54 protein-coding genes and 1 pseudogene (1 of these 55 only partly in view) are annotated in these 57072 nt (G+C 62.9%); 39 read left to right on the forward strand and 16 right to left on the reverse strand.

The features are described from left to right. The first annotated feature begins 18 nt into the window (after positions 1 to 18). The 7 genes from NKJ94_RS17180 (at position 19) to NKJ94_RS17210 (ending at position 8173) form a co-directional block, all read left to right on the forward strand. On the forward strand, positions 19 to 1296 hold the full coding sequence (locus NKJ94_RS17180; RefSeq protein ID WP_352526822.1) for a lytic murein transglycosylase: 1278 nt from the start codon (positions 19 to 21) through the stop codon (positions 1294 to 1296). A gap of 201 nt (positions 1297 to 1497) precedes the next feature. Then, positions 1498 to 3141 carry an ABC transporter substrate-binding protein gene (locus tag NKJ94_RS17185; protein ID WP_352526671.1) on the forward strand — a complete coding sequence of 548 codons (1644 nt, stop codon included), beginning with the start codon at positions 1498 to 1500 and terminating at the stop codon, positions 3139 to 3141. A gap of 18 nt (positions 3142 to 3159) precedes the next feature. After that, on the forward strand, positions 3160 to 4227 hold the full coding sequence (locus tag NKJ94_RS17190) for an ABC transporter permease (protein ID WP_352526672.1): 1068 nt from the start codon (positions 3160 to 3162) through the stop codon (positions 4225 to 4227). After that, positions 4224 to 5144, forward strand: a complete 921-nt coding sequence (gene nikC, locus NKJ94_RS17195; RefSeq protein WP_352526673.1) for a nickel transporter permease — start codon at positions 4224 to 4226, stop codon at positions 5142 to 5144. Before NKJ94_RS17190 ends, nikC begins: the two co-directional genes overlap by 4 nt. 25 nt (positions 5145 to 5169) lie before the next feature. Further along, positions 5170 to 6003 (forward strand): ABC transporter ATP-binding protein, encoded by an 834-nt coding sequence (locus NKJ94_RS17200; RefSeq protein ID WP_254816190.1) that lies wholly within the window; start codon positions 5170 to 5172, stop codon positions 6001 to 6003. Then, positions 6000 to 6749, forward strand: coding sequence for an ABC transporter ATP-binding protein (locus tag NKJ94_RS17205; RefSeq protein ID WP_352526674.1), 750 nt, complete (start codon positions 6000 to 6002; stop codon positions 6747 to 6749). The genes NKJ94_RS17200 and NKJ94_RS17205 overlap by 4 nt, the downstream gene beginning before the upstream one ends. A gap of 146 nt (positions 6750 to 6895) precedes the next feature. Continuing rightward, positions 6896 to 8173, forward strand: coding sequence for a 4-aminobutyrate--2-oxoglutarate transaminase (locus tag NKJ94_RS17210; protein ID WP_352526676.1), 1278 nt, complete (start codon positions 6896 to 6898; stop codon positions 8171 to 8173). Between the two features lies 1 nt (position 8174). Here NKJ94_RS17210 and NKJ94_RS17215 read toward each other — a convergent pair whose 3' ends face one another. Continuing rightward, positions 8175 to 9428: an NAD(P)/FAD-dependent oxidoreductase gene (locus tag NKJ94_RS17215; RefSeq protein WP_352526678.1), complete on the reverse strand. Its 1254-nt coding sequence runs from the start codon at positions 9426 to 9428 to the stop codon at positions 8175 to 8177. A gap of 450 nt (positions 9429 to 9878) precedes the next feature. On the opposite strand from NKJ94_RS17215, the gene NKJ94_RS17220 reads away from it, so the two are divergent. The 18 genes and pseudogenes from NKJ94_RS17220 (at position 9879) to trmB (ending at position 27192) form a co-directional block, all read left to right on the forward strand. Next, positions 9879 to 11171 carry an imelysin family protein gene (locus tag NKJ94_RS17220; RefSeq protein ID WP_352526823.1) on the forward strand — a complete coding sequence of 431 codons (1293 nt, stop codon included), beginning with the start codon at positions 9879 to 9881 and terminating at the stop codon, positions 11169 to 11171. Between the two features lie 55 nt (positions 11172 to 11226). Next, positions 11227 to 11538 carry a (2Fe-2S)-binding protein gene (locus NKJ94_RS17225; protein WP_023676882.1) on the forward strand — a complete coding sequence of 104 codons (312 nt, stop codon included), beginning with the start codon at positions 11227 to 11229 and terminating at the stop codon, positions 11536 to 11538. Continuing rightward, the gene (gene bfr / locus NKJ94_RS17230; RefSeq protein ID WP_023719581.1) at positions 11504 to 11989 is read left to right on the forward strand and encodes a bacterioferritin; all 486 of its coding nucleotides are present in this window, start codon (positions 11504 to 11506) and stop codon (positions 11987 to 11989) included. Before NKJ94_RS17225 ends, bfr begins: the two co-directional genes overlap by 35 nt. 96 nt (positions 11990 to 12085) lie before the next feature. Beyond that, entirely contained in the window at positions 12086 to 13609 is a 1524-nt protein-coding gene (locus NKJ94_RS17235) for a di-heme oxidoreductase family protein (protein WP_502896017.1), read from the forward strand. Then, the gene (locus tag NKJ94_RS17240) at positions 13609 to 14688 is read left to right on the forward strand and encodes an imelysin family protein (protein WP_352526680.1); all 1080 of its coding nucleotides are present in this window, start codon (positions 13609 to 13611) and stop codon (positions 14686 to 14688) included. The genes NKJ94_RS17235 and NKJ94_RS17240 overlap by 1 nt, the downstream gene beginning before the upstream one ends. 2 nt (positions 14689 to 14690) lie before the next feature. Further along, on the forward strand, positions 14691 to 15797 hold the full coding sequence (locus NKJ94_RS17245) for a DUF1513 domain-containing protein (RefSeq protein ID WP_352526681.1): 1107 nt from the start codon (positions 14691 to 14693) through the stop codon (positions 15795 to 15797). 157 nt (positions 15798 to 15954) lie between these two features. Then, positions 15955 to 16647 carry a tRNA (adenosine(37)-N6)-threonylcarbamoyltransferase complex dimerization subunit type 1 TsaB gene (gene tsaB, locus NKJ94_RS17250; protein ID WP_352526824.1) on the forward strand — a complete coding sequence of 231 codons (693 nt, stop codon included), beginning with the start codon at positions 15955 to 15957 and terminating at the stop codon, positions 16645 to 16647. Beyond that, the gene (gene rimI / locus NKJ94_RS17255) at positions 16647 to 17141 is read left to right on the forward strand and encodes a ribosomal protein S18-alanine N-acetyltransferase (protein ID WP_352526683.1); all 495 of its coding nucleotides are present in this window, start codon (positions 16647 to 16649) and stop codon (positions 17139 to 17141) included. The genes tsaB and rimI overlap by 1 nt, the downstream gene beginning before the upstream one ends. A 21-nt stretch (positions 17142 to 17162) precedes the next feature. Then, positions 17163 to 17963, forward strand: coding sequence for a lyso-ornithine lipid O-acyltransferase (olsA, locus tag NKJ94_RS17260; RefSeq protein WP_352526684.1), 801 nt, complete (start codon positions 17163 to 17165; stop codon positions 17961 to 17963). Between the two features lie 63 nt (positions 17964 to 18026). Further along, entirely contained in the window at positions 18027 to 19436 is a 1410-nt protein-coding gene (gene miaB, locus NKJ94_RS17265) for a tRNA (N6-isopentenyl adenosine(37)-C2)-methylthiotransferase MiaB (protein ID WP_352526685.1), read from the forward strand. 83 nt (positions 19437 to 19519) lie between these two features. Continuing rightward, positions 19520 to 20512 (forward strand): PhoH family protein, encoded by a 993-nt coding sequence (locus NKJ94_RS17270; protein ID WP_502896016.1) that lies wholly within the window; start codon positions 19520 to 19522, stop codon positions 20510 to 20512. Positions 20513 to 20529: 17 nt separating this feature from the next. Next, a complete protein-coding gene (gene ybeY / locus NKJ94_RS17275; RefSeq protein WP_352526688.1) occupies positions 20530 to 21027 on the forward strand; it encodes an rRNA maturation RNase YbeY in 498 nt (165 codons plus the stop codon). Positions 21028 to 21055: 28 nt separating this feature from the next. Beyond that, positions 21056 to 22129 carry a hemolysin family protein gene (locus tag NKJ94_RS17280; RefSeq protein WP_352526825.1) on the forward strand — a complete coding sequence of 358 codons (1074 nt, stop codon included), beginning with the start codon at positions 21056 to 21058 and terminating at the stop codon, positions 22127 to 22129. A 17-nt stretch (positions 22130 to 22146) separates the two neighbouring features. Next, positions 22147 to 22615, forward strand: a pseudogene (locus NKJ94_RS17285) (VOC family protein). A gap of 93 nt (positions 22616 to 22708) precedes the next feature. Further along, the gene (gene lnt / locus NKJ94_RS17290) at positions 22709 to 24301 is read left to right on the forward strand and encodes an apolipoprotein N-acyltransferase (protein WP_352526690.1); all 1593 of its coding nucleotides are present in this window, start codon (positions 22709 to 22711) and stop codon (positions 24299 to 24301) included. A 138-nt stretch (positions 24302 to 24439) separates the two neighbouring features. Next, positions 24440 to 24859 carry a helix-turn-helix domain-containing protein gene (locus NKJ94_RS17295; protein WP_352526692.1) on the forward strand — a complete coding sequence of 140 codons (420 nt, stop codon included), beginning with the start codon at positions 24440 to 24442 and terminating at the stop codon, positions 24857 to 24859. 330 nt (positions 24860 to 25189) lie between these two features. Continuing rightward, positions 25190 to 26479 carry a methionine adenosyltransferase gene (metK, locus tag NKJ94_RS17300; protein WP_352526694.1) on the forward strand — a complete coding sequence of 430 codons (1290 nt, stop codon included), beginning with the start codon at positions 25190 to 25192 and terminating at the stop codon, positions 26477 to 26479. Positions 26480 to 26490: 11 nt separating this feature from the next. Then, entirely contained in the window at positions 26491 to 27192 is a 702-nt protein-coding gene (gene trmB / locus NKJ94_RS17305; protein WP_352526696.1) for a tRNA (guanine(46)-N(7))-methyltransferase TrmB, read from the forward strand. A gap of 60 nt (positions 27193 to 27252) precedes the next feature. Here trmB and NKJ94_RS17310 read toward each other — a convergent pair whose 3' ends face one another. Further along, complete coding sequence (locus NKJ94_RS17310; protein ID WP_352526830.1) at positions 27253 to 27495, reverse strand: hypothetical protein; 243 nt, start codon at positions 27493 to 27495, stop codon at positions 27253 to 27255. 206 nt (positions 27496 to 27701) lie between these two features. Between NKJ94_RS17310 and rimP the strand changes: the two genes are divergently transcribed. From rimP to NKJ94_RS17360, 10 genes are all read left to right on the forward strand, one after another. After that, positions 27702 to 28346: a ribosome maturation factor RimP gene (gene rimP, locus NKJ94_RS17315; RefSeq protein WP_352526698.1), complete on the forward strand. Its 645-nt coding sequence runs from the start codon at positions 27702 to 27704 to the stop codon at positions 28344 to 28346. A gap of 47 nt (positions 28347 to 28393) precedes the next feature. Beyond that, positions 28394 to 29989, forward strand: coding sequence for a transcription termination factor NusA (gene nusA, locus NKJ94_RS17320; protein WP_023676901.1), 1596 nt, complete (start codon positions 28394 to 28396; stop codon positions 29987 to 29989). Positions 29990 to 30027: 38 nt separating this feature from the next. Next, positions 30028 to 30678 carry an RNA-binding protein gene (locus NKJ94_RS17325; protein ID WP_352526700.1) on the forward strand — a complete coding sequence of 217 codons (651 nt, stop codon included), beginning with the start codon at positions 30028 to 30030 and terminating at the stop codon, positions 30676 to 30678. Then, positions 30675 to 33242, forward strand: coding sequence for a translation initiation factor IF-2 (gene infB, locus NKJ94_RS17330; RefSeq protein ID WP_352526702.1), 2568 nt, complete (start codon positions 30675 to 30677; stop codon positions 33240 to 33242). Before NKJ94_RS17325 ends, infB begins: the two co-directional genes overlap by 4 nt. Before the next feature lie 124 nt (positions 33243 to 33366). Next, positions 33367 to 33792, forward strand: a complete 426-nt coding sequence (rbfA, locus tag NKJ94_RS17335) for a 30S ribosome-binding factor RbfA (RefSeq protein ID WP_352526703.1) — start codon at positions 33367 to 33369, stop codon at positions 33790 to 33792. Beyond that, a complete protein-coding gene (truB, locus tag NKJ94_RS17340; RefSeq protein WP_352526704.1) occupies positions 33792 to 34751 on the forward strand; it encodes a tRNA pseudouridine(55) synthase TruB in 960 nt (319 codons plus the stop codon). The genes rbfA and truB overlap by 1 nt, the downstream gene beginning before the upstream one ends. A 146-nt stretch (positions 34752 to 34897) precedes the next feature. After that, on the forward strand, positions 34898 to 35992 hold the full coding sequence (gene corA, locus NKJ94_RS17345; protein ID WP_352526705.1) for a magnesium/cobalt transporter CorA: 1095 nt from the start codon (positions 34898 to 34900) through the stop codon (positions 35990 to 35992). A gap of 140 nt (positions 35993 to 36132) precedes the next feature. Further along, positions 36133 to 36444, forward strand: coding sequence for a 30S ribosomal protein S15 (gene rpsO / locus NKJ94_RS17350; RefSeq protein ID WP_280940423.1), 312 nt, complete (start codon positions 36133 to 36135; stop codon positions 36442 to 36444). 407 nt (positions 36445 to 36851) lie between these two features. Beyond that, positions 36852 to 38999, forward strand: a complete 2148-nt coding sequence (pnp, locus tag NKJ94_RS17355) for a polyribonucleotide nucleotidyltransferase (protein WP_352526707.1) — start codon at positions 36852 to 36854, stop codon at positions 38997 to 38999. 187 nt (positions 39000 to 39186) lie between these two features. Further along, on the forward strand, positions 39187 to 40197 hold the full coding sequence (locus NKJ94_RS17360; protein WP_352526708.1) for a class I SAM-dependent methyltransferase: 1011 nt from the start codon (positions 39187 to 39189) through the stop codon (positions 40195 to 40197). A 35-nt stretch (positions 40198 to 40232) separates the two neighbouring features. Here the strand turns inward: NKJ94_RS17360 and fabI are convergent, their stop codons facing one another. The 3 genes from fabI to fabA form a co-directional block, all read right to left on the reverse strand. Then, positions 40233 to 41045 carry an enoyl-ACP reductase FabI gene (fabI, locus tag NKJ94_RS17365; RefSeq protein ID WP_352526710.1) on the reverse strand — a complete coding sequence of 271 codons (813 nt, stop codon included), beginning with the start codon at positions 41043 to 41045 and terminating at the stop codon, positions 40233 to 40235. A gap of 13 nt (positions 41046 to 41058) precedes the next feature. Next, the gene (gene fabB / locus NKJ94_RS17370; RefSeq protein WP_352526711.1) at positions 41059 to 42279 is read right to left on the reverse strand and encodes a beta-ketoacyl-ACP synthase I; all 1221 of its coding nucleotides are present in this window, start codon (positions 42277 to 42279) and stop codon (positions 41059 to 41061) included. A 123-nt stretch (positions 42280 to 42402) separates the two neighbouring features. Beyond that, positions 42403 to 42921 carry a 3-hydroxyacyl-[acyl-carrier-protein] dehydratase FabA gene (gene fabA / locus NKJ94_RS17375; protein ID WP_352526713.1) on the reverse strand — a complete coding sequence of 173 codons (519 nt, stop codon included), beginning with the start codon at positions 42919 to 42921 and terminating at the stop codon, positions 42403 to 42405. 241 nt (positions 42922 to 43162) lie between these two features. Here fabA and irrA point away from each other — a divergent pair, with 241 nt between their 5' ends. After that, positions 43163 to 43594 (forward strand): iron response transcriptional regulator IrrA, encoded by a 432-nt coding sequence (gene irrA, locus NKJ94_RS17380; protein WP_352526715.1) that lies wholly within the window; start codon positions 43163 to 43165, stop codon positions 43592 to 43594. A 10-nt stretch (positions 43595 to 43604) separates the two neighbouring features. Beyond that, positions 43605 to 43964 (forward strand): DUF4260 domain-containing protein, encoded by a 360-nt coding sequence (locus NKJ94_RS17385; RefSeq protein ID WP_352526717.1) that lies wholly within the window; start codon positions 43605 to 43607, stop codon positions 43962 to 43964. An 82-nt stretch (positions 43965 to 44046) separates the two neighbouring features. On the opposite strand, the gene NKJ94_RS17390 is transcribed toward NKJ94_RS17385, so the two are convergent. Next, positions 44047 to 44604, reverse strand: a complete 558-nt coding sequence (locus tag NKJ94_RS17390) for an SH3 domain-containing protein (protein WP_352526718.1) — start codon at positions 44602 to 44604, stop codon at positions 44047 to 44049. Between the two features lie 155 nt (positions 44605 to 44759). Between NKJ94_RS17390 and NKJ94_RS17395 the strand changes: the two genes are divergently transcribed. Further along, a complete protein-coding gene (locus tag NKJ94_RS17395) occupies positions 44760 to 45761 on the forward strand; it encodes a 2-hydroxyacid dehydrogenase (RefSeq protein ID WP_352470076.1) in 1002 nt (333 codons plus the stop codon). Between the two features lie 64 nt (positions 45762 to 45825). On the opposite strand, the gene NKJ94_RS17400 is transcribed toward NKJ94_RS17395, so the two are convergent. The 9 genes from NKJ94_RS17400 to NKJ94_RS17440 form a co-directional block, all read right to left on the reverse strand. After that, a complete protein-coding gene (locus NKJ94_RS17400) occupies positions 45826 to 46314 on the reverse strand; it encodes a GNAT family N-acetyltransferase (protein ID WP_352526719.1) in 489 nt (162 codons plus the stop codon). Beyond that, positions 46311 to 47072 carry a molybdopterin-synthase adenylyltransferase MoeB gene (locus NKJ94_RS17405; RefSeq protein ID WP_352526721.1) on the reverse strand — a complete coding sequence of 254 codons (762 nt, stop codon included), beginning with the start codon at positions 47070 to 47072 and terminating at the stop codon, positions 46311 to 46313. Before NKJ94_RS17405 ends, NKJ94_RS17400 begins: the two co-directional genes overlap by 4 nt. A gap of 76 nt (positions 47073 to 47148) precedes the next feature. Next, a complete protein-coding gene (gene recF, locus NKJ94_RS17410; RefSeq protein WP_352526723.1) occupies positions 47149 to 48303 on the reverse strand; it encodes a DNA replication/repair protein RecF in 1155 nt (384 codons plus the stop codon). Positions 48304 to 48329: 26 nt separating this feature from the next. Beyond that, on the reverse strand, positions 48330 to 49448 hold the full coding sequence (gene dnaN, locus NKJ94_RS17415) for a DNA polymerase III subunit beta (RefSeq protein WP_352526725.1): 1119 nt from the start codon (positions 49446 to 49448) through the stop codon (positions 48330 to 48332). A gap of 199 nt (positions 49449 to 49647) precedes the next feature. Beyond that, positions 49648 to 51195 (reverse strand): chromosomal replication initiator protein DnaA, encoded by a 1548-nt coding sequence (gene dnaA, locus NKJ94_RS17420; protein WP_502896014.1) that lies wholly within the window; start codon positions 51193 to 51195, stop codon positions 49648 to 49650. 835 nt (positions 51196 to 52030) lie between these two features. Continuing rightward, entirely contained in the window at positions 52031 to 52297 is a 267-nt protein-coding gene (gene rpsT, locus NKJ94_RS17425; protein WP_352526728.1) for a 30S ribosomal protein S20, read from the reverse strand. Between the two features lie 160 nt (positions 52298 to 52457). Then, a complete protein-coding gene (locus tag NKJ94_RS17430; protein WP_352526730.1) occupies positions 52458 to 53231 on the reverse strand; it encodes an enoyl-CoA hydratase in 774 nt (257 codons plus the stop codon). 23 nt (positions 53232 to 53254) lie between these two features. Beyond that, a complete protein-coding gene (gene mutM / locus NKJ94_RS17435) occupies positions 53255 to 54145 on the reverse strand; it encodes a bifunctional DNA-formamidopyrimidine glycosylase/DNA-(apurinic or apyrimidinic site) lyase (protein ID WP_352526731.1) in 891 nt (296 codons plus the stop codon). Next, positions 54138 to 55379, reverse strand: a complete 1242-nt coding sequence (locus NKJ94_RS17440; protein WP_352526733.1) for a phosphopentomutase — start codon at positions 55377 to 55379, stop codon at positions 54138 to 54140. The genes mutM and NKJ94_RS17440 overlap by 8 nt, the downstream gene beginning before the upstream one ends. A 160-nt stretch (positions 55380 to 55539) precedes the next feature. Between NKJ94_RS17440 and NKJ94_RS17445 the strand changes: the two genes are divergently transcribed. After that, positions 55540 to 56460 carry a phosphate/phosphite/phosphonate ABC transporter substrate-binding protein gene (locus NKJ94_RS17445; RefSeq protein ID WP_352526734.1) on the forward strand — a complete coding sequence of 307 codons (921 nt, stop codon included), beginning with the start codon at positions 55540 to 55542 and terminating at the stop codon, positions 56458 to 56460. Between the two features lie 28 nt (positions 56461 to 56488). Here NKJ94_RS17445 and NKJ94_RS17450 read toward each other — a convergent pair whose 3' ends face one another. Beyond that, positions 56489 to 57072, reverse strand: partial view of a TadE/TadG family type IV pilus assembly protein gene (locus NKJ94_RS17450; protein WP_352526736.1) — the 3' portion only. It continues 37 nt past the right edge of the window; 584 of the gene's 621 nt are visible here — the last part of the coding sequence; the start codon falls outside the window, past its right edge; its stop codon occupies positions 56489 to 56491.

The following is a 57072-nucleotide window of genomic DNA, read 5'->3' on the forward strand; positions in this document are numbered from 1 at the left end:
CCCCCCAAGTGGGGGGAGATGTCCGGCAGGACAGAGGGGGGCGCGACAGAACGCCGAGCTCGCACACTAGCCTGCCTCTCGTTTCTAGCAGCCCTACTTGGGTTGATCCTCGCCACTCCCGCCCCCGCGGCAAAAATCGACGACCAGTTCCGCGCCTGGCTTGGCAACGACCTCTGGCCCGAAGCCAAGGCCAATGGCATCTCCAAGAAAACCTTCGACGCCGCCTTCGACGGCATCAAGCCGAACCTGAAGCTGCCCGACCTGGTGCTGCCCGGCGAGAAGGCGACGACGCCGCGGAAGCAGCATCAGGCCGAGTTCGGTTCGCCCGGCGCCTATTTCGCCGAAAAGATAGTTCGCGCCGTCACCACCGGCGGCCGCACCCGCGAGGCGGCCAATGCGAGCACGCTTGCCGCGATCGAGAAACGCTATGGCGTGCCGGGCGAAGTGCTGCTGGCGATCTGGGGCCGCGAGAGCGGCTTCGGTGCGGCAAAGCTGCCCTATGACGCCTTCGAGGTGCTGGGCACCAAGGCGTTCATGTCGACGAAGAAGGCGTTTTTCCGCACCGAACTGCTGGCGGCGCTCGAGATCGTCGAGCGCGGGCTTGCCCCGGTCGGCGCGATGAAATCGTCATGGGCAGGCGCGCTCGGCCAGCCGCAGTTCATGCCGACATCGTTCCTCAAGCATGCCGTCGATTTCGACGGCGACGGCCGCACCGACATCTGGAATTCGACGCCGGACATACTGGCGTCGATCGCCAATTATCTCGTGCATTATGGCTGGGTCAGGGGCCGCGGCTGGGGCTTCGAGGTGACGGTGCCGGACAGCGTCTCGTGCTCGCTCGAAGGCCCGGACCAAGGCAAGAAGATTTCGCAATGGGCTGATATGGGCATCAAGCGTGTGTCGGGCAAACCGTTCCCGGCGAGCGAACGGAAGGCCGAAGGCTTCCTGTTGATGCCGGCGGGACGCAGCGGCCCGGCCTTCATCGTCACGCCCAATTTCTATGTACTGAAGCAGTACAATACCAGCGATCTCTATGCCTTGTTCATCGGCCATGGCGCCGATCGCATCGCCCATGGCGACAGCAATTTCTCAGGCGGCTGGGGCGCGGTCGGCGGGCTCTACCGCTCCGACATCGCCGCCCTGCAGCGGGCGCTGGAGGCCGAGGGTTACGATGTCGGCAGCGCCGACGGCCTGCCTGGCTTCAAGACGCGCCGCTCGATCGGCAAATGGCAGGTCAGGAACGGCCGTGCCGCTACCTGCTTTCCCGACGCCGACCTGGTTACCGCGCTGAAATAGCCGGGTTTCGCACCGCCGATCTGGTCCAATCAACCGTTCTGCAAATGCTCGTTGCCGCGCTCGAAACCGCCGGATATGGTGAGCCGGAACTGCACAAAAAATTGCCAAGACAACGGTCCGGGGATCACCGTTCGACGCGGCAAGAAAATGCCACAACCCTGAGCCGGGAACTCAGGTCAACAAAAACAGGGAACAGTTAAAATGATGATGGAAAAGTTTGCTCTACGCTCCCGCTTCTTGCTCGCGGGCGCAGCCATGTCCGCGCTGCTTCTGGCCGGTGCGCCTGCCTTCGCGGTCACGCCAGCCGACACGCTGGTCGAGGGTTTCGCCATCGACGACATCATCACCATGGATCCGGGCGAGGCGTTCGAATTGTCGACCGCCGAGGTAACCGGCAACACCTATGATCTTTTGGTACGCCTCGACCTCAGCGATACGTCCAAGGTCAAGGGCGACCTCGCCGAAAGCTGGAGCGTCTCCGACGACGGCCTGACCTACACATTCAAGCTCAAGCCCGGCCTGAAATTTGCCTCGGGCAATCCGATCACGGCGGCGGACGTCGCCTATTCATTCGAGCGCGCCATCAAGCTCGACAAGAGCCCGGCCTTTATTATCGGGCAGTTTGGCATCGATGGCGGCAACGTCACTGAGAAGGCCAAGGCTGTTGATGATACAACGTTCCAGTTCACCGTCGACAAGGCCTATGCGCCGAGCTTCGTCTTAAACTGCCTGTCGGCGACGGTCGCCTCGGTCGTCGACGCCAAGCTGGTGAAGGAGCATGTCGCCGCGGTCACGCCGAGCGCCGACTACAAATGGGACAATGATTTCGGCAATGCCTGGCTGAAGACCGGCTATGCCGGCTCGGGCGCTTTCAAGCTGCGCGAATGGCGCGCCAACGAGGCCGTCGTGCTGGAGCGCAACGACAATTACTACGGCGACAAGGCCAAGCTTGCCCGCGTCATCTATCGCAACATGAAGGAAAGTTCGGGCCAGCGCCTTGCGCTGGAAGCCGGCGACATCGACGTTGCCCGCAATCTCGAGCCGAACGACCTTGATGCCATTGCCAAGAATGCCGACCTCACCACCACCAGCGCGCCGAAGGGCACGGTCTATTACATCAGCCTCAACCAGAAGAACCCGAACCTCGCCAAGCCCGAGGTTCGCCAGGCGTTCAAATATCTCGTCGACTACGACGCCTTGAGCACGACCATCCTCAAGGGCATCGGCGAGATCCACCAGACCTTCCTGCCCAAGGGCGTGCTCGGCGAACTGGACGAAAACCCGTTCAAGTTCGACGTCGCCAAGGCCAAGGAACTGCTCGCCAAGGCCGGCCTCGCCGACGGCTTCAGCGTCACCATGGACGTGCGTACCGGGCAGCCGACGACGGGCATGGCGGAATCGATCCAGCAGACGCTGGGACAGGCCGGCATCAAGCTGGAGATCATCCCCGGCGACGGCAAGCAGACGCTGACCAAATACCGCGCCCGCAACCACGACATCTATATCGGCCAGTGGGGCCAGGATTATTTCGATCCGAACTCCAACGCCCAGACCTTCGCCAGCAACCCCGACAATTCGGATGAAGGCAAGACCAAGACGCTGGCCTGGCGCAACGCCTGGGACATCCCGGACTTGACCAAGCAGACCGAAGCCGCCCTGCTCGAGAAGGACGCGGCCAAGCGCGCCGCAATGTACCAGGATCTCGAGAAGAAGATCCTCGATACCAGCCCCTTCGTCATCATCCACCAGCAGCTGGAAGTGGCCGGCCTGCGCAAGAACCTCAAGGGTTTTGCGCTCGGCCCGAGCTTCGACACCAACTTCGTCGGCCCCGTCTCGAAAGAGTGATGCCGGCGGACGCGCCGCATGAGCGTAGCTGAAAGCGAAGCGACGGCAGGGCGCGGCGGCGCCCGCGCCGTTGCCGTGGCCTCATCTATCGCCCGGTTCCTGGTCATCGCGATAACGACCTATCTCGGTCTGCTCGCGGTGACCTTCTTCATCGGCCGCGTGATCCCGATCGACCCGGTGCTGGCGGTGCTCGGCGACCGGGCGCCGGCCAACGTCGTCGAACGAACGCGCCGCGAGATGGGCCTCGACCTGCCGCTGGTCGAGCAGTTCTACATCTATGTCAAACATGCCCTGAACGGTGATTTCGGCACCTCGGTGCTGACCACCAATCCGGTGATGACCGATATCCGCCGCGCCTTTCCGGCGACGCTCGAACTGGCGACGCTGGGGACGCTGATCGGTTCGGTGATCGGCGTGCCGCTTGGCGTGCTCGCCGCCGTGCGGCGCGGCAGCGTCATCGACCAGATCGTGCGCATCATCGGCCTTGTCGGCTATTCCGTGCCGATCTTCTGGCTGGGGCTGCTGGCGCTGGTGCTGTTCTACGCCAAGCTGCAATGGGTCGCCTTTCCCGGCCGGCTCGACGTCGTCTACGAATACACCTTCACGCCGATTACCGGCTTTTACCTGCTCGATGCGCTCTGGCAGCGGCAGTGGGACGTATTTGCCGATGCCTTCCGCCACATCATCCTGCCGGCCTCGCTGCTCGGCTATTTCTCGCTCGCCTACATCAGCCGCATGACGCGCTCGTTCATGCTGAACGAACTCACCCAGGAATACATCGTCGCAGCGCGCGCCAAGGGCTTGTCGGAAACGCGCATCATCTGGGGTCACGCGCTGCGCAACGCCGCGGTACCGATGGTCACGGTGATCGCGCTTTCCTATGCCGGTCTGCTCGAAGGCTCGGTGCTGACCGAGACGGTGTTCTCGTGGCCGGGCATCGGGCTCTACATCACCAATTCCCTGCAGAACGCCGACATGAATGCCGTGCTCGGCGGCACCATCATCATCGGCTCGGTCTTCATCGCCATCAATCTATTCTCCGACCTGCTCTACCGGGTGCTTGATCCGAGGACCAAGGCAGGATGAGCACAGAAGCGATTCAAACCCGCCGCGACTGGCTGCTCAGCGAGCGGCCGGCGTCGCGCGTGCAGGCAAGGCTCGGCCGCGCCTATGTGGCCTGGCGGCGCTTTTCCGCAAACCGGCTGGCCTTTGTCGGCCTGCTCATCATCATCGCCCTGCTGGTGGTCGCGGCCTTCGCCGATGTGCTGGCGCCCTATTCGCCGACATTCGGCGACCTCAAGGGCTCGCGGCTGCTGGCGCCAAGTGCCGCGCACTGGTTCGGCACCGACGATCTCGGCCGCGATATCTATTCGCGCATCATCTTCGGCTCGCGTTGGACGCTCTATGTCGTCATTCTGGTCGCCATCATCGCCGCGCCCATCGGCTTGCTGGTCGGCACCGTTGCCGGCTATGCCGGTGGCTGGACCGATGCGATCCTGATGCGCATCACCGACATCTTCCTCGCCTTTCCGAAGCTGATCCTGGCGCTGGCCTTTGTCGCCGCGCTTGGCCCCGGCATCGAAAACGCCGTGCTCGCCATCGCCATCACCTCGTGGCCGCCTTATGCCCGCATCGCGCGCGCCGAAACGCTCACCGTGCGCAATTCGGATTACATCAAGGCGGTGCAGCTGATGGGTGCTTCGCCGTTCCGCATCGTGCTTCGCCACATCATGCCGCTCTGCATCTCCTCGCTGATCATCAGGGTGACGCTCGACATGGCCGGCATCATCCTGACCGCGGCCGGTCTCGGCTTCCTCGGTCTCGGCGCGCAGCCGCCGTTGCCCGAATGGGGCGCGATGATCGCGTCCGGCCGCCGCTTCGTGCTCGACCAATGGTGGGTGGCGGGCGCCCCGGGCTTTGCCATCCTCATCGTCAGCCTCGGCTTCAACCTGCTCGGCGACGGCCTGCGCGACGCGCTCGATCCCCGAAGCGGTGACCAATGAGCGGCGACCCCATGAGCGGTGACCAATGAGCACGCTCCTCGAAGTCGACGATCTGCGCGTCACCTTCCCGACTCGCACCGGCCTGATCGAGGCGGTGCGCGGCGTTTCCTTCTCGCTCGGGCGCGAGCGGCTCGGCATCGTCGGCGAGAGCGGTTCGGGCAAGTCGCAGACCGGCCGCGCCATCATGGGAGTAACCCCGCCGCAGGCCGAGGTGACCGCGAAGACGCTCGCTTTCGACGGCATCGACCTGCTTGCCGCCTCGCCGCGCGAGCGCCGGGCACTGCGCGGCAAGCGTATCGCCATGATCCTGCAGGATCCGAAATATTCGCTCGACCCGGTGATGAGCATCGGCCGCCAGATCGTCGAGACGCTGCGCACGCATGAGAAGGTCTCCAAGGCCGAAGCACGAGACCGCGCGCTTGCCATGCTGGAGGCCGTGCAGATCCGCGATCCGGCCCGTGTCTTCGACCTGCATCCGCACGAGGTTTCCGGCGGCATGGGCCAGCGCGCCATGATCGCCATGATGCTGATCGCCGGGCCGGAAATGATGATCGCCGACGAGCCGACCTCGGCGCTCGACGTCACCGTGCAGCTCGACGTGCTCGGCATCCTCGACCGCCTGGTCAGCGAGCGCGGCATGGGGCTGATCTTCATCTCGCATGACCTCCGCCTGGTCTCGTCCTTCTGTGACCGGGTGATCGTCATGTATGCCGGCAAGGTGGTCGAGCAGCTCAAGGCATCCGAGCTCGGCCGCGCCCAGCATCCCTACACGCGCGGCCTGCTCAACTGCATGCCGAAGATCGGCGCCGACCGCCACCCGCTGCCGGTGCTCGACCGCAAGCCGGAGTGGGCGGCATGACGGCAGCGCTTTCCGTCGATCGGCTCGAGGTGGTCTTCGACCGTTTTCGCGCGCTGAAGGGCGTCAGCCTCGAGGTGAAATCCGGCGAGTCTTTCGGCCTGGTCGGCGAATCCGGTTCCGGCAAGTCGACGCTGCTGCGGGCGATTGCCGGTCTGGCGCCGGCCGCTTCGGGCACCATTACCGTCAATGGCAAAAAACTCGACGCGCGCCGCGACAAGGCGTTCTACCGCGAGGTGCAGATGGTCTTCCAGGACCCGTACGGCTCCCTGCACCCACGCCAGACCGTCGACCGCCTGCTGCAGGAGCCGCTCGCCATTCACGGCTTCGCCGACGGCGAAAAGCGTATCCAGCGGGCACTAGACGAGGTCGGCCTGGGGACCGGCTTCCGCTTCCGCTATTCGCATCAACTGTCGGGCGGCCAGCGCCAGCGCGTGGCGATCGCCCGCGCCCTGATCCTCGAACCGTCGATCCTGCTGCTCGATGAGCCGACCTCGGCGCTCGATGCTTCGGTGCAGGCGGAGGTGCTGAACCTGCTGGAAGAGATCCGGCGGCGCCGCAAGCTGACCTTCCTGATGGTCAGCCACGACCTCGCCATCATCACCCATATGTGCGAGCGGCTGATGGTGATGCAGAACGGCGAGGCGGTCGAGCACCTCAGCGCCGGCGACCTCGTCGAGCGCCGCGTCACCAAGGACTACACGCGCAATTTGCTGAGGGCCAGCGAGGGGTTTGTCAGGACGGCGTGACGGACGCGGCGTTCGGTTTGCTTACGTCCGCACCGGCAGGCCCAATCGCCCGGCGATGGTGCCAACTTGAGGAAAACCTGAAATAGGCCCAGAAGAGTCTCAACAGCCATCAAACGAGAGCGGGCGCCGGCCCGGCGAGGGGTACGATGACAAATTCAGCCATTTCCGAACGCAAGAACCAGTCGATCTCGCGCGGCGTCGGCATGACCACGCAGATCTATGCCGACCGCGCCGAAAACTCGGAAATCTGGGACGTCGAAGGCCGCCGCTACATCGATTTCTCGTCCGGCATCGCTGTCGTCAACACCGGCCACCGTCACCCCAGGGTGATCGAAGCGGTCAAGGCGCAGCTCGACCGCTTCACCCACACCTGCTACCAGGTCGTGCCCTATGAGAGCTATATCAAGCTGGCCGAACGGCTGAACGGCATGCTGCCCGGCAAGTTCGACAAGAAGACGATTTTTGTCACCACCGGTGCCGAGGCGGTTGAGAATGCCGTCAAGATTGCCCGCAACGCCACCGGGCGGCCGGCGGTCATCGCCTTTTCCGGCGGCTTCCACGGCCGCACCTTCATGGGCATGGCGCTGACCGGCAAGGTGGTGCCTTACAAGGTAGGCTTCGGCGCCATGCCGGCGGATGTCTTCCATGCGCCGTTCCCGGTGGCGCTGCACGGCGTCTCGGTCGCCGATTCGCTGGCGGCGCTCGACCGGCTGTTCAAGGCCGATGTCGATCCGGGCCGCGTCGCTGCCATCATCGTCGAGCCGGTGCAGGGCGAGGGCGGTTTCTACGAGGCGCCGCGCGACTTCATGACCGCACTGCGCAAGATCTGCGACCAGCACGGCATGCTGTTGATCGCCGACGAGGTGCAGACCGGCTTTGCCCGCACCGGCAAGATGTTCGCCATGGACCACCACGAGGTGGCGGCCGACATCACCACCATGGCCAAGAGCCTGGCCGGCGGCTTCCCGCTGTCGGCGGTCACCGGGCGTGCCGAGATCATGGATGCACCGAACCCCGGCGGGCTCGGCGGCACCTACGGCGGCAGCCCGATCGGCGTCGCCGCGGCGCATGCCGTGCTCGACGTCATCGACGAGGAGAGGCTCTGCGACCGCGCCAACGCGCTGGGCAACCGGCTGAAGCAGCGCCTGCAATCGATCCGCGACGAAGCGCCGGAGATCGTCGATATCAGAGGCCCCGGCTTCATGAACGCGGTCGAGTTCAACGATGTGAAGAAGGGCTTGCCGGCGCCGGAACTTGCCAATGCGGTCCGGCTGAAGGCGCTCGACAAGGGCCTGATCCTGCTCACCTGCGGCGTCTACGGCAACGTCATCCGCTTCCTCGCGCCGATCACCATCCAGGACGCAGTGATGAATGAAGCGCTCGATATCCTGGAAAGCTCGATCCGCGAAGTCCGCGCTGCCTGAGCTATCCGGCCGCGCGGGCAGGCTCTGCCTGCTGGAATGCGGCGAGCGCCGCCTTCAGTCCGTCGGGCCCGGTCGCGACAATCTGCGGCGTCGGCGAAAAGCCGGCGCCGAGCATCTTGCGGCCAAGCATGTGGTCGCCGGGCCGGTTGACCGATTCGATGCCAAGCAGCCGGCTTGCGGCATAGTGGTAGATCGAGAATTTGTTCTCGGCCACGTCGCCCAGCACTAGATGGCTGTCGCCGCCCGAAATCAGGCCGACCATCTGCAGCTTCATGTCGCCGATATCAGACCAGAACCACGGCACCGCCGAATAATTGTCGGCATGGCCGACGATGGTGCGCGCGGCAAGCCGCGCCTGGTCAGTGGCGTTCTGCACCGATTCCAGCCGCACATCGCCGCCTGTGAACCAGTGCCGGTAGGAAGCGGCGTCGCCGATGGCGAGGATTTCAGGCACCGACGTGCGCATCTGCTGGTCGACGCGGATACCGTTGGCGATGGCAATGCCGGCGGCTTCGGCCAATTCGACATTCGGCACGACGCCGATGCCGATGACGACCATCTGCGCCGGCAATCTCTCGCCGGATGAGGTGATTGCAGCCGAAACACGGCCGTTCTCGCCCTCCAGCCGTTCGATGGTGGTGCCGGCAAGGACGCGCACACCGGTCGCTTCCAGACGCTGGCGCACATGGCTGGCGATGACCGGCGCCACCGCGCGGCCGAGCAGCCGGTCGACCGCCTCGACCACCGTAACCTTGCGGCCGGCCGCGGTGAGCGTTGCGGCAATCTCCAGGCCGATGAAGCCGCCGCCGAGGATGACGACCTCCTCGCTTTGCACGCTCAGTTCGCGGATCAGGCGGGCATCACTGAGCGAGCGCAGCGACACAACGCCAGAAAGCTCCGAACCCGGCAGCGGCAGCAGGCGCGGCCGCGCGCCGGTGGCGAGGATCAGCCGGTCGAACGGCAGCACGCCACCGCCCGATATCTCCAGCCCGCGACCGCCGACATCGATCCTCTCGATCCGGAGGCCCGGCCGGTAGTCGATGCTGCTGCCGGTATAAAAAGGCTCGCCGCGCAACGGCTGCGGCTTTGCTTTCTGATCCTTGATGAAGGTCTTCGACAGCGGCGGCTTGTGGTAGGGCAGTTCGTTTTCGTCACCGACGAGGATTACCGGGCCGTCATAGCCCTCCTCGCGCAGGCTGGCGGCCGCTTGCACGCCCGCATGACCCGCACCGACAATGACAACCCCGTTCTTCATAACAGCCCGATTTCTCATCCAAATCTAGGACGTCCCGCCAAGTGGCGATTGCCTGGCGCCGCCGCAAGAGTGCCGATCCGGGTCGCACCCGGAACGGCCGCCTGTCAATCGCGTTCATACGCCGACATTCCCGATATATCGGTGTTAAAGTTGACAGTTCTAGTTTAGAATAATTCTAAACTATTGTTTCAATTGAATTTTTTCTCAGACACCAGTTGACATCCAGCGTCTTCGCCGTTTTATGGAAGCTCGCGCGTCAGCGCATCCCTTTGATGTCTGGGCCTTGAACCCTTTCGATTGGAGGCATTTCGGTGTCTTTCTTCCGCGAACCGCGCGATGGCGCGATCTTTTTTTGCCCGCTGGCAGCTGCCCGCCGCGGCGCCTGCCGTCGGCCGCCACCCATGGCGCCGGCATTTCACTGATTCCCGAGGAGAGACAGTCATGAGAACGATGATCACGGCGCGATATGGCAGCAGGCTTGCGGCGATCGGCGCCACCGCGATGCTCACGGCGGCGGTGTTCGTGCTGCCGGCCAAGGCGCAAACCGATGCCAAGGCAGTCATCAAGACCTATTCCGACATTGCGCTCGCCAAATACGGGGATTCGCTGATTACGGCTGAGGCGCTCGACAAGGCTGTCGATGCGCTGCTCGCCAAGCCGTCGGTGGAAACTCTGAACGCCGCCCGCGAGGCCTGGAAGGCATCGCGTGTCCCCTATCAGCAGACCGAGGTCTATCGTTTCGGCAATGCCATCGTCGACGACTGGGAGGGCAAGGTGAATTCCTGGCCGCTCGACGAGGGCCTGATCGACTATGTCGCCAAGAGCTATGGCACCGAGTCGGATGCCAACGCGCTCTACACCGCGAATGTGATCGCCAACAAGTCGATCGAGATCAACGGCAAGAAGGTCGACGCCACCAGTCTGACGCCGGAATTCCTCTCCGGCACGCTGCAGGAGGCCGGCGGCATCGAGGCCAATGTGGCGACCGGCTATCACGCCGTCGAATTCCTGCTGTGGGGCCAGGACCTGCACGGTACCGGTCCGGGCGCCGGCGAGCGGCCCTATACCGATTACGACCTTACCAATTGCACCGGCGGCAATTGCGACCGTCGCGCGCAGTATCTGAAATCGGCGAGCGACCTTTTGGTTTCCGATCTCAAGGACATGGTCAACGACTGGAAGGAAGGCGGCGCCGCCCGTAAGAACCTTGTCGATGGCGAGCCGAACGCCGCCATTTCGACCATCTTCACCGGCATGGGCTCGCTGTCCTATGGCGAACTCGCCGGCGAGCGGATGAAGCTCGGCCTCTTGCTGCACGATCCGGAAGAGGAGCACGATTGCTTCTCCGACAACACCTACAACTCCCATCTCTACGACGCCATCGGCATCCGTGCCGCCTATCACGGCAGCTACACGCGGCTTGACGGCACTGTCGTCGAGGGGCCGTCGGTGGCCGACATGGTCAGGCAAGCCGACCCGGCGATCGACAAGGAACTGTCGGGCAAACTGGATGTCACCGTCGCCAAGATGGAGGCCATCAAGGCGCGGGCGCTCGCCGGCGAGGCCTATGACCAGCAGATCGGAGAAGGCAACACGGAAGGCAATGCCACCGTGCAGGCGGCGATCGACGCGCTGGTCGATCAGACCAAGTCGATCGAGCGCGCCGTCGGCACCCTGAAGCTCAATGCCATAGCCTTCGAGGGCTCGGACAGCCTCGATTCACCGGACAAGGTGTTCCAGTAAACTATCGAAACCACCAGCCACGCGGCGCAATTGGCGCCGTCAGCCAGAGCGACAAATGCTGATCTGCCATTGCAACATCATCACCGAAAAGGAGATAGAGCAGACGATCGTCGGGCTGCTGGATGAGGACCCCTGGCAGCTTATCGTGCCGGCGAAGGTCTATCACGCCATGCACAAGCGCGGTCGCTGTTGCGGCTGCTTCCCAAATGTGGTCGAAACGATCATTCGGGTCACCGAAAATTACCACGCCCGCTCGGCGGCGAGCGGCGTGGACATCGTTTCACATCTGGATCGCGTCAGAGGCCTGCGCGTCCAATACGGGAGCAGAACCCATGAAAGGCGAACAGCAGATCATAGAGCGGCTTAACGAGGCTCTGTTTCTGGAACTTGGAGCGGTCAATCAGTACTGGGTGCATTTCCGGCTGCTGGAAGACTGGGGATACGCCAAGCTGGCAAAGAAGGAACGCGCTGAATCGATCGAGGAAATGCACCATGCCGACCGACTCGTGGCGCGTATCATCTTCCTCGAGGGCCATCCGAACCTGCAGTCCGTGGCGCCGCTGCGCATCGGGCAGAATGTCAAGGAAGTGCTCGAATCCGATCTTGCCGGCGAATATGACGCGCGCACCGCCTACAAGCGTTCGCGCGAGATTTGTAATGAAGCAGGCGACTACGTGACGATGAAGCTGTTCGAGGAATTGCTTACTGACGAGGAAGGTCACATCGACTTCCTCGAGACGCAACTCGACCTGCTCGCCTCGATCGGCGAGGAAAAATACGGCCAGCTCAACGCGGCATCGGCCGACGAGGCGGAATAAGGACATGCGGGAATGCGGCGCCCCCTAGATTTCTTGCGCCGCTTGCGGCCGGCCGAAGATTGCGGCCTGCCGCCTCAGAAGAAGCCGCGATACGGAATGGTTCGCGCCGCTTTTCTGGCCGTCGTGGCGACGCTTACCGCCTCGGCTCTGGCCGGCGCGCCGCAACCGGCGGGCCTTGCCACCAGCCGCACCGATCTGACGCCGAAGGATTTGGCGCGCGTTATCGCCATCACAAGGCCAACCAGCGATTTCTCCAAGCCCGAGCAATTCGAGCTGATGCAGGGCGGCGCCGGCACCTCGAAGAAGGACGTCAACAAGGACGCCTTCTCGCAATCCTCCGCCAACATCAGCTTCGAGGAAGAGGGCACGTTCAAGCTCGGCAACGCCATTTTTCGCAAGAACTGGGTGTCGTCGCCATCCTCGACACAGGCCTCGGATGGGCTTGGTCCGCTGTTCAACGAGCGCGCCTGCCAGAACTGCCATCTGAAGGACGGCCGCGGCCACCCGCCGGAAGGCGACAGCGGCACCACCTCGATGTTCCTGCGGCTGGCACGGCAAGCCAGCACCGAGGAGGAAAAAGCCGCGCTCGCCGATCACAAGGTGCTCAACTTCCCCGACCCGGTCTATGGCACGCAGCTGCAGGAATTGGCCGTTCCTGGCCTGCGGGGCGAAGGCAGGATGCGTGTCGACTATCAAGACGAGAAAGTAAAATTGGCGGACGGCAGCGTGGTGTCGCTGCGCAAGCCCAGCTATTCGGTCGAGGGCCTTGCCTACGGGCCGCTCGATCCACGCACCACGCTGTCGCCGCGCATGACGCCGCCGATGATCGGCCTTGGCCTGGTCGAGCAGATCGCTCCGGCCGACATCCTTGCCCATGCCGATCCGGCCGACCGCGATGGCGACGGTATTTCCGGCAGGCCCAACATAATACGCGACGGCAGCAGCGGCGAGCTGACGCTCGGCCGTTTCGGCTGGAAGGCGCAGGCCGCATCGATCCGCCAGCAATCGGCGGACGCTTTTGCCGGCGATATCGGCATTTCGACGCCCGAGGTGCCGAAGCACTGGGGCGATTGCACCTCCGGAGAAAAGGCCTGCCTTGCCCTACCCAACGGTGTGCAGGACCGCCTCGGTCCGGTCGAAGCGCCGCCGCCCGTCATGGACCTCGTTACCTTCTATTCGCAAAACCTTGCCGTGCCGGCCCGGCGCGACCTCGACAGACCGGACGTGCTCGTCGGCAAAAAACTGTTCTACGATATGGGCTGCATCTCCTGCCATACGCCGAAATTCGTCACCCGTCGCGGCACCCCGAACAAGGCGCAGGCCTTTCAGCTGATCTGGCCTTATTCCGATTTTCTGCTGCATGACATGGGGCCGGGTCTTGCCGACGGGCAGGCGGTGGGCGAGGCCACGGGAAGCGAATGGCGCACGCCGCCACTGTGGGGCATCGGACTCACCCAGACGGTCAGCGGCAACACCTTCTTCCTGCATGACGGGCGCGCGCGCAGCCTGGCCGAGGCGATCCTGTGGCATGGCGGCGAGGGGCAGAAGGCGCGTGACCGCTTTGCCGCAGCCGATGCGGCCGACCGCGATGCGCTGATCAAGTTTCTGGAGTCGCTCTGATGCCGAAGCGTCTTGCGCTTGTTCTTGCTCTCACGCTGGTCTTCGCCGCTGCACTGCCGGCGTCTGCGGCGGTGAAAGCTTCGGACGTGATCCAGCGGGCGATCGACGGCTTTGTCCGCCCGGCCTATGCCAGGCTGCATGATCATGCGGACAGCTTGACCGGGGCAATGCACGCGCTTTGCCAGGCGCCCTCGCAAGACAATCTCGATGCGGCACGCGCCGAATTCTCGGGTCTCGTGGATGCCTGGTCGGTGGTGGAAATCATCCGTTTCGGGCCGATCGCCGAAAGCAACCGGCTTGAGCGCATGCTGTTTTGGCCGGACCGCAAGAGCATCGGCCTGAAGCAGGTGCAGGCAGCACTTGCCGGCAAGGATCCGACAGCCGCCGATTCGGCCCAGCTGGCGACAAAGAGCGTCGCCATGCAAGGGCTCGGCGCACTGGAATTCCTGCTCTACGGCGACGGCGCCGATCGATTGGCCGGCAAGGACGACGCCTATCGCTGCGCCTATGGCGCGGCCATTGCCGGCAATGTCGAGACAATCGCCGGCGAGGTCAGCGACGCCTGGAATAAGCCCGGCGGCTTTGCGGCGCTCTGGGGCAATCCGGGTCCGCAGAACGCGCTCTATCACGACGGCACCGAAGCGGTGACCGAACTGGTCGGCGTCTTCATCAACGAGCTGGAAATGGTCCGCGACGTGCGCCTGAAAGGCTTCCTGGGCGCCAAGCCGGAGGCCGACAAACCGAAACAGGCGATCTATTGGCGTTCGCAAAACACCGCCCGCTCGCTGACCGGAAATCTGGCGGGCATGGACGCTCTGTTCCAGGCCTCGCAGCTTGGCGATGCGTTGCCGCCCGACGCGCGCTGGATGGCGGGATCGGTCCACATCCAGCTGACCAACGGGATCGAGGTCGCAAAGACGATCAGAGGTCCGATCGACAAGGCACTTGCCGATCCGGCGCTGCGCCAGAAGCTCGACTATTTCTCGCTGGTGACATCCAGCCTGACGACCCTGATCGGCACCAGGCTGGCTGCCGAATTCGGCCTGACCGCCGGGTTCTCGTCACTGGATGGCGACTAATTATGCGCATGCCGCTGATCGATCGGCGCGATTTCCTGAGGGCCGCAGGCGCTGGTTTCGTAGCGGCGATGGCGCCGTCGGCCTGGGCAAAGACGCGCGACGCCGACGCGGTCTTCGCCACCGCTTTCGTCAAGCGCGACGGCAGCTATGGTGCGGCCATCCTGTCCGAGGCCGGCAAGCTTCTGCATTCGATCGATCTGCCCGACCGCGGCCACGACGTTACCTTCGATCCGGTGTCGAAGCGTTCGGTGGTGTTTGCCAGGCAGCCGGGCACCTTTGCTGTCATCTTCGACCACACCGGCCGCGATGAACCGCAGACCATTGCCAGCGTTGCCGGCCGGCATTTCTTCGGCCATGGCGTGTTTTCGACCGACGGCGCGCTGCTCTACGCCACCGAGAATGATTTCGATAACGCCGCCGGCGTCGTCGGCGTCTATGATGCGCATGCGAAGTTCAAGCGGATCGGCGAATTCCCGACCTACGGCATGGGCCCGCACGAGCTTTTGCTGCTTTCCGACGGCAGGACGATTGCCGTCGCCAATGGCGGCATCGAAACGCATCCGGATTATGGCCGCGCCGAGCTCAACGTCGCGACGATGAAGCCCTCCTATGTGCTGGTCGACCGTCTCACCGGCGATCTGATCGAAAAGCACGAATTGCCGCCGGCGCTGCACCAGCTGTCGATCCGCCACATGGACGCCGACCGGTCCGGCACCGTCTGGTTCGGCTGCCAGTACAGGGGGCCGGGCACCGATCGCCCCCCGCTGGTCGGCCGCGCGCCGCGCGGCAAGGAATTGCAACTGCTCGACATGCCGCAGCACGTGCTCTCCGGCTTCAGGAACTATATCGGCTCGGTCGCCGCCAACCCGGTCGCCGGCACGATCGCCGTGTCCTCGCCGGAGGGGAATTCGCTTGCCGTGATCGGCGCGGCCAGCGGGCGCATCGTCACCACCACGGCGCTGGTCGAGGTCTGCGGCGTGGCGCCCGACGGGAAAAGCTTCATGGCAACGACGGGCGCCGGCGAGATCGTCGAACCAGGTGGCGCGACCCGTTCCGAGCCGGACTATGTCTGGGACAATCACGTGCTGCGCATCGACCAGATCGGCTAGTGCGGCACCGGTTTGTGGCAGTTGCGTTCGTCGAAGCTTACCTTTCTGGACTCGGATCCGAGCAAAGTTGCCTGACGGTCTATGCATTATTCCCTTGCGGGGATCAGCCTTGGCGGGCACAGGGAACTTTGTGTTGAACCTGTCTCAACCGGCCACCATGAAGTTGCTTGCCATCGACTGTGCTGCCAATCTCTGCGCCGCCTGCGTCTACGACGCGGCGGCTGGGAAGGAACTCGGCCGTTCGGTGTTCGATCTCGGCAAGGGCCATGCGGAACATTTAATGGCCGTGATCGAGGGGGCGTTGAAGGCGGCCGGAACCGATTATGCCGGCCTCGGCGCCATTGCCGTTTCCACCGGTCCGGGCTCCTTCACCGGTCTGCGCGTCGGTGTCTCGGCGGCGCGCGGCCTGGCGCTGGCGCTGAAAATACCGGCGATCGGCGTGACGACTCTGGAAGCACTGGCGGCGCAAGCGAGAGCGACGTTTCCCGGCCGCGCCGTGCTCGCCGCGCTCGATGCAGGGCGCGAGGAAATCCATGCGGCACTTTATGATGAAGCATCCGTTTTGATTTACGGTCCCTCGGTGACCACGCTTTCACAAGCCGCCGCCATCGCGGTTGACAGATCTGCGGTTCTTGCCGGCACGTCGACATCGCAAATTGCCGCCTCGGTCGGGCGCGCCTTCGACGTCGGCGCGACGGCGGCCACCGCCGACATTGCCGCCTATGCCCGGCTGGCCGCCGCCCAAGGTGCCGGTAAAAAGGGCGAGGGCGAAAAGCCGAAACCGCTCTATCTGCGCGGCGCCGACGCAAAGCCTCAGGCAGGCTTTATCCTATCGAGGCAAAAAAACTGATGCGCATTCCCTTCCTCCAGTCGCGCCGCAGGGACTATGCGCTCGAGCCGCTGACGGTTGCTGACAGCGCGGCCATGTCGGTGCTGCATCGCGAGGATTTCGCGCGGCCGTGGACCGACGACGAATTCGCCGCACTGCTCGAGCAGGACACGGTGTTCGGCTATGCCGCGCGCGAGACCGGACAGGGCGCCAAGCCGCCGCTCGGCTTCGTGCTGGCGCGCCTGGCGGCCGGCGAGGGAGAGATCCTGACTGTCGCGGTGGCACGTTCGCATCGGCGCCGGGGGCTCGGCTGGCAATTGATGGATGCGGTGCTGCGCGAACTGCACGCACAGCGCGCCGAGGCGCTTTTTCTTGAGGTCGACGAGACCAACGTTGCCGCGATCGCGCTCTACCGTCGGCTCGGCTTCCGCGAGGTCGGCAAGCGCGCCAACTATTACAAGTCGCCGGAGCACGGCCCGACCGGCGCGCTTGTCATGCGCCGCGATCTTCGTTAGCCAAACGTCGGGGTGGTGCGGATGATCGGAAAAATCAGGATTTTCCTGGCGCTGGGGCTGGTTGTCCTCGGCTCGCTGGTGCTTGTGCCGCTGCAGATAGTGTCGATGAGGACCGGGCTCTGGCGCGAGACCTTCATCCTGAAAATCTGGCACAGGATGATTGTCAGGACGCTGGGGCTGCGCATCCATGTCAAGGGCTCTCTCTTCGAACAGCGCCCATTGCTGGTTGCGGCCAACCACATCTCCTGGACCGACATCATGGTGCTGGGGTCGATGGTCGACGTGACGTTCATCGCCAGGGCCGACATGGCCGGCTGGCCGTTGATCGGCATGCTGTCGAAGCTGCAGCGCACCGTATTCATCGAGCGTGAGCGCAAGCGTTCGTCGGGCGACCAGGCGAGCGAGATCGCCGGTCGCATGGCCAAAGGCGACGCCATGGTGCTGTTCGCCGAAGGCTCGACCGGCGACGGCAACATGATCCTGCCGTTCAAGAGCACGCTGTTCGGCGCCGCCACAATGGCGATTGCGGAAGGGGCGGCCGAAAAGGTCTTCATCCAGCCGGTGGCGGTCGTCTATACGCGCCTGCATGGCGTGCCGCTTGGCCGCCGGCATCGGCCGGTTGCCGCCTGGATCGGCGATGAGGAGCTGATGCCGCACCTCAAGGTGCTGATGGCCGAGGGCGCCCTCGACGTCGAGGTGCATTTTGGCGAGGCGATCGCTTTCTCCAAGGGCTCCAGCCGCAAGGAAACGGCAAAGCAGATGGAACGCCAGGTGCGCGAGATGGTACAGGCGGCGCTCGCCGATCCGCGCCCAAGCCGGTAATCCGCGCAGGTTCCAGCCAGATTCGTCTGTTTTTTGTCAGGAAAAGGCGCTAGAAGCCGCGAAATGGAATTGAACACGATAGAACGCGACGACATCGGCGCTGCCGCCGACGACCTGGTCGTTCCGCCTGCCGCGACCAGAAAGGTCTTCGTCAAGACCTATGGCTGCCAGATGAACGTCTACGATTCGCAGCGCATGACCGATGCTCTGGCGGCCGACGGTTATGCCGCGACGGACGCCATCGGCGAGGCCGATCTGGTGCTGCTCAACACCTGCCACATCCGCGAGAAAGCGGCGGAAAAGGTCTATTCCGAACTTGGGCGCATCCGTGAGATGAAGGCCGAGCGTGCGAAGGCCGGGCGCGAAATGCTGGTTGGCGTCGCCGGCTGCGTGGCGCAGGCCGAGGGTGCCGAGATCATCCGCCGCTCGCCGGCCGTCGATCTGGTCATCGGTCCGCAGACCTATCACCGGCTGCCCGGTGTGCTGGCGAGGGCGCGCGGTGGCGAAAAGGTCGTCGAGACCGACTATGCCGTCGAGGACAAATTCGAGCATCTGCCGCAGCCGAAGCGCGCCGAACTGATCAGGCGCGGCGTGACGGCGTTTTTGACCGTTCAGGAAGGCTGCGACAAGTTCTGCACCTTCTGCGTCGTGCCTTATACGCGCGGCTCGGAAGTATCGCGGCCGGTGGCACAGATCGTCGCCGAGGCCGAGCGTCTGGCGGATGCCGGCGTGCGCGAGGTGACGCTGCTCGGCCAGAACGTCAATGCCTGGCACGGGAGGGGCCAAAACGGCGAGGAATGGGGCCTTGGCCGGCTGCTGTACAGGCTGGCCGAGATTCCGGGCCTGGCGCGGCTGCGTTACACGACCAGCCATCCGCGCGACATGGACGATGAATTGATCGCCGCCCATCGTGATTTGCCGACGCTAATGCCCTATCTACATTTACCGGTGCAATCCGGCTCCGACCGCATACTCAAGGCGATGAACCGCAGGCATATGGCCAAGGACTATCTGACGTTGATCGATCGCATCCGCGCCGCACGGAGCGATATTGCACTGTCGGGCGATTTTATCGTCGGCTTTCCCGGTGAGACGGAAGCCGATTTCGAGGCGACGATGCAGTTGGTCAAAGACGTCAACTATGCCTCGGCCTTTTCGTTCAAATATTCGCCGCGCCCCGGCACGCCGGGCGCCGAGATGAGCGATCACGTGCCGGAGGCGGTCAAGGACGAGCGCCTGCAGCGACTGCAGGCGCTGCTTCTGAAACAGCAGCAGGATTTCGGCACCAGCCTGGTCGGCAGGACCATCGACACGCTGATCGAGAAGCCGGGCCGCCAGGCCGGCCAGAAGGTTGGCCGCTCGCCATGGCTGCAGCCGGTTATTGTTGATGAAATGGCCGGCGAAATCGGTGACATTATCCAGGTACGAATCACGAAGACGGGCTACAACAGCCTGTTCGCCGAATTGGCCTGAAGGCCTCGGCAGATGAGGAGAGACGGTTGAGCGCTGCTGAAGTGAAGAACCTGCCCCAGAACCTACCCTCGGGGGCCTCGGATATGGCGCACATCGTACTGACTTTCGACAACAACAAGCTTGCCAGCGCCCTTTACGGCCAGTTCGACGAAAATCTGGCCAGGCTCGAGCAGAAGCTCGGCGTCGACATCCGCTCGCGCGGCAACCAATTGACCATCAAGGGCTCTTCCTCGGCCGCCGAGCAGGCACGCCGCGCCTTGGACAATCTTTATGGCATTCTGCAGAAAGGCACCGATATCGGCCAGTCCGATGTCGACGGCGCCGTGCGCATGGCGATCGCCACCGACGACCAGCTAACGCTGCCGACGCTGGAGCGCAAAGGCAAGGTGTCCGCCGCCCAGATATCGACGCGCAAGAAGACCATCTATGCCCGCTCGCTGAACCAGGACGCCTATATGCGCGCGCTGGAGCGGTCGGAACTCGTCTTCGGCATCGGCCCGGCCGGCACCGGAAAGACCTATCTGGCGGTGGCGCATGCGGCAATGCTGCTCGAACGCGGCATGGTCGAACGCATCGTGCTGTCGCGCCCCGCGGTCGAGGCCGGCGAACGGCTTGGCTTTCTGCCGGGTGACATGAAGGAGAAGGTCGATCCCTATCTGCGGCCGCTCTATGACGCGCTCTACGACCTGATGCCGGCCGACAAGGTCGAGCGGGCGATTGCCGCCGAGGTCATCGAGATCGCGCCGCTGGCGTTCATGCGCGGCCGTACGCTGGCGCACGCTGCCGTCATCCTCGACGAGGCGCAGAACACCACGCCGATGCAGATGAAGATGTTCCTGACCCGGCTCGGCGAGAATTCGCGTATGATCGTCACCGGTGATCCGACCCAGATCGATCTGCCGCCAAACACCAAGTCCGGTCTGGTCGAGGCACTGAGAATCCTCGACGGCGTCACCGGCATGGTGACGGTCCGCTTCAACGAGGGCGACGTCGTCAGGCATCCGCTGGTCGCCGAGATCGTCAAGGCCTACGACCGTGACGGCAAGCTGGCCAGGGGCTTGGGTGTCGAAGGCTGATTTGATGATGCGGCCGCATGGCTGAGGAGCAAAAGGCGGGGGGGCAGCTTCCCGTCGAGATCGATATCGCGATCGAGGCGGGCGATTGGCCCGACGAGACGATGCTGACGCGGCTGGTCGACCGCGCGGTGGTGGCCGCCTTTACCGAAACCGGTGCGGACGGGCGTTCCGAGCTCAGCATCGTCTTTTCCGACGATGCCCATATTCGTACGCTCAATGCCGGCTGGCGCGGCAAGGACAAGCCGACCAACGTCCTGTCTTTTCCAGCTTTTCCGTTTGCGAGGGGCGGGCCTCTGCCGCCGATGCTGGGCGACATCGTGCTGGCCGCCGAGACTGTCGCGCGCGAGGCGGCACTGGAAGACAAGCCGGTCGAGGACCATATCTCCCATCTCGTTATCCACGGCCTGCTGCATTTGCTGGGCTACGATCACGAAACCGACGCCGAAGCGGAATTGATGGAAGCGACAGAGCGCGCAGCACTTGCGAGGCTTGCCATTCCCGATCCCTACACGTAATTACAAAAGACCAATTGACCGGACGATGATGAACGACAAACCAGAGACTGCCGCCCGCTCCGACGCCGGCAGTGCGACCAAGCCTTCCGAAACGACGGAAGAGGGCTCGAGTCCGAGTACCACGACCGGCAGCTTCGCCAGCGAGGCATCGCCTGCCGGTCCTTCCCTGTTCGATCGCGTGCTCGGGCTTTTCAGGCATCGGAACGGCACCAGCCTGCGCGAGGAGATTGCCGGCGCGCTTGCCGAAACGGCGAGCGATGCTGAATCCTTCTCGCCCGGCGAACGCGCCATGCTCAACAACATCCTGCGTCTGCGCGAAGTGCGCGTCGAGGACGTCATGGTGCCGCGCGCCGACATCGAGGCGGTCGAGATCACGACGAAGCTCGGCGATCTTCTGGGGCTGTTCGAGCAGTCCGGCCATTCCCGCATGCCGGTCTATTCGGAGACGCTCGACGACCCGCGCGGCATGGTCCATATCCGCGACGTGCTGGCGCACATCACCAAGGTCGCCCGCGTCAGAAAGGGCAGGACGACCAGGAAACCCCCGGTCGCGACTGTTCTCGATCTCGCCCAGGTCGATCTGGCGCGCACCATCGGCGATCTCAATCTGATCCGACCGGTGCTGTTCGTGCCGCCGTCGATGCTCGCCTCCGACCTGATGGGGCGGATGCAGACGACGCGCACCCAGATGGCTTTGGTCATCGACGAATATGGCGGCACTGACGGTCTCGTCTCGCTCGAGGACATCGTCGAGATGGTGGTCGGCGACATCGAGGACGAGCATGATGAGGACGAGCCGATGATCACCCAGGCCGGCGAAGGCGTCTTCGTCGTCGACGGCAAGGCCGAGATCGACGATGTCGCCAAGATGATCGGCGAGGATTTCACCGCCGGCGAGCACGGCGAATATGTCGACACGATCGGCGGCATGATCTTCAACACGCTTGGCCGGGTGCCGGCGCGCGGCGAAGTGGTTCAGGCCATACCCGGTTTCGAGTTCCACGTGCTCGACGCCGATCCGCGCCGCGTCAAGCGCGTGCGCATCGTCGAGACCCTGAAGGGCGAGCGCCGCCGCCGCGCCGTCCGCACCGAGCAGGCTTGAAAGACGCGGCTCGCCCGATGCCGGTTGAGGACCCGTTCAAGCACTCGACCTTGGGCTCCGGCGTATTCTACCAGGATCCGTGGGCCGCATTGACATGGCTTGAAAAGGCCTTCGGCTTCGAGCCGAGCATGGTGGTCAGCGATGCTGATGGGACGCTTGTCCATTCCGAGATGCGGTTCGGCGACGGCTATATCATCATCGATTCCGAATGGGCCAACCACATCGCCAGCGGCTTCGGTTGGAGGCAGGAACACCCAATCCGTCTATGTACGCCTGAAAGACGGGATAGATTCCCATTGTGATCGTGCAAAGGCGGCGGGAGCCGAGATCATCGAGCAGCCTGCCGACCAGTTCTATGGTGAACGGCTGTACAGGGCGCGCGATCCTGAAGGCCATGTCTGGACTTTCGCGCAGACGATAGGCTCCATTCCGCGCGAAGAGGCTGAGCGGCTGAGCGGACTGACGATCGAAGGCTGGCATCGATAGCTATGAGCGGACTTGGTCGCGCCTATCCGGTTTGGAGCCGAGACCGCGGCCTGATAAATCTTGCTTCCTGATTCGCACGACTCGGAAGCATAGATGGAGCGCCAGGCCGGCCGGATAATTCTGCTTTGGGGCTGGCGGCGCGCGCTGGTGGCGTTTCTTGCCGGGGCGCTGGCGGTTCTTGCCCAGGCGCCTTACGATTTCTTCGCCGTCTGTTTCGTTTCGTTCCCGCTGCTGGTCTGGCTCCTCGACGGCGCGACCGGCGAAGCCTCGGACGGTTTTCTGCGACGCTTGCTGCCGGCTTTCGCTACCGGCTGGTGGTTCGGATTCGGCTATTTTCTTGCCGGTCTCTGGTGGGTCGGCTCGGCGCTGCTGGTCGAGGCCGACAGCTTCGCCTGGGCCTTGCCGTTCGCAGTGGTCGGCATCCCCCTCGCGCTCGCCTTCTTCTATGGCTTCGCCGCCGTGGTTGCCCGGCTGTTGTGGAGCAACGACATCGGCCGCATCGCGGCACTTGCCTTCGGCTTTGCCCTGGCGGAATGGCTGCGCGGCTTCCTGTTCACCGGCTTTCCGTGGAATGCCGTCGGCTATGCGGCGATGCCGGTGCCTTTGCTGATGCAGAGCGTATCGGTGACCGGCATGATCGGCATGAATGCGCTTGCGGTCTTCGTCTTTGCGCTGCCGGCCCTGCTTGCGGCGCGCCGGCATCTTCGCCTCGGCGCTGCATTGCTTGTCGTTCTCGCCGCCGCCCATGCCGGCTTCGGCTATATCAGGCTTGCCGCCCCCGAAAAGCCGGCCGCCCGCAGCCTCGACGTCCGTATCGTGCAGCCTGCCGTCGACCTCACCGAGAAATGGGATGCCTCGGTGCGCGACCGCATCTTCGCCACCCTGATGGGGCTTTCGGCCAAGGCGCCGGAACCCGGCCATGACAGGCCGCAATTGATCCTGTGGCCGGAGACCTCCGTGCCGTTTCTGTTCACCGAACGTCCGGATGCCCTGCCTGCCATCGGAGAGATGCTTGGCGATGGCCAGATGCTGGTCGCCGGAGTCGTTCGCGAGGAAGGCGGCTCGGCGGCAAATACCGGCAGCCGTTACTACAACTCGGTCGTGGCGATCGACGAAAGGGGCGAAATCGTCGATGCCGTCGACAAGGTTCATCTGGTACCCTTTGGCGAATATCTACCTTTCGCCGATCTGCTCGGCCGCTTCGGGCTTGAGCAGCTTGTTGCCGGCCCGATGACCTTCGCGGCCGGCAATGAGCGGCACCCGATCGCGCTGCCCGGCGGCATCCGGGCGCTGCCGTTTATTTGCTATGAGGTCATCTTTCCCGATCTGGTCGCGGTTGACGCAACGTCAGCCGAGCTTATTGTGAACGTCACCAATGACGCCTGGTTCGGCGACACGCCGGGGCCGTACCAGCACTTCAGGCAGGCGCAGATCCGGGCGGTGGAGAATGGGGTGCCCCTGTTGCGCGCGGCTAATAACGGCATTTCGGCCGTTGTCGACCCGCGCGGTCGCATCGTCGACGCGCTGGCAATCGATGCACGCGGCGCCATCGACGTGCGTGTGCCGATCTCCAGCCAAGCCATCGTTTCCTCCGGCCAACGACGCATTAACGGAATGCTGATCATGTTTCTGCTTGCCGTTGCGGCATGCATTTTGAACGTAAGGCAAAGGCTACGGGCGAATTGACAGCCGACACATTAGAAACTCATACTGTAAGCGCCTGAAAAATTATCGAAGTCGATAGGTCGTTCTGTTGGGGCACGGGCCGCCGGTTTCGTTTGGGCAGCAAAATAGAAAAAGCCGGAAAAATTCGGCGAGGAAAAAATGACAGAAGAAAACAAGAAAAAGCCGAATCCGATCGACATCCACGTCGGAAGCCGCATCCGGCTTCGCCGCAATATGCTGGGAATGAGCCAGGAAAAACTGGGCGAAAACCTCGGCATAACGTTCCAGCAGATCCAAAAGTACGAAAAAGGCACCAATCGCGTCGGCGCCAGCCGTTTGCAGGCAATCGCCTCGATACTCGGCGTGCCCGTCGCCTTCTTTTTCGAGGATGCGCCCGGTCAGGAGGCCGTGGGCAACCGTGGATTTGCCGAGGATGCGTCGATGACCTCCGCCGTCGAATTCTGCGGCAGCCCGGAAGGCCTCCAGCTGAACCGCGCCTTCGTCAAGATCGCCGACGTGAAAGTGCGCCGCAAGATCATCGAGCTTGTGAAGTCGCTCTCCATCGACGAAGCCGACTGACTGGCCAGTGAAGAAGTCAAAGAGGACGAGGTCGTCGTAGCGGGGCATGCAATTTCTCGTGGCTGGGTGCACCGTGGGATGTGCATTCCGCCGATGCGCCGAAGCGCGGATCGATTTTGCTCGACATGCTTCCTCGAAACCGTTCTCTTCAGTCTGTTGGTGCAAGAGATAATGGTAGTGCGCCCTGCCGCCGTCTTCGGGATGCAAAGATAATAACGTCAAAATTCATGCCAGAACGGCTGCACGGCTTGACGAGCGGCGCCCGGCACCGTTAACAACTGGCGCGCCAAAATCGGCGGCCTGCCGATATTTTTTCAAGAGGGGACACCCGTGACGCGGCACAATTATTTCTTCACCTCGGAATCCGTTGCCGAGGGCCATCCCGACAAGGTCTGCGATCGTATCTCCGACGAGATTGTCGATCTCGTCTACCGCGAGGCCAGAAAGACCGGCATGGACCCATGGAAAGTCCGCGTCGCCTGCGAGACGCTCGCGACGACCAATCGCGTTGTCATCGCTGGTGAAGTGCGCGTCCCCGAGACGCTGCTCAAGAAGGACAAGGAGGGCCACATCCTGAAGGATGCGGCCGGCCATCCGCTTGTCAACCCGGCCAAGTTCAAGTCGGTTGCCCGCAAGGCAATCCGCGAAATCGGCTACGAGCAGGCTGGCTTCCACTGGAAGACGGCCAAGATCGAGGTCCTGCTGCACGGCCAATCGCCGGATATCGGCCAAGGCGTCGACAACGCCTCCGACCGGCAAGGCGAGGAAGGGGCCGGCGACCAAGGCATCATGTTCGGCTATGCCTGCCGCGAGACGCCGGATCTGATGCCGGCGCCGATCTACTACAGCCACAAGATCCTCGAACTGCTGGCCGCCGCGCGCCATGAAGGCAGCGGTGATGCCGGCAGGCTCGGGCCGGATGCCAAGAGCCAGGTTACGGTCCGCTATGTCGACGGCAAGGCGGCGGAAGTGACGCAGATCGTGCTGTCGACCCAGCATCTCGATGCGACGTGGGATTCGAAGAAGGTGCGCGAAGTCGTCGAGCCCTATATCCGCGAGGCGCTGGGCGACCTGAAGATCGCCGACAATTGCAACTGGTATATCAATCCGACCGGCAAGTTCGTCATTGGCGGACCCGACGGCGACGCCGGCCTGACCGGCCGCAAGATCATCGTTGACACCTATGGTGGGGCTGCGCCTCATGGCGGCGGCGCCTTTTCCGGCAAGGACACTACCAAGGTTGACCGCTCGGCGGCCTATGCGGCGCGCTATCTCGCCAAGAACGTGGTCGCCGCGAAGCTCGCCGATCGCTGCACCATCCAGCTTTCCTATGCGATTGGCGTCGCGCAGCCGCTGTCGATCTACGTCGACCTGCACGGCACCGGCAAGGTCGACGAGGCAAAGCTGGAGCGTGCACTGCGCACCGTGATGGACCTGTCGCCGTCCGGCATCCGCCGCCAGCTCGATCTCAACAAGCCGATCTATGCCAAGACGTCGTCCTATGGCCATTTCGGCCGCAAGGCCGGCCGCGACGGATCCTTTTCCTGGGAGAAGACCGATCTCGCCAAGGCGCTCAAGGACGCTCTCGCCGAACCGGTCGCCGAAGCGGTCGCCGCCTAACCGCGGCGCCTATGGATCCGAAGGACCGGCCAAGCCGTGCGACCGAGGCATTTTTCGGTCGCCGGCGCGGCAAGACCATTCGACCGCAGCAGGCGGCGGCTCTGGAGAGCGGCTTCGCTGCCTACAGGCTCGATCTGACGGTTGAACCGCCGGCCGATCTGCGCAGCCTTTTCGAAGCAGAAGTTTCCGCTGTCCTGCTCGAAATCGGTTTTGGCGGCGGCGAACATCTTCTGCACCGTGCCACGGCCAGCCAGGCGACCGGCTTTATCGGCGTCGAACCCTTCGTCAACGGCATGGCCAAGATGATGATGGCGGTCCGGGAGCGTCCGCTTGCCAATCTGTGCGTCTATGACGACGACGCCACGCGCCTGCTGGACTGGCTGCCGCAGGCTTCGCTTGACGGCATCGACCTTCTCTACCCGGATCCGTGGCCGAAGAAGAAGCACTGGAAGCGGCGCTTCGTCAGCCCGGTCAATCTCGACCGCTTCGCGCGCGTCCTGAAGCACGGCGGAAAATTCCACTTTGCGTCCGACATCGACAGCTATGTGAACTGGACGCTGCTGCATTGCCGGGCGCATGGCGCCTTCGCGTGGCAGGCAAACGAAGCTGCCGACTGGCATCGGTCCTATGATGGCTGGCCAGGGACGCGCTATGAGGCCAAGGCCATTCGCGAAGGCCGACGGCCTGCCTATCTCACCTTCGTGCGGAAATAAGCAGGACGTCCGGAACTGAGCAAAGGCGGATGGGCCGAAGGCTCTCGGTGCTCACCTGGCTCAGAAGCGGCGGATTTTGTCGAAGGCTGCCGGCTCCATGCCGAGATTGCGCAAATCGTGCGCATGCGGCTTGCAACCGTTTTCCACAGCCCGCGACACGGCTACGGCGCTGCCGAACACGCTAAAGAAGTCGCCTATGGCTGAGAAAAATCCACGGTTGGTCATGATCGGTACCCTTTCGAGCGCAGTGAGCGCTCCAACTGTGCAATGCAACATAGATAGTCGTGCGTCGCCGGTGCTCAAAGGGGGATCACTGCATGGCCGCCATGCATTTGGCACAGCGCTGCGGACTCCCAGCCCTGCCCAGATGCACGACGGGCTTGAAACGACGGCCATGATCGTCTATATCAGCTTCAAATTCTTGGTCGGTATGACGAAGAGTGGGTCCACCCGGTCCCGCTCTTTTTTATTACCTGCCGGCCAAACAGGAATCGAGCGACAGGCACCGAATGACAGTGACGGCAAGCGAAGGCGACGACCGCATCATCCGCGAAAGCGGTATCGATGCGCGCATCGCGCTGATCGTCCAGCCGGTACTGCGTGCCATCGGCTTCCGCTTGGTACGTGTGCATTTGTCGGGCCAGAACGGGCTCACGCTGCAGATCATGGCCGAACGCGAGGACGGCACAATGACCGTCGAGGATTGCGAAGAGGTCAGCCGGGCGGTATCGCCGGCGCTCGATGTCGATGATCCGATCGAGAAGGCATATCATCTCGAAGTGTCGTCGCCGGGCATAGACAGGCCGCTGGTCCGCAAATCGGATTTTGTAGCCTGGACCGGCCATCTGGTGAAGATGGAAACGTCGGTTCTCGTCGCCGACCGCAAGCGCTTCAAGGGCAAGATCGCCGAAAGCGACGCGGACGGTGTGCTGATCGAGCGCGACAAGGCCGCTTACGGCGAGGAGCCGACGGTGCGCGTGCCCTACGATGCGATCGCCGACGCGCGGCTGGTCCTGACCGACGATCTTATCCGCGATGCGCTGTCGAAGGACAACCGGGCGCGCAAGGAAGCCAGGAAACGCCGCGGCGAACCCGAAGAGGCGCCAGAGGGTGCGGAAGTGGGCGCGGAAGACGAAACCGAACAGGAAATGTGATTGGGCTGCCGGCCGTAAAGGTCGGCAACAAGCTCGGGAGAAAAAAGATGGTTGTAAGCGCCAACAGGCTTGAACTGCTGCAGATCGCCGATGCGGTCGCGCGTGAAAAGTCGATCGACAAGTCGATCGTCATCGCCGCCATGGCCGATGCGATCCAGAAGGCCGCGCGCTCGCGCTACGGCCAGGAAACCAACATCCGCGCCGACATCAACGCCAACACCGGCGAGATGAAGCTGCAGCGGCTGATGGAAGTGGTCGAGAAGGTCGACGATTACGCGACGCAGATTGCCATTTCCTCGGCGCGCGAGCGCAATCCGGACGCCCAGCTCGGCGATTTCATCGCCGAACAGCTGCCGCCGATGGATTTCGGCCGCATCGCCGCACAGTCGGCCAAGCAGGTCATCGTGCAGAAGGTGCGCGAGGCCGAGCGCGACCGGCAATATGACGAATACAAGGACCGTATCGGCGAGATCGTCAACGGCACCGTCAAGCGCGTCGAATACGGCAACGTCATCGTCGATCTTGGCCGCGGCGAGGCGATCATCCGCCGCGACGAGCTGATCCCGCGCGAAAACTACAAATATGGCGATCGCGTCCGCGCCTATGTCTATGACGTGCGCCGCGAACAGCGCGGCCCGCAGATCTTCCTGTCGCGCACCCATCCGCAGTTCATGGCGAAGCTGTTCACCATGGAAGTGCCGGAAATCTACGACGGCATCATCGAGATCAAGTCGGTCGCCCGCGATCCGGGTTCGCGCGCCAAGATCGCCGTCATCTCGCGTGACAGCTCCATCGATCCGGTCGGCGCCTGCGTCGGTATGCGCGGCAGCCGCGTCCAGGCGGTCGTCGGCGAATTGCAGGGCGAGAAGATCGACATCATCCCGTGGTCGCCCTCGGCGGCGTCCTTCATCGTCAATGCATTGCAGCCGGCGGAAGTCGCCAAGGTCGTGCTCGATGAGGATGCCGAACGTATCGAGGTCGTCGTCCCCGACGATCAGCTGTCGCTGGCCATCGGCCGCCGCGGCCAGAACGTCCGTCTTGCCTCGCAGCTCACCGGCTGGGACATCGACATCCTGACCGAGCAGGAAGAGAGCGAACGCCGCCAGAAGGAATTCGTCGAACGGTCGTCGCTGTTCATGGAAGCCCTCGACGTCGACGAGATGGTCGGCCAGGTGCTCGCTTCCGAAGGCTTCACCAGCGTCGAGGAGGTCGCCTACGTCGATTCCGGTGAAATCGCGTCGATCGACGGCTTCGACGAGGACACGGCTTCGGAGATCCAGACCCGCGCCCGCGAATATCTGGAGAAGATCGAAGCCGAGCACGACGAGAAGCGCAAGGCACTCGGCGTCAAGGACGAGTTGCGCGAGATTCCCGGCATCACCACCGCCATGATGGTGACGCTCGGCGAGGACGGCGTGAAGACGATCGAGGATTTCGCTGGCTACGCCGCCGACGACCTGACCGGCTGGAAGGAACGCAAGGACGGCGAGACGAAGGTATTCCCAGGTGTGCTCGCCAATCATGGCGTGTCGCGCGCCGATGCCGAGCAGATGGTCCTGGCCGCCCGCCTGAAGGCTGGCTGGATCACAGAAGACGAGCTTGCCGCCGAGGGCGTGCCGGCTGACGAAACCGTCGGTGCGTGAGGTGAAACCGCATCGCACCGAACCCGCCCTTGGACGAGATGAACGATCGCACCTGCATCGTCACCCGCAGGCAAGCCGAACCGGATGAGCTGATCCGTTTCGTCGTCGGCCCGGATTCGGCCGTCGTTCCGGACATCAAGAGAAACCTGCCCGGCCGCGGTTGCTGGGTGACCGCCGACCGCCTACATATAGACAAGGCAGCGGCGAAAAACCTGTTTGCCCGTGCCTTTAAGGCGCAGGTGACCGTGCCAGCCGATCTTGGCGGTATGGTCGACGCGCTGCTTTCCAGGTCCGCTCTGGGCATGCTTGGCCTAGCCCGCAAGGCGGGCGCTATAGCGCTCGGAGCGACCAAGGTCGAGAGCGCCGTGCGCGGCGGACTTGCACTTTTCGTGCTCCACGCGACCGAGGCTTCCGACGATGGCGTCCGCAAGATAAGCCAGGCGCGACGGGCAACCGTCCACCTCGGCGGGCCTGCGATCCGCGCTTACAAACTTTTCTCCGAGGCCGAGTTGAGCTTGGCATTGGGGGGTACAAATGTGATACATGCTGCCGTTCTCGCGGAAGACGCGGGCAGGGCGGTCCAGAAGCGCATGGTTGCGCTCGACCGATATCGGGGCGGTTCCCCGGACGATCTGGCAATGCTTGCGGCCGTTGCTGACGAAGATGATGCCGCAGAGGATATGGAATGAGCGATACGAAATCGGGCGACGACAAGACGCTGAGTGTTACGCCGAAGAAGACCTTGACGCTGAAGCGCCCCGGTATGGAACAGGGCACGGTGCGCCAGAACTTCTCGCACGGCCGCACCAAGTCGGTGGTCGTCGAGACCAAGAAGCGCAAATTCTCGCTGCCCGGCGACAAGCCGGAGCCGGCGGCAGCGCCTGTGTCCGTCTTCACGCCGAAGCCGGTCGCGGCAGCGCCTGCCGTGCAGGAGGCCCCCAAGGCGCCGCCGCCTCCGCCGCCGGTCGAACGCGGCGGCATGGTGCTGAACGAGCTGTCGCGCCAGGAAATGGAAGCACGCCGCCGGGCTCTCGAGGGCTCGAAGGTGCGCGACGTCGAGGATCGCCAGCGCGCCATCGAGGAGGCCAAGCGCCGCAGCGAGGACGAGGAGCGCCGCCGCCGCGAGCGCGAAGAATCGGCGCGCCGTCAGGCCGAGGAAGAGGCACGGCTGCAGGCCGAGGCCGAATCCCGCCGCCGTGCTGAGGAAGAGGCGCGCCGCCGTGCGCCGCTGGCCGCCGAACTGGCGACAGTCGATGACGAGGAAGACGTCAAGCCGAAGCGGACCGGTGCCGGTGCGCCGGTGCGCCGTCTGGTCACGCCCGAAGTGGCGCGTCCGGCCAAGCCGACCAAGGGCGAGGAAGATCGCCGCCGCGGCAAGCTGACGCTGAATTCGGCGCTTTCCGATGAGGATGCGCGCGCCCGCTCGCTGTCGTCGATGCGCCGCCGTCAGGAGAAATTCAAGCGCGCGTTGCACAACGAACCACGCGAGAAAGTCATGCGTGAAGTGATCTTGCCGGAGACCATCACCATCCAGGAGCTGGCGCAGCGCATGTCCGAGCGCGCTGTCGACGTGGTCAAGTTCTTCATGAAGCAGGGCCAGATCCTGAAGCCTGGCGACGTCATCGACGCCGACACGGCCGAACTGGTCGCGACCGAATTTGGCCATACGGTCCGTCGCGTCGCAGAGTCCGACATCGAAGAGGGCTTGTTCAATATCGCCGATCGTCCCGAGGATCTCCAGCCGCGTCCGCCGGTGGTAACGATCATGGGCCATGTCGATCACGGCAAGACCTCGCTGCTCGACGCTATCCGCAATGCCAATGTGGTGTCCGGCGAAGCCGGCGGCATTACCCAGCATATCGGCGCCTATCAGGTCGAGAAGAACGGTAACAAGGTCACCTTCATCGACACGCCCGGCCACGCCGCCTTCACCGCGATGCGTGCCCGCGGCGCCCAGGCCACCGATATCGCGATCCTCGTGGTGGCGGCCGACGACAGCGTGATGCCGCAGACGATCGAATCGATCAACCACGCCAAGGCGGCCGGCGTTCCGATCATCGTTGCGATCAACAAGATCGACAAGCATGACGCTGACCCGCAGAAAGTGCGTTCGGAATTGCTGCGTCATGAGGTGTTCGTTGAATCCATGGGCGGCGAGGTGCTGGACGTCGAAGTGTCGGCGACCAAGGGCATCAACCTCGACAAGCTGCTCGAAGCGATCCTGCTGCAGGCCGAAATCCTCGACCTGAAGGCCAATCCGGAGCGCACCGCCGAAGGCGTTGTCATCGAGGCCCAACTCGATAAGGGCCGCGGCCCTGTCGCCACCGTGCTGGTGCAAACCGGCACGTTGATGCCGGGCGATATTCTCGTCGCGGGCAACGAGTGGGGCCGGGTGCGCGCGCTGGTCAACGACCGCGGCGAGCAGGTCAAGGAGGCGCCGCCGGCAATGCCGGTGGAGGTGCTCGGCCTGCAAGGTACGCCGCAGGCCGGCGACCGCTTCGCCGTGGTCAACAACGAGGCCCGAGCCCGTGAGATCACCGAATACCGCCAGCGCCTGGCACGCGAGAAAGCGGTGGCCAGGCATGCCGGCCAGCGCGGTTCGCTCGAACAGATGATGTCGCAATTGCAGACAAGCGGATTGAAGGAATTCCCGCTGGTCATCAAGGGCGATGTGCAGGGTTCGATCGAGGCGATCAACGCGGCGCTCGACAATCTCGGCACCGACGAGGTGCGCGCCCGCATCGTCCATGCGGGAGCCGGCGGTATCACCGAAAGCGACGTGTCGCTGGCGGAAACCTCGGGGGCTGCGATCATCGGCTTCAACGTTCGCGCGAATGTGCAGGCCCGTGCCGCCGCGGCTGCGGCAGGCATCGAGATCCGCTACTACTCCATCATCTACAATCTCGTCGATGACGTGAAGGCGGCGCTCTCCGGCCTGCTCTCGCCGGAGCGTCGCGAGACCTTCATCGGCAATGCCGAGATCCTCGAGATCTTCGACATCACCAAGATCGGCAAGATCGCCGGCTGCCGTGTCACCGAAGGCAAGGTCGAGCGTGGTGCGGGCGTCCGCCTGATCCGCGACAACGTCGTCATCCACGAAGGCACGCTGAAAACCCTGAAGCGCTTCAAGGACGAAGTTTCGGAAGTTCCGGCCGGCCAGGAATGCGGTATGGCCTTCCAGAACTACGAGGACATGCGCGCCGGGGACGTCATTGAGTGCTTCCGCGTCGAGATGGTGACCAGGACGCTCTGAGTTCGGGCATCCTGAGTTCGAGCATCTATTGAGACCGGGCGGTGGTCGAAAGGCCGCCGCCCAAACCATATGAGACATGCGGCGCGGTCCCATCCCGCGCTTCACGATTTCAGGACCGAGGAAAATGCCCCGTTCAACCCCTTCAGGCCCATCCCAACGCATGCTGCGCGTCGGCGAGCAGGTGCGCCATGCGCTATCCGAGACCTTGCAGCGCGGCGAGATTCTCGATCCGCTGATCGAGAACACAGTGGTCTCGGTCTCGGAAGTGCGCATGTCGCCCGATCTGAAGATCGCTACCGCCTTCGTTTCGCCGCTTGGCGCCAAGGATACCGGTGCGGTGGTCGAGGCGCTCAACAAGCATGCGAAGTTCGTCCGCGGCCGCGTTTCCGGCGCGCTGCGGCAAATGAAGTACATGCCGGAATTCCGCTTCCGGCTCGATACCAGCTACGACAATTTCCAGAAGATCAACGAATTGCTGCATTCGCCCGAAGTGGCGCGCGATCTCGGCGCCGACGACAAAGACAAAGACGACATGAAGGACAGCGAATAGTGGCGCGTCGCGGCAAGAAGAAGGGCCGGCCGATCTCAGGCTGGCTGGTGCTGGACAAGCCGGTCGGCATGGGTTCGACCGAAGCCGTCTCCAAGATCAAGTGGCTGTTCCAGGCGGAAAAGGCCGGTCATGCCGGCACGCTCGACCCTCTGGCGTCCGGCATGCTGCCGATCGCGCTCGGCGAAGCGACCAAGACCGTGCCTTACGTCCAGGACGGCGCCAAGGTCTACCGCTTCACGGTCGCCTGGGGCGAGGAGCGTTCGACCGACGACCTCGAAGGCCCGGCGACCAAAAGCTCCGACCGCCGTCCGGCGGAATCCGATGTGCTGGCGCTGCTTTCGAAATATACCGGCGTCATCATGCAGACGCCGCCGCAATTCTCGGCGATCAAGATCGCCGGCGAGCGCGCCTACGACCTTGCCCGCGAGGGCGAGACGGTCGACATTCCGGCACGCGAGGTCGAGATCGGCCGGCTCGACCTGATCGGACACATGGCTGATCGCACCATCTTCGAGGTCGAATGCGGCAAGGGCACCTATGTCCGCTCGCTGGCGCGCGACATGGGCCGCGACCTCGGCTGCTTCGGCCATATCGCCGAGCTGCGAAGGGTCGAGGTCGAGCCGTTTACGCAAGAAGATTTCGTCACCCTGGCCGAACTGGAAGCCGTCCGCTTCGGCGAACAGGGCGAGGAGAGTTCGCAAGCAGCGGATGCGCCGATCGACTTCGACGCCATCGATGCGTTTCTGGTCGACACCGCCGCAGCGCTCGAATGCTTACCGCAGGTTGCGATCAGCGACGATGCGGCAACCAAAATCCGCCTCGGCAATCCGGTCATCATTCGCGGCCGTGACGCGCCGGTAGAAGCTGAGGAGGCCTGCGCCACGGCGCGCGGCAAGCTGGTCGCCATCGGCGCCATCGAGCAAGGCATGTTCAAGCCAAAGCGGGTCTTTGTCGGGTAACAGCTCTCGCCCGGCGCATGATCTCCAAACCGGATTCTATTTTGGGAAAGGATCATGCGCTAAATCAACAGGGCTACGGCGTCGTTTGCCGTCCGAAAGGACGCGCGGCGCTGTAGTGCCGTTCGACGCTGCACTCGAGGGGGCACATGGCAAAGGCTGAGACGGTCAAGAAGCGGGCGCCGCTAAAAACACGGCGGCCGCCGGTCGGGGCTTCGCCGGGCACGCTGATCGCCGATCCGGCGGCGCGCCTCTCCGAGCTCAGGCTGACGTTGATCTCGCCCGAGAAGTTCCAGACGATCGACAATGCCAGCATCGACGACGTCAACACCCATTGCCACAATTGGCCGGTCATCTGGCTCGACTGCACCGGCCTCGCCAACATCCAGCTGATCGAGGAGATCGGCCGGATTTTCAACCTGCATCCGCTGGCGCTGGAAGATGTCGTCAACACCGGCCAGCGGCCGAAGGTGGATTTCTTCGAGGACCATGCCTTTGTCGTCGTCAGGATGATCGACGATGTCACTGCGCACCGTTACGAACAGATCACCGTCTTCTTCGGCAAGAATTTCGTCGTCACCTTCCAGGAGCGCGAAGGCGACCCGTTCGATCCCGTGCGCAAGCGGATCGGAAGCTCGGTGCCCAACCGGTTGCGCTCGCGCGGCGCCGACTATCTCGCCTATGCTTTGATCGACGCCATCGTCGACAGCTATTTCCCGCCGACCGAGGCTGCCGGCGAATTGGTCGACAGCATCGAGGACCAGATGCTAAACCAGGCGCACAAGCACCAGATGCGGCAGCTTCACGAATTGCGGCGCGACGCCAATGTGTTGAAGGGCGTGCTTTGGCCGATGCGCGACGCGCTGGCGACCATGATCCGCAACGACGTCCCCTATGTGAAGGCCGAAACCAAGTTATTCCTGAACGATACGCTCGATCATTCGCTGCGATTGATCGAATTGGTCGAGACCCAGCGCGACATGCTGACCGGCCTGATCGAGATGCACCTGTCACTCAGCCAGGCGCGCACCAACGACGTCATCAGCTATCTGACGATCGTCTCGGTGATCTTCCTGCCGCTCACCTTTTTCGTCGGCGTGTGGGGCATGAATTTCGATCCCGAGACCTCGCCCTGGAACATGCCGGAGCTAAAAGCCTATTACGGCTATCCCTTATCGCTCGTCTTCATGGCGCTTGTGGCGGTCGGGCTCTACGCGTACTTCAAATGGAAGAAATGGCTCTGACTAAGCGGAAGTGTCCGTTTATGCAGCAAAAAGCCGGCTTGTGAATTGGGCTGGTCTTTTTGCCGGAATTGCACTATATGCGCCGCAGCTTCGCGCTTTGACGCGTTGCTTGCACCGGCCCCTGCTGGACGACATCCCGGCTGAGGGCGTCCCGTTTCCTCAAACAGACAAGGAAAAACACGATGTCGATTACTGCCGAACGCAAGAAGGAATTGATGGGTGAATTCGCAACCGCCAAGGGCGACACCGGGTCTCCGGAAGTCCAGGTGGCCATCCTTTCCGAGCGCATCAAGAACCTGACCGACCATTTCAAGGACCACAAGAAGGATAACCATTCCCGCCGTGGTCTGCTCGCTCTCGTCTCCCAGCGCCGCAGCCTGCTTGATTATCTCAAGCGCAAGGACGACGCGCGCTATCAGACGCTGATCGAGAAGCTCGGTCTGCGCCGTTGACGAATTGACCGGCGGGTTCTTTCGAGAGCCCGCCGGTCGCGCATTGGAGCATCGGGTCATCCAAGGCTCCAATGGAGGAAGTAGAGCGCCGCGCATCGGTTTGGACGCGCAAAGGACGCTCTGAAGTCTAGATTTGCGCATGATATCTTCCGGAAACCTGGTTTTCGGGTTCACGCGCAAGGCCAGTCGGATCGATTGGCCAACCCGGTTTCGAAACAGCAGAGGGCCGCTCGAAACCGCCCATGGACGGTCATGGGGCAGGATTGCAGGACGCTCGTGCGGCAGCGCGCCGAATAGCCGAGCCTCCCGTTGTCTTGCCCGTGGCTGCCCGAGAAAGGAAGCCAAGGGAAAGGGGCATCCGCGCACGCTGAAACGGCGCGGCCCTTTCCGCCTATGAAGGACAAGACATGTTCAATTACCACAAAGTGGAAATCGAATGGGGCGGCCGTCCGCTCATCCTCGAAACCGGCAAAATCGCGCGCCAGGCTGACGGCGCGGTGCTGGCCACCTACGGCGAAACCAAGGTTCTCGCCACCGTCGTCTCGATGAAGGAGCCGAAGCCCGGCCTCGATTTCTTCCCACTGACGGTCAACTACCAGGAAAAGACCTACGCCGCTGGCAAGATCCCAGGTGGCTATTTCAAGCGTGAAGGCCGTCCGAGCGAGAAGGAAACGCTGGTTTCCCGCCTGATCGACCGCCCGATCCGCCCCCTCTTCGCCGAAGGTTACAAGAACGACACCCAGATCGTCGTCACCGTCGTCCAGCACGATCTCGAAAATGACCCGGATATCCTGTCGATCGTCGCCACCTCCGCCGCCCTGACCTTGTCCGGCGTGCCGTTCATGGGCCCGGTCGGCGGCGCCCGCGTCGGTTATATCAACGGCGAATACGTGCTCAACCCGCACGTCGACGAGATGCAGGAATCGAAGCTCGACCTGATCGTCGCCGGCACCGCCGACGCCGTGCTGATGGTCGAGTCCGAAGCCAAGGAGCTCGGCGAGGACCTTATGCTTGGCGCTGTCATGTTCGGCCACAGGGGCTTCCAGCCGGTGATCGACGCGATCATCAAGCTGGCCGAAGTCGCCGCCAAGGACCCGCGCGACTTCACCGCGCCGGACTATTCCGCGCTTGAAGCCGAGATGCTGAAGATCGTCGAAGGCGAGCTTCGCGATGCCTACAAGATCACCGACAAGCAGAAGCGCTATGCCGCCGTCGACGCCGTCAAGGCGAAGGTCAAGGCGGCGTTCGCGCCGGCAGAAGGCGAGGAGGCCAAATACACGTCCGAACAGATTGGCACCGTGTTCAAGGAGCTCCAGGCCAAGGTCGTGCGCTGGAACATCCTCGACACCGGCTCGCGCATCGACGGCCGCGACCTGAAGACGGTCCGCAAGATCGTCTCGGAAGTCGGCGTCCTGCCGCGCACACACGGCTCGGCGCTGTTCACCCGCGGCGAGACCCAGGCGCTGGTCGTCGCTACGCTCGGCACCGGCGAGGACGAGCAGTATGTCGATTCGCTGACCGGCATGTACAAGGAGAAGTTCCTCCTGCACTACAACTTCCCTCCCTACTCGGTCGGTGAAACCGGCCGCATGGGTTCGCCCGGCCGCCGCGAAATCGGCCATGGCAAGCTTGCCTGGCGCGCCATCCGGCCGATGCTGCCGACCGCCGACCAGTTCCCCTATACGTTGCGCGTCGTTTCGGAGATCACCGAGTCCAACGGCTCGTCATCGATGGCTACCGTCTGCGGCACCTCGCTGGCGCTGATGGATGCGGGTGTGCCGCTGGCCAAGCCGGTCGCCGGCATCGCGATGGGCCTGATCAAGGAAGGCGAGCGCTTCGCCGTGCTCTCCGACATCCTCGGCGACGAGGACCACCTCGGCGACATGGACTTCAAGGTTGCCGGCACCGCCTACGGCATCACCTCGCTGCAGATGGACATCAAGATTGAGGGTATCACCGAAGAGATCATGAAGATCGCGCTCGACCAAGCCAAGGAGGGCCGTCAGCACATTCTCGGCGAAATGGCCCATGCGCTGTCCGGCGCGCGTGCCGAACTCGGCGAGTTCGCGCCGCGCATCGAGGTCATGCACATCCCGACCGACAAGATCCGGGATGTGATCGGCTCGGGCGGCAAGGTCATCCGCGAGATCGTCGAAAAGACCGGCGCCAAGATCAACATCGAGGATGACGGCACGGTCAAGATCGCTTCGGCCAACGCCAAGGAGATCGAGGCGGCGAAGAAGTGGATCCACACCATCGTCGCTGAGCCGGAAGTCGGTGAAATCTACGAAGGCACGGTCGTCAAGACCGCCGACTTCGGCGCTTTCGTCAACTTCTTCGGTCCGCGTGACGGCCTCGTCCACATCTCGCAGCTCGCCAATGATCGCGTCGCCAAGACCTCCGATGTGGTCAAGGAAGGCGACAAGGTCTGGGTCAAGCTGATGGGCTTCGACGAGCGCGGCAAGGTCCGCCTGTCGATGAAGGTCGTCGACCAGGCCACCGGCAAGGAAATCGCTCGCGACAAGAAGAGCGAAGGCGAAGAAAACGCCGCCTAAGCTGCATAGAGCCTGTTCCACCCCGATAGATCGGGATGGGCTCTATCTTTTTGTTTTGAGCATGATCTTTTCCGAAAACCGGATTCCACTTTTGGGATCATGCTCTAGCCATGCAATCGAAGCGGGCGCGCCGGAAGGTCGCGCCCGTTTTCATTTCAACAACAGCCCTGCAGTTCAAGAGTGGTGAATGTCCGCCGAGCCGCTGAAAACGCTTTTCCATCCTTTCGACGCCGGGGCTCTTTCCTTGCCGCGGAAGGGCGAACGCATTCTTTTTCTCGGCGCCGAGCCCGGCTTCCGCTTGCCCGAAGGCTTTGATGCCGAGCTTCATCTTGTCCAAGGCTTCAGGCCGCATTTTCGCGCCTTGCAGGCATCGGGCTTCACGGTCACGCCGGGAGTGGAAGGCGAGGCTTTCGACGCAGCATTTGTGCTCGCTGGCCGCCATCGCGGCCAAAACGAGTTGCGCGTCGCCGAAGCGGTCGAGCGCGTGACACCAGGCGGGTTGATCGTTGTCGCTGGCGGCAAGGACGATGGCATCGCCAGCCTGCGCAAGCATATCGGCGAGCTCGTGCCGCTCAAAGGCCACCTGCCGAAGCATCACGGCATTGCCTTCTGGTTTCGCCGGCCGGCCGATGTCGTCGCGGCAACGCTTCGCGCTGCCAATCCGGATTTGGTGGTCGAGGACCGCTTCCGCACGGCCCCAGGCATGTTTTCCTTCGACAAGATCGATGCCGGATCGAAACTGCTGATCGAAAATCTGCCCACCGATATGCGTGGCAGCGTTGCGGATTTTTGTGCAGGCTGGGGCTATGTCGCCGCCGAGGTCGCCGCCCGCTCACCTGGCATATCGGCGCTTGACCTATACGAAGCGGATTTCGAGGCGCTGGAGGCGGCGAAGGCCAATCTCGGCAATACAGGCGTGGAGCCAGGTTTCTTCTGGATCGATCTTTTGAGCGAGCCGGTCGAGCGCCGCTATGACGTCGTCGTCATGAACCCGCCCTTTCACCGCAGTCGGGCGACTGAGCCGGAAATCGGTGCCGGCATGATCCCCGCGGCAGGCAAGGCGCTGAAGCCGGGCGGCCGGTTGTTCATGGTGGCGAACCGGCAGCTTCCCTACGAACCGGTGCTGGCGGCCGCCTTCTCCAGCCATGCGGAGCTCGCTCGCGACGGTATGTTCAAGGTTTTCACGGCGCGGCGCTGAAATTCTGCGGGGCAGTCGGCGACACGTCGTTCATGCTATTCCCGTCCGCCGTCGGTCTGCTTCAACTCGTCAAGCGTCGGCATGGAGACAATATGATAGCCGGAATCGACATAGTGGATTTCGCCGGTGACGCCGGAGGACAGGTCGGACAGCAGATAGAGCGCGGAACCGCCGACTTCGTCGATTGTCACCGTACGGCGTAGCGGCGAGTTGCGCTGCTGGTAGGAGAACATGTGGCGTGCGTCGGAAATCCCGGCGCCGGCAAGCGTCCGCACCGGTCCCGCCGATATGCCGTTCACTCTGATGCCGCGCGGGCCATAGTCGTTGGCGAGGTAACGGACGCTGGCCTCCAGCCCGGCCTTGGCAACACCCATGACGTTGTAGTTCGGCATGACGCGAACCGAACCCGCATAGGTCAGCGTGATCATCGAGCCGCTGTCCTTCATCAACGTGGCGGCGTGGCGGGCAACCTCGGTGAAGGAATAGCAGGAGATCACCATGGTGCGGACGAAATTGTCGCGGCTGGTGTCGGCGTAGAGGCCTTTCAGCTCGTTCTTGTCAGAAAAGCCGATGGCGTGGACGATGAAGTCCAGCCCGCCCCAGGCTTTGCCCAAGGTCTCGAAGGTGGCGGCGACCGACGCGCTGTCCTCGACGTCGCAAGGCACCACCAAGGATGCGCCCAGTTTCTCGGCGAGCGGCTTGACCCGGCGTCCGAAGGCCTCACCCTGATAGGTGAAAGCGAGTTCAGCGCCATGTTCGGACAGTTTGCGGGCGATACCCCAGGCAATCGAATGATCATTGGCGACACCCATGACAAGCCCGCGCTTGCCCTTCATCAATCCGTCCATGGTCGGCAAATCCTTATGCGGAATAGCGCTGGAAGATCAGCGTTGCGTTGGTGCCACCGAAACCGAACGAATTGGACAAAACAGTGTCGATCCTGGCGTCGTCGATGCGCTTGCGCACGATCGGCATGCCCTCGAACTCCGGATCGAGGTTCTCGATATGGGCGCTTTCACCGATGAAGCCACCTTGCATCATCAGGATCGAGTAGATCGACTCCTGCACGCCGGCCGCACCTAGCGAATGGCCGGTCAGCGATTTCGTCGACGTGATGAAAGGCATGTTGTCGCCGAACACCTCGCGGATGGCGCCCATTTCCTTGGAGTCGCCGACCGGCGTCGAAGTGCCGTGCGTGTTGATGTAGTCGACAGGCGAAGAGGCGGTCGCCAGCGCCTGCCGCATGCAGCGCACCGCACCTTCGCCCGAAGGCGCCACCATGTCGTAGCCGTCCGAGGTCGCGCCATAGCCGACGATCTCGGCATAGATCTTGGCGCCGCGCGCCTTGGCCTGCTCGAGCTCTTCAAGAATCAGCACGCCAGCGCCGCCGGCAATGACGAAACCGTCGCGATCGACGTCGTAGGCGCGGGAGGCGACCGATGCCCTGTCGTTGAACTTGGACGACATGGCGCCCATGGCGTCGAACAGGTCCGACATCGTCCAGTCGAGATCCTCATGGCCGCCGGCGAACACCATGTCCTGCTTGCCCCATTGGATCAGCTCGTACGCATTGCCGATGCAATGCGCAGACGTCGAGCAGGCCGATGAGATCGAATAGTTGACGCCGTGGATCTTGAACCAGGTGGCAAGCGTCGCCGAAGCGGTCGACGACATCGCTTTTGGCACCGCGAACGGCCCGATCCGCTTGGGGCTGCCGTTTTTGATCGTGGTCTCGGCCGCTTCGACGATTGCACGGGTCGACGGTCCGCCGGAGCCCATCACGATACCGGTGCGCTCGTTGGTGATGTCGGCCTCGTCGAGGCCGGCGTCTGCGATCGCCTGGTCCATTGCGACATGGTTCCAGGCAGCACCCTGCGACAGGAAGCGCATAGCGCGACGGTCGATCATGCTCGACGGATCCAGCGTCGGCGCGCCCCACACCCGGCAGCGGAAGCCATGCTCGGCGAAAGAGTCGGAAAAGCTGATGCCGGATCTGGCATCATGCAGCGAGGTCTGCACCTCGTTGGCATTGTTGCCGATCGACGACACGATGCCGAGACCTGTGACTACGACCCGTCTCATTCGCAACTCCTTCCAGCGCGGACCCCCGAAACCTGAATCAATTTCCGGAACGGAACCATGCGCAAAATTAAAGTGCCACAGCGTCCTTTAGACGTTCAAGACGTGGCACTGTAGGGTCTTCGCTCAGACGGCGGCCGATTGCTTGGACAGACCGACTTTCAGATCCGTTGCCGCATATATGGGCTCGCCATCTGCCTTCAGCCAGCCATCGGCGATGCCAAGCACAAGCCGACCGCGCATCACCCGCTTGAAGTCGACGCCATACTCCACCTTCTTGACCGAAGGCGTGACCATTCCTTTGAATCTCACTTCACCGGTCGACAGCGCCATTCCCTTGCCGGGTTCGCCGAGCCATCCAAGATAGAATCCCGTCAACTGCCACATGGCGTCCAGGCCCAGGCATCCCGGCATGATCGGATTGCCGATGAAATGGCAGGCGAAGAACCACAAATCCGGCTTGATATCGAATTCCGCGCGGATGAAACCCTTGTCGAACGCACCGCCGGTCTCGCTGATCTCGGTGATGCGGTCGAACATCAGCATCGGTGGATAGGGCAGCTGCGCATTTCCCGGTCCGAACAGCTCGCCGCGGGCGCAGGCAAGCAATTCGTCGTAGCCATAACTGGATTTCGAACCCGCCATCAATCTCGTCCCCGTGATCGTCCCGGGCGATAGGCGCCCTTGCTGATGGTTTCCTAACACAATCTGTTTGAGGCCGGAAACCGGCGTTTGCGCTTAACCTGCCCGTCTGCCCGGGTCAATGCGCGCTATTGATCGCATTCGGCCGACAGAATATATGTCAGGGACACGTCCAGTTTCGGCAGATGCTCTATTTCTGCCATTTTGGACGTGTCTGAGGCGAAACGGTGAGCGCGACGGATAGATGGATCTGGGTTGCCGGAAGGATAATGTCACTGTGGACAAGCGGGTTCGCGAAGCCGGTCTGAGGCCGACACGCCAGCGCATCGCGCTGGCCGATCTGCTTTTCGCCAAGGGCGACCGCCATCTTTCGGCCGAGGAACTGCACGAGGAGGCGCTTGCCGCCGGCGTGCCGGTGTCTCTGGCCACCGTCTACAATGCTCTGCACCAGTTCACCCAAGCCGGTCTTCTGCGCATCCTCGCCGTCGAGGGATCGAAGACCTATTTCGACACCAACACCTCCGATCACCATCATTTCTATATCGAAGGCGAAAACAGGATCTTCGATATCGACAGCGGCCCGGTGACGGTCTCCAACCTGCCGGAACCGCCGGAAGGCATGGAGATCGCCAATGTCGATATCGTGGTGAGACTGCGTCCGAAACGCTGCGACTGACCGGCGCCTTATGAAATTCCTGGATTTGACGCTCCGGCTCGAATGGGTCGCCGTCGCGGTGGCAGCTCTTGTCTTATATGCAATGGCCGGTGTTTCCTGGTGGCTATTTGCTGTGCTCATTCTGGCGCCCGACCTGTCGATGCTGGGTTACATGGCGGGGCCGCGCGTCGGGGCCGTTGCCTACAACGCCTTGCACATACTGATCTTGCCCGTTCTGCTGGCGCTTGTCGGCAGCGTCTTTGACAATGCAATGGCGACAGCTATTGCGCTGATCTGGATCGTCCACATCGCCATCGACCGTGCTCTGGGCTATGGCTTGAAGCTGTCCAGCAGTTTCCAGGACACCCATCTCGGCCGCATCGGCCGCTAGACCATCTCCGAACCGAAGATCAGCGAAACAAAACGTCGGATCCGGTGCTTGCAGCGCTGGCCTGACCTCCGGTTCGGAAAGGTCAGTTCTTGACCTTTTCGCCGGGATAGGCACCCCAGACGAGCGACTGGGCGAGCCAGCCGGTATGGCCGTCGAAGGTCATTTCGCACCACTGGCCATCGCAGGACTGGATTGTGCCCATCACCCCCGGTTCGAGGATCGCGATGACGCCTGCATCTTTTGCAGGGTCGTCGAGGAGGTTGACGCGCGCGTCCTTGCCGCGCTGCCAGGGGGCGACGATCGCCGTGCGGCGGCCCGAAAGCAGCGACTGATTGATCCAGCCTTCCGAGCCGTCGGCATCGCGCACGCGGCGCCACGTATCGAACTCCTGGATGATCTCCATCGGCAGGCCTGGCTTCATATACATCCAGTCGACGGAATAGTTGACGCCCGGACCGACGCGCGAGTTGACGCGGCCGGATTTCAGGCTGACGAAGCGCGGCAGCGGCAAGCCGCTTGGTCCGAGCGTGACGCTCTGGGCGGGTGCCGCCGCACTTTGCGCCATCACCAGTGGGCTATAGATGAGAGCGCCGAGCAATGCTGCACTGAGGGTCAGGCGAAGCGACGCGAAACCAGACACTTTCGTTCCTTTCGGCGCCGGCCCATCGGCCTCGCGCCCTTTTTCTTTGTCTTCGGCGGAACCGCTTGTTACATGGATGACTGGTACCGCGATCAGCTCTCAGTTTCGCTGTTCTTGGTTAAAGAGGTCTCAACGAGATCGGGTTCGAGGAAACAATGGCAGGCAAAAAGAAGCCCCTCGTCGTTATCACGCGCAAGTTGCCAGACCCGGTCGAGACCCGCATGCGCGAGTTGTTCGACGCCCGGTTGAATGTCGAGGACAGGCCGATGACGCAGCCGGAACTGGTGGCGGCGGTCAAGGAGGCCGACGTGCTGGTTCCGACCGTGACCGATAATATCGACGCGGCGCTGATTGCCCAGGCCGGCGATAACCTCAAGCTGATCGCCAATTTCGGCAATGGCGTCGACAAGATCGATGTTGCGGCAGCGGCCAAGAAAGGCATCACCGTCACCAACACGCCGAACGTGCTGACCGAAGATACGGCCGACATGACCATGGCGCTGATGCTGGCCGTGCCGCGACGGCTGGCCGAAGGCGCCAACGTGCTGACCGGGGACAAGAAATGGGCGGGCTGGTCGCCGACCTGGATGCTCGGCCGTCGCATCTGGGGCAAACGGCTCGGCATTGTCGGCATGGGTCGCATCGGCACCGCCGTCGCCAGGCGCGCCAAGGCCTTTGGCCTCTCGATCCACTACCACAACCGCCACCGCGTGCTGCCGGCAATCGAGGACGAGTTGGAAGCCACGTATTGGGAAAGCCTCGACCAGATGCTTGCCCGCATGGACATTATCTCGGTCAATTGCCCCTCGACACCGGCAACTTTCCATCTGCTTTCGGCACGGCGGCTGGCGCTTCTGCAACCGTCCGCTTACATAGTCAACACCGCGCGCGGCGATATCATCGACGAGGAATCGCTGGTCAAGCTCATCCATGACGGCAAGATCGCCGGCGCCGGCCTCGACGTCTACGAGCACGAGCCGGCGCTGAACAGCAAACTGCTGAAGCTCGCCCACAAAGGCAAGGTCGTGCTGTTGCCGCATATGGGTTCGGCGACGCTCGAGGGCCGCATCGACATGGGTGAGAAGGTGATCATCAACATCCGCGCCTTCTTCGACGGCCATCGTCCGCCCGACCGTGTGCTGCCGCTGCGGGCGTGACCGGCCATCGTGCCAGCGAATTCTGGTCGCGGCAGCTGCCTGCTCGCTTTTGGATAGCGTTTGCTTACAAAAGCACCTTGCGCATGGTGATTGAGGTCGGCCGGTCGTAACCTTTGTGCGCTGTCCGTTCGGTTTCGCGAAAGCCGAGGCGGGCGAAGGCAGCGTGGTTTCCGGTCAGTTCGACCCGGGTCTGGAGCTCGATGGCGGTCCTGTTCTGGCTACGGGCAAGATCTTCGACAGCCTGCATCAGCCGTTTTCCGATGCCTTGTCCCTGAAGAGCCGGCACGACCGCGAGCTTTCCGACATAGAAGTCGTCTGCCCGCTCCAGGACGAAGACGCAACCGACGATCTCGCTTTCCTTCAGCGCCAGGAATCCTGTCTCCTCCAGCGCTTTAGCCCTAAGATTTTCGACGGTGAGCCGATGCGCCGAGGACGGTGGATCAATAACGCCGTCCATGAAGGCGAAGGCGCGCATGACCAGTGCCAAGACCTCGTCCCAACGCTCGAAATCGGCCCCAAGCTGCACAATGGAAACGTCGGCAGGCAGGCTCACCGGTTAGTTCGCTTGTAGCGGATCGTGTCGAAGCGTGCCGCCAGCGCATCGTAGAGCAGCAGTCGCCCGACCAGCGGCTCGCCAATCCCGGTGACCAGCTTGATTGCCTCCATGGCTTGCAGCGTCCCGATGACCCCGGTCAGCGCGCCGACAATGCCAGCCACCGCGCAGGACGGCACCAGTCCCGGCGGCGGCGGTTCGGGAAAAAGATCGCGGTAGCTTGGGTTCAACGTGCCGTCCGGGCCGCTTTCGAACGGCTTCAGCACCGTCACCGAGCCGTCGAAGCGGCCAACGGCGGCATGCACGAGCGGCCGGCTTTCCGCGGCGCAGGCGTCGGCCACCGCGTAGCGTGTCTCGAAATTGTCGGAGCCGTCAACGACGATGTCATAACGGGCGATGAGGGCAGGGGCGTTGTCCGCGGTCAGCCTGAAATTGTGCTCTTCCACGACGACGTTTGGATTGATGCGGAGGATCGCTGCCTTGGCGCTGTCGGTTTTCGCCATGCCGACATCGCCCGTGGCGTGGATCACTTGTCGTTGCAGGTTGGAAAGCGAAACGACGTCGTCGTCGACGATACCGAGTGTGCCAATCCCTGCGGCGGCGAGATATTCGAGCACCGGCGCTCCCAATCCGCCGGCGCCGATGACCAGCACCCGCGACCGCTTTAGCCGCTGCTGGCCGGCGCCGCCGATTTCGGGCAGCACGATGTGGCGGGCGTAGCGTTCGAGCTCTTCGTCGGTGAGGGCGGCTGTGATCATCGCCGGACCATATAACGGAGGAAAAAACTTGTCAGGCGTCAATGCATGCGGCCCAGAAATGCGCCATTGACGAAGTTCAAATGGTCGGCCTGACCTTGCCGTGATCGACGGTCAGGAACTGCGCGCGTCCCTTGAGGCTGTCAAACAACGCGGCATCGGTCCCGGTCATGAAAGCCTGGCAGTTCAGTTCCTCCAGGATCGAAAACAAGGCCGCGCGCCGGCCGCCGTCGAGATGGGCGGCGATCTCGTCGAGGAGCAGGATCGGCGTCATGCCCGACATCTCGCCGGTTAGCCGCGCATGCGACAAGACAATGCCGACCAGCAGCGCCTTCTGCTCGCCGGTCGAGCAGAGTTCGGCGGGCATTGCCTTGGGCCGGTGGCGCACTACGAGATCGGAACGGTGCGGGCCGTCGAGCGTGCGTCCGGCGGTGCGGTCGCGCTCGCGCCCTTCGGCGAGTATGCGCCTGAACCGTTCCTCGACGTCGACGGCCGGTGAAATGCCAACTTCGCCTTCCAGTTCCCCCGAGATGCCGATGTCGGCTTGCGGAAACGGTCCGTCGCCGGGCAGACGGTCGATCATGGCGGCGAGCAGGCGCACCAGTTCAGCACGCGCCGCGGCAATTGCCACGCCGGTCTCGGCCATTTGCATCTCGATCGCATCGAACCAGGCACCGTCGCGCGAACCTTCAGCGAGCAGCCTGTTGCGGCCGCGCATTGCCTTTTCGTACTCAAGCGCGCGCTGGCCGTGGCCGGGATCGATCGCCAACACCAGCCGGTCGAGGAAGCGCCGACGGTCGGCGGCCGGCCCAGGGAACAGGCCGTCCATGGCCGGTGTCAGCCAGACGACGCGCAGCCATTCCAGCATGTCTTCGGCTGAGCGCGCCGCCGCGCCATTGATCCGCACCCGCCTGCCGCCTTCGCCGGCGGTATCGCTGCCTGCAATCCCGGTACCGATCTCGACCTGGCCGTCCGGCCCGTCAAGCCGGGCATGTAGCGCAAAGCCACCGTCGCCGCCTTCGCGCGCCACCTCGGCATAGGGTGCGCGGCGCAGGCCGCGGCCTGGCGTGAGCAGCGAGATCGCTTCAAGCAGATTGGTCTTGCCGGCGCCATTGTCGCCGGAGAAAACCACAGCGCCGGGATCAAGGTCGATTGCCAGTGCCGCATAGTTGCGGAAATTCGTAAGTGTAAGCTTACTAATATGGGTTTGCTGCTGTTTTGCAGATCCGGTCACGACAGCAAGATGGCCCCGTTCGGGCCCTACACCCGCATCGGCATCAGCACGTAGAGCGCGGTCTCGTCGGCCATGTCGTGGATCAGCGTCGGGGAACCGGCATCTGCCAGCATGAACTTCGCCTCCGTGCCGGTCAGTTGCGCGGCAACGTCGAGCAGGTATTTGGCGTTGAAGCCGATTTCGATCGGATCGGACGAATAGTCGGCCGCCAATTCCTCGGTGGCGCTGCCCGAATCCGGGTTGTTGACCGCAAGCGTGACCTGGCCTTCGGCGATCGAAAGCTTCACCGCCCGGCCGCGTTCGGAGGAAATGGTCGAAACCCGATCGACGGCAGCGGCGAAACTTTGACGATCGATAATCAGCTTCTTGTCGTTGCCGGTCGGAATGACGCGCTGGTAGTCCGGGAAAGTGCCGTCGATCAGCTTGGAGGTCAAGATGACGCTGCCGATGGTGAAACGGATCTTAGTGTCCGACAGCTCGGTGGTCACTGCAACGTCGGGATCATCGACCAGCTTTTGCAGCTCGCTGACCGTCTTGCGCGGGATGATGACGCCAGGCATGCCCTCGGAGCCTGCCGGCGCATCGATCTCGGCGCGCGCCAGCCGATGGCCGTCGGTCGCGACCGAGCGCAACTTCAACTTGCCGCCGGTCTCGTGCGTGTGCAGATAGATGCCGTTCAGATAATAGCGCGTCTCCTCGGTCGAGATGGCGAACTGGGTCTTCTCGATCAGGCCCTTTAGCCCGACGGAATCGAGCCGGAAAATATGCGAGAACGACCCGGCTGAAAGTTCGGGAAAGTCGGACTGCGGCAGGCATTGGAGGCGGAAGCTCGAGCGCCCGGACGTCACCGTCATGGCGTTGCCGTCTTCGTCGGTCTTCAGCAGCACCTCCGCGCCATCGGCGAGCTTGCGCACGATGTCGTAGAGCAGATGCGCCGGAACCGTCGTCGCCCCGCCACGCTCGACCTTTGCCGGCGTTGCTTCGGTCACCTCCAGGTCGAGGTCGGTTGCCTTCATTTCAAGGCTGGCCCCCTCGGCGCTGAGCAGCACGTTCGACAGGATCGGAATGGTGTTGCGCCGCTCGACCACGCGGTGAACATGGTTGAGCGACTTCAGGAGGTTTGACCGTTCCAGGATAACACGCATGACGAAACAGGCTCGCTTGAATGAATGAACGGGTCTCCGACAAGCGGCGCCCCGCGAAAGGTCTGAACAGGCTCAGAATCTGCGTAAACTGACAGGAAAAACCCGGCAAACGCAAGCCCGCGCTACCGGTTCGGGCCGGCTGCAAGGGCTTTCTCGGGATAAAAAGGCCGAAGTCCGCGAGCCGGCGTTTTTCGGGCCGTCAGGCCTGGTCGTTGATCAGCCTTCTCAGCAATTCGAGTTCCTGCGCCAGCGTGTTGTCGACGCCGGAAAGATCCTCGATCTTGCGGACCGCGTGCAGCACGGTCGTATGGTCGCGGCCGCCGAAACGCCGCCCGATCTCCGGCAGCGAGCGCGGCGTCATCACCTTCGACAGATACATAGCGACCTGCCGCGGCTTGACGATGGTGCGTGTGCGCCGGTTGGACAGAAGTTCGGTTTTCGACACGTTGTAGTGGCGCGCGACAATGCGCTGGATGTCCTCGATACGCACCCGCTTCGGCTCGCCCGAACGATAGATGTGGCCGAGGATCTCGTCGATGCGGTCGATAGTGATCTGCGGTTCGAAGGATTGGCGAAACAAAAGCTGGTTGAAGGCACCTTCGAGCTCGCGCCCGCTGCCGGTCACCGTGCGGGCGACGTGGTTGAGGATCTCTTCGGAAATATCGAGCGACGCATCGTCGAGCTTGGCGGTGGCAAGCCTGAGCTTGAGCATACCGATGCGCATGGCGAAATCCGGGGCCGACATTTCCAGCGCGACGCCGCCGTTGAGGCGCGAGCGGACGCGCGGCTCCAGCGATTCCAATTCCGACGGCGGCCGGTCGGCAGCGACCACCACTTGCTTGGCGCTGTCGAGCAGCATGTTGATCAAATGGCAGAATTCATGCTGGATCGACTTGCCCTGCAGGAACTGCATGTCGTCGATGATGAGGAGGTCGATGTCGCGCAGCTGTTCTTTCAGCGTCAGTGCGTTGTTGTCGCGGATCGCGGTGGCGAACCGCCACATGAAATATTCAGCCGTCAGATAAACGACCCGCGATTTCGGATTCTGCTTCAGCGATTCTGCGGCGATCGCCTGCAACAGATGCGTCTTGCCCAGCCCGACCGTCGCGTGAAGAAAGAGCGGATTGAAACGCACCGCGCTCGACTGCGATTCCGCGACCGCCTTGGCGGCGGCAAAAGCCACTCGGTTCGATGGTCCCTCGATGAAAGAGGTGAAAGTGTAGCGTGGATCGAGCGGCGAACCGAGCACATTGTGCCGGAACTCGGTCTCTGCCGGCATCCCCGGGCGGGGTGCAGAGACCCGCTCGACCCTGCTGGGGCTCGCCGTGCCCGCAGAGAGCGCGGTTTGCGTCTGCCTGGTCATCTTGCGGGCCGGGGCCACTTCTGGCTCGACGCTGTTGCGGCCCTGGCGTGTGGCGGTGCGAACGACGATCTCGATCTTGAGGATCTCCGGATCCTCGTGCTTCCACAACTCGGCGATGAGATCGAGATAGTGGCCGTTGATCCATGAACGCAGGAATGCGGTTGGCACCGAGATGCGGACAATGCCCTTGGAGGATTCAGCGACCTTCATGCGCCCGAACCAGCTCGAATAGACCTCGGTTCCCAGACGCGCCTTCAGCTGGGCCTTGACCCGATCGAACTTCTGTTCAGCTTCATTGGAAGCCGCCATGTCGTTCCTTCCGATTAACGTTCCAGGAAATGGGAGGTCGCCCGTAAGCTCCCTTTCGATGCCGCCGCTTTGCATGATCGAGTTCCTTGTCTCTTGTACCTGTTTTCCGCCGGGGATGCGCCTCCTGCATCCATGTTTCCGGCGACCGTGTCTTCGCTGCGACACTATCGCCGCCGCCGGCTGATGAATCGCCTCGTTATCGGTCCGGCTCCAAGAGCCGATCCGCCTTGGTCATGTCAGGACAATAAAATGTCGTCCGGCGAAAAACCGCCGGCGCACCGTCAACCTGCCATGTACAATTACGCCAGTCCCCTACCGTATCGAAAAGACAAACCAACCCGTCCGCGGAGTTGAATCCGCGTTGTAAACTCTGCCAATTTGAGCTGGCCGGTTTCAGGCTGGTCAAGGGCCAAGGGCCCGTCCCTTCGATAGACAGACATTACCGAAATCGCTGTGGATAGGGCAAGGCCACCCCTAACGGATTTTTAAGGAATCTGACTAGCAAGGGGCGGTTCGGACGTCATGCTGCAACAACTGATTTTGACAAAGCCATTGTGATTCAAACCCTTTTCCGGCGAATATGAAAAAGGCCGCACAACGCGAAATTTTCTGAAATAATTCACTTGACAGCCAATTGTCGCCTATCTGCCGCAGCCGATGTGAACAAGCTGTGGATCACCATCGGTAAGCCTCTGAAAAGAAGCGGTAATCTGTGATGCTCGGAAATTTTCGCATTGGCGGTTTCGGCGGCTGCGAATATCAGCGGGCATGTATATGCCGGCAAAGCATTTCGAACTTTGAAATGCACGTGGAGCACCGTTTGCGGGCTTTCTTTTAAGTACTTGCCGGCAAACGAAAAAACCCGGCGCGATCGGCCGGGTTTTAGGAAGGGCAGTTCAGGGAAAAGTGTCTAGGCTGACAGCACCTTGACCCGCTGGGCCAGCCGCGACACCTTGCGCGATGCCGTGTTCTTGTGCACCACGCCCTTGGTCGCGGCGCGCATCAATTCCGGCTCGGCCACCTTGAAGGCAGCCTGTGCGGCCGCCTTGTTGCCGGCCGCGAGCGCCTCTTCGACCTGGCGGATGTAGGTCCGGACGCGGGAGCGGCGGTTCTTGTTGATCGCTGCGCGACGGGCGATCTTGCGCGTTGCCTTTTTGGCCGAGGAGGTATTGGCCATGGTGCCTCTCTTCTGATCTGGTAGGCGCTTGCGGGATACCGCGGGGCGCAAAAAACAAACGGGCAGCCACAGGGCCGCCTCGGTTGGTGCGGCTTATAGTTCAGCTTTTCCGGCGCGTCAACGCTGCAGCGCTTTCTTTTTGACCGGTGCCTTCGTCATTTCATCGGTTCGTGAAATTCGGCTTCCGCTTGCCGGTGAAGGCCGCCATGCCTTCCTTCTGGTCATCCAGCGCAAACAGCGAGTGAAACAGCCGACGCTCGAACCGCAGGCCCTCGGTGAGCGTCGTCTCATAGGCGCGGTTTACGGCTTCCTTTGCCATCATCACCGATGGCAAGGAAAAACCGGCGATCTTGGCTGCGGCCTTAAGCGCTTCCTCGATCAACTCGCCGGCTGGCACGACGCGCGAGACCAGGCCGGAACGCTCGGCCTCCGCTGCGTCCATCATTCGCCCCGTCAGGCACATATCCATCGCCTTCGACTTGCCGACGAAGCGGGTCAGTCGCTGCGATCCGCCCATGCCGGGCATGACACCCAGCGTGATCTCGGGTTGGCCGAACTTGGCGTTGTCGGCGGCGATAATGAAATCGCACATCATCGCCAGTTCGCAGCCGCCGCCCAGCGCGTAGCCCGCCACCGCCGCGATGATCGGCTTTCGTGCCCGCGTAAATTCTTCCCAGCCGACGAAGAAATCCTGCAGATAGGCATCCACATAGGAGATCGACTGCATTTCCTTGATATCGGCACCTGCCGCGAAAGCCTTTTCCGAACCAGTGATGACCATGGCGCCGATGTCGGCATTTGCGCCCATGCTGTTCACCGACGCGACCAGTTCCGCCAGCACTTGTGAATTCAGTGCATTGAGCGCCTGCGGCCGGTTCAGCGTAATCAGCCCGACCTTGCCGCGGGTTTCGACGATGATGGTTTCGTAGCCCATGCTTGCTCCTCCTCGCTTCTGGTTCAAGCCTGACAGGTCCGGCAGTGGAAGGTCGAGCGACCGCTTTGCACGATACGCTCGATGTGGCCGCCACAACCAGGCTTGGAGCAGGCCTCGCCCTCGCGATCATAAACCGCGAAGGAATGCTGGAAGTAGCCCAGCGATCCATCGGTCTGCATATAATCGCGCAACGACGAGCCGCCGGCGGCTATCGCATCGGCGACGACCGAGCGGATTGCCTCGGCCAGGCGTTCGCTCTGTTCTTTGGCTTTCTTGCCGGCTCTCGCGAGGGTGCCCGCTTCGCGCAGCGGTGACAGGCCGGCCCGCCAAAGCGCTTCCGAGACGTAGATATTGCCTAGCCCGGCGATCAGCCGTTGGTCGAGAAGTGCCGCTTTCAGAGGTGACTTGCGACCTTTCAGCAGCGAAGCGAGCAGCGCGCCGTCCAGTGCATTGCCTGTAGGCTCGACGCCTAATCCCGCCAGCATCGGATGCATGTCGGGCTCCCCTTCCGAAAACAGCATGAACCCGAAGCGGCGTGGGTCGTTGAAGATCACGCGAGAGCGGACGCCGGCAGGTGATGCTACATCGAAGACGACGTGATCGTGAGTGGTGTTTTTCGAACGTTCGTAGTGGAACGCGCCGGGTGTTGCGCTCTCGTCGGCCGTTTCGATGCGAAACGAACCCGACATGCCGAGATGGCAGATCAGCACAGGGCCGTTGTCCAGGTGCATCGTCAGATATTTGGCGCGGCGGCCGAGCGCTGCAATCGTCTTGCCGGTCAGCCGCTCCGAAAATCTCTCGGGGAACGGAAACCGCAAATCGGGCCGGCGTGCCTCGACACCGACGATGCAGGCACCTTCAAGGACCGGCTGCAGACCGCGCCTGACTGTCTCGACCTCCGGCAGCTCAGGCATGGCCGCCTATCGTGGCATGGAAGGAGGTGCCGTAAGGGCCGCGCGCCAGCCCGAGATGTTCGGCCACGGTTTCGCCGATGTCGGCAAACGTCGTCCTCAGTCCGATGTCTGCGCCTTTGAAACCCGGCCGTGTGCCGATAACCGGAATACGCTCACGTGTGTGGTCGGTGCCGCGCCACGTCGGATCGTTGCCGTGATCGGCGGTCAAAATGAGCAGATCGCCTGGCCTCAGCCGTGCGAATGCCTCAGGCAGGCGCCGGTCGAAAGCTTCGAGTGCGGCGGCGTAGCCCGCAACGTCGCGCCGATGCCCGAACTCGGTGTCGAAGTCGACAAAGTTCGCGAAGACGAGGTCGCCGTCGCGGGCATCTTCCATGGCGCCAAGCGCTTTGTCGAACATCGCCATGTTGCCGGCAGCCTTGCGGACTTCCGAGATCCCCCGATGGGCGAAAATGTCGCCGATCTTGCCGACCGCGATAACCCGGCTGCCGCGCGCCGTCAGCCGGTCGAGCAGTGTCGGTTCCGGCGGCGGTACCGCATAGTCGCGACGATTATGCGTTCGCTCGAACGTGGCGGCGGTTTCACCGACAAACGGCCGCGCGATGACGCGGCCGATATTCAGCGGATCGACCAGCCCGCGCACCACCTTGCAGAAGTCGTAAAGCCGTTCCAGGCCGAAATGAACCTCATGCGCGGCGATCTGCAGGACGGAGTCGACCGAGGTGTAGCAGATCGGCTTGCCGGTGCGGATATGGTCGTCGCCGAACCGTTCGATGATCTCGGTGCCCGGGGCATGGCAATTGCCGAGAATGCCGGGCACCTTCCCTTCGCGCACCATCGCTTCGGTCAACTCGGCTGGAAAGGCAGGAATCGTGTCCGGGAAATAACCCCAGTCGAAACGGACCGGCAGGCCGGCTATTTCCCAATGGCCCGACGGCGTGTCCTTGCCGCTCGAAACCTCCTGTGCCGCGCCGTGAAAGGCGGCGGCAAGCGGGGCACTGCCGCCGTTCTCGAACCTGAAACCCGTCGCCGTTGCCGCGGCATGGCCGAGGCCGAGCGAGAGCATGTTGGGTACGAGAAGCGGTCCGTCACGCAAGCCTTCGCGATCGGCGCGGCCTTCCGCGCAGGCCTGCGCGATGTGTGCGAACGTGTTGGAACCAGTGTCGCCATAGCGCTCGGCATCGGCCGCGCCGCCGATGCCGAAGGAATCAAGGACAAAAAGGAAGGCGCGTGCCATCGAAGGGTTCATCATTGCCTGTGTGTTGGCTCAGACATAGGGTTCCGTGCTGCCGTTGGCAATTCGGAAACCCGAACGGCACGGCTTGGCGCGCTGGTCCGGGAGAGACGAATCGCGGCATGGTCGATCTGCCGATGGAAATGCGCGGCATGGAGCTCGCATGAGGCCTGCCCTGAAAGCATTCGCTGCCGTACTGGCCTTGCTGCTGGATGCATCTTGCGCGGGCCCGGCGCGCGCCGATTGGCGCGTCGGAACGTTCCGTATCGGTATACTCGCCGAGCCTGGCGCCGGCAACACTGTTCCAGGTCTGGCGCTGCTGACCGACGCCTTTACCAAAGCGCTCGGCATGAAGGTGGAGTTTGTCGTTGCCCGCGACTATGCGGCGTTGATCGAGGCGCAGGCCGATCGCCGCATCGAATATGCCGTCTATTCGGCAACTGCCTACGCCACCGCCTCCGAACGGTGCGGGTGTGTGGAACCTCTCGTGGCGCCGGTCGATTCGGACGGCGCCATCGGCATCCGCTCCGTTCTGCTGACGCGCGACGGCAGGGTTCCCGATCTGATGGCCATGGAAGTCCGTCGGGTCGTCATGGCGCCTTCCGACAGCGTCGGTGGTGCTTTGTTGCCGTTTGCCGGGCTGGCTGCAGACGGGGTCAACGTGGCGGAAGATGCACCGTTTTTGACCCACGCCAATTCGGCTGCCGCAGCTGAAGCGATGCTGGTCGACGGTGAGGCCGATGCCATATTCGGCTGGATGCCGGCTGTGGCCGACGGACAGCCAAACCCTCCTGGCGGCACGGTGGCGAGGCTCGAGGCCGCAGGGCTCTCGAAATCAGCGCTTCAGGTCGTATGGACGTCAGGCCTGCTGAGATATGGCCCGCACGCCGTCCGCAGCGATCTGGACCCCGAAGCCAAGCGCCGGCTCGCCGTGTTTCTCACCAATCTCAGATCAACCTCGCCGGACATTTACGATCTTCTGGAGCAGAAACATTCCGGCGGGTTCGCCGTTGCCGGTCCGAGGGATTATGTGCTGGCTGCGGCCATCGTGCACCTGGTCTCGGCCCGCGGTCTCAAGCAATAGCAACAGCCAGGTTAGCAGGTCTTAGGCATCAGCAATCGCTGCACGGAATGGTCGGGCTCCTGCGCGGCCGAAGATAATAAGTTTCGGCCATCGAAATCGAATTGAAGACCGAGCTTAACCCAAACCGGCTTTGGCCGTCCGCCGACCAGGTGATGATTGGCTTGTAGGCGAGGTCGCTTTCGACGCGAATGAGGAAAGTGCCTTTGATCTTGAGCGCGCTCGGGACCGTTGTGGCGGAGTCCTTGACGGCGTCGACGCTAGAGACGCCATCGACCACTTTGCGCGACCACACGACCAGGACTTTCGGCGTCGTCTCGTTCGTCACCTGTATCGCCGTGATGATGATCTTCGGTTTCGAGCGGTTGTAGGGCTGAAGCGTGGAACTGCCGATCGCCATGATGGCATCGAGATCTGCCGCCTTGATGGTCTGCTGCTGCGTGACAAGGTCCGCTACCATGCTGCCGATGCGGCTGACCTTCTTGCTGGTCTCGATGGCTTGCGAGGCCTCCATGGTCATAAAGTACATGATCAACAGGACAGGCACGATGAGGGCAAACTCGACAGCCGCAATACCGCGGCGGTCCGAGCAAAGCCGGATTGCTCTTGTACAAA

It is taken from the genome of Mesorhizobium sp. M0060 (genome assembly GCF_040323155.1).
GTDB lineage: Bacteria > Pseudomonadota > Alphaproteobacteria > Rhizobiales > Rhizobiaceae > Mesorhizobium.

Coding starts and splice junctions, on each gene's coding strand:
- NKJ94_RS17180 (WP_352526822.1), top strand. CDS start 19: ATGTCCGGCAGGACAGAGGGGGGCGCGACAGAACGCCGAGCTCGCACA.
- NKJ94_RS17185 (WP_352526671.1), top strand. CDS start 1,498: ATGATGATGGAAAAGTTTGCTCTACGCTCCCGCTTCTTGCTCGCGGGC.
- NKJ94_RS17190 (WP_352526672.1), top strand. CDS start 3,160: ATGAGCGTAGCTGAAAGCGAAGCGACGGCAGGGCGCGGCGGCGCCCGC.
- nikC (WP_352526673.1), top strand. CDS start 4,224: ATGAGCACAGAAGCGATTCAAACCCGCCGCGACTGGCTGCTCAGCGAG.
- NKJ94_RS17200 (WP_254816190.1), top strand. CDS start 5,170: ATGAGCACGCTCCTCGAAGTCGACGATCTGCGCGTCACCTTCCCGACT.
- NKJ94_RS17205 (WP_352526674.1), top strand. CDS start 6,000: ATGACGGCAGCGCTTTCCGTCGATCGGCTCGAGGTGGTCTTCGACCGT.
- NKJ94_RS17210 (WP_352526676.1), top strand. CDS start 6,896: ATGACAAATTCAGCCATTTCCGAACGCAAGAACCAGTCGATCTCGCGC.
- NKJ94_RS17215 (WP_352526678.1), bottom strand. CDS start 9,428: ATGAAGAACGGGGTTGTCATTGTCGGTGCGGGTCATGCGGGCGTGCAA.
- NKJ94_RS17220 (WP_352526823.1), top strand. CDS start 9,879: ATGATCACGGCGCGATATGGCAGCAGGCTTGCGGCGATCGGCGCCACC.
- NKJ94_RS17225 (WP_023676882.1), top strand. CDS start 11,227: ATGCTGATCTGCCATTGCAACATCATCACCGAAAAGGAGATAGAGCAG.
- bfr (WP_023719581.1), top strand. CDS start 11,504: ATGAAAGGCGAACAGCAGATCATAGAGCGGCTTAACGAGGCTCTGTTT.
- NKJ94_RS17235 (WP_502896017.1), top strand. CDS start 12,086: ATGGTTCGCGCCGCTTTTCTGGCCGTCGTGGCGACGCTTACCGCCTCG.
- NKJ94_RS17240 (WP_352526680.1), top strand. CDS start 13,609: ATGCCGAAGCGTCTTGCGCTTGTTCTTGCTCTCACGCTGGTCTTCGCC.
- NKJ94_RS17245 (WP_352526681.1), top strand. CDS start 14,691: ATGCGCATGCCGCTGATCGATCGGCGCGATTTCCTGAGGGCCGCAGGC.
- tsaB (WP_352526824.1), top strand. CDS start 15,955: ATGAAGTTGCTTGCCATCGACTGTGCTGCCAATCTCTGCGCCGCCTGC.
- rimI (WP_352526683.1), top strand. CDS start 16,647: ATGCGCATTCCCTTCCTCCAGTCGCGCCGCAGGGACTATGCGCTCGAG.
- olsA (WP_352526684.1), top strand. CDS start 17,163: ATGATCGGAAAAATCAGGATTTTCCTGGCGCTGGGGCTGGTTGTCCTC.
- miaB (WP_352526685.1), top strand. CDS start 18,027: ATGGAATTGAACACGATAGAACGCGACGACATCGGCGCTGCCGCCGAC.
- NKJ94_RS17270 (WP_502896016.1), top strand. CDS start 19,520: ATGGCGCACATCGTACTGACTTTCGACAACAACAAGCTTGCCAGCGCC.
- ybeY (WP_352526688.1), top strand. CDS start 20,530: ATGGCTGAGGAGCAAAAGGCGGGGGGGCAGCTTCCCGTCGAGATCGAT.
- NKJ94_RS17280 (WP_352526825.1), top strand. CDS start 21,056: ATGAACGACAAACCAGAGACTGCCGCCCGCTCCGACGCCGGCAGTGCG.
- lnt (WP_352526690.1), top strand. CDS start 22,709: ATGGAGCGCCAGGCCGGCCGGATAATTCTGCTTTGGGGCTGGCGGCGC.
- NKJ94_RS17295 (WP_352526692.1), top strand. CDS start 24,440: ATGACAGAAGAAAACAAGAAAAAGCCGAATCCGATCGACATCCACGTC.
- trmB (WP_352526696.1), top strand. CDS start 26,491: ATGGATCCGAAGGACCGGCCAAGCCGTGCGACCGAGGCATTTTTCGGT.
- rimP (WP_352526698.1), top strand. CDS start 27,702: ATGACAGTGACGGCAAGCGAAGGCGACGACCGCATCATCCGCGAAAGC.
- nusA (WP_023676901.1), top strand. CDS start 28,394: ATGGTTGTAAGCGCCAACAGGCTTGAACTGCTGCAGATCGCCGATGCG.
- NKJ94_RS17325 (WP_352526700.1), top strand. CDS start 30,028: ATGAACGATCGCACCTGCATCGTCACCCGCAGGCAAGCCGAACCGGAT.
- infB (WP_352526702.1), top strand. CDS start 30,675: ATGAGCGATACGAAATCGGGCGACGACAAGACGCTGAGTGTTACGCCG.
- rbfA (WP_352526703.1), top strand. CDS start 33,367: ATGCCCCGTTCAACCCCTTCAGGCCCATCCCAACGCATGCTGCGCGTC.
- corA (WP_352526705.1), top strand. CDS start 34,898: ATGGCAAAGGCTGAGACGGTCAAGAAGCGGGCGCCGCTAAAAACACGG.
- pnp (WP_352526707.1), top strand. CDS start 36,852: ATGTTCAATTACCACAAAGTGGAAATCGAATGGGGCGGCCGTCCGCTC.
- NKJ94_RS17360 (WP_352526708.1), top strand. CDS start 39,187: ATGTCCGCCGAGCCGCTGAAAACGCTTTTCCATCCTTTCGACGCCGGG.
- fabI (WP_352526710.1), bottom strand. CDS start 41,045: ATGGACGGATTGATGAAGGGCAAGCGCGGGCTTGTCATGGGTGTCGCC.
- fabB (WP_352526711.1), bottom strand. CDS start 42,279: ATGAGACGGGTCGTAGTCACAGGTCTCGGCATCGTGTCGTCGATCGGC.
- fabA (WP_352526713.1), bottom strand. CDS start 42,921: ATGGCGGGTTCGAAATCCAGTTATGGCTACGACGAATTGCTTGCCTGC.
- irrA (WP_352526715.1), top strand. CDS start 43,163: ATGGATCTGGGTTGCCGGAAGGATAATGTCACTGTGGACAAGCGGGTT.
- NKJ94_RS17385 (WP_352526717.1), top strand. CDS start 43,605: ATGAAATTCCTGGATTTGACGCTCCGGCTCGAATGGGTCGCCGTCGCG.
- NKJ94_RS17395 (WP_352470076.1), top strand. CDS start 44,760: ATGGCAGGCAAAAAGAAGCCCCTCGTCGTTATCACGCGCAAGTTGCCA.
- NKJ94_RS17405 (WP_352526721.1), bottom strand. CDS start 47,072: ATGATCACAGCCGCCCTCACCGACGAAGAGCTCGAACGCTACGCCCGC.
- dnaN (WP_352526725.1), bottom strand. CDS start 49,448: ATGCGTGTTATCCTGGAACGGTCAAACCTCCTGAAGTCGCTCAACCAT.
- dnaA (WP_502896014.1), bottom strand. CDS start 51,195: ATGCAAAGCGGCGGCATCGAAAGGGAGCTTACGGGCGACCTCCCATTT.
- rpsT (WP_352526728.1), bottom strand. CDS start 52,297: ATGGCCAATACCTCCTCGGCCAAAAAGGCAACGCGCAAGATCGCCCGT.
- NKJ94_RS17430 (WP_352526730.1), bottom strand. CDS start 53,231: ATGGGCTACGAAACCATCATCGTCGAAACCCGCGGCAAGGTCGGGCTG.
- mutM (WP_352526731.1), bottom strand. CDS start 54,145: ATGCCTGAGCTGCCGGAGGTCGAGACAGTCAGGCGCGGTCTGCAGCCG.
- NKJ94_RS17440 (WP_352526733.1), bottom strand. CDS start 55,379: ATGGCACGCGCCTTCCTTTTTGTCCTTGATTCCTTCGGCATCGGCGGC.
- NKJ94_RS17445 (WP_352526734.1), top strand. CDS start 55,540: ATGAGGCCTGCCCTGAAAGCATTCGCTGCCGTACTGGCCTTGCTGCTG.